We start from the raw sequence: 55,843 nt of genomic DNA, 5'->3' as shown, positions 1-55,843 counted from the left end.
CGAATGGTTGTGGAAGCGACCGTATACGACATTGGAGTTCCAGCATCTTGCGGGTGCGCAGTTTGCGCCCGTACCGGATTACCAGGGAATAGAAGTCGAGGGGTTGGCCGCACCTTTGAAAGACGCCTTTGGCGATCCGGTCCTGCCTGGCTGATCACCTGTTGCGTCGCTTGCCCGGAACTTTCGACCGAAATCCGGGTGGGCGTTTACGCACCCAGATCAGGAATTTCTCAAGCCTGGGATGCGCGCGCAAGGCTGCGACCGTGTTGTAACTGCGCGCCAGTTCGGCCTCGGTCAGAGTGGCATGCACTTCTTTGTGGCAAATCTGGTGCAGAAGGACGGTGGGTCCGCCCTTGCCTCCTTTGAGTTTTGGGATCAGATGATGCAGGCTGCCACCCCCGCTGGGGATTGGGCGGTCGCAGAGCGGGCAGATCGGATCGTTGTTCGCCATGATGGTTTGAAACTTGCGCCGATGGATGGCGAAGGCAAGAGGGTGCGAATGGCGCAGGCAGTGGTGATCGGAGCAGGCCCCGCAGGGTTGATGGCGGCCGAGCAACTGGCCGAGGCCGGGCATTCCGTACTGGTTGCCGAAGCCAAGCCCTCGGTTGCGCGCAAATTTCTGATGGCAGGTAAATCGGGGCTGAACCTGACAAAGGACGAACCGCCTGAGACACTGATGCGGTCGTATGCCAATGCGGCGGACTGGTTGTGCCCGATGATCACCGCCTTTGATGCGCAAGCCGTGCAGCACTGGGCGCGTGGATTGGGCCAGACATTATTCACGGGCTCCACCGGGCGGGTTTTTCCCGAGACCATGAAGGCGTCGCCCTTGTTGCGCGCATGGCTTGCGCGACTGGACGCAGCAGGGGTTGAGATCAAAACCCGTTGGCGATGGAAAGGTTGGGAAGCTGATGCGCTGGTATTTGAGACCCCGGACGGGCCGCAAAACCTGATTGCTTCTGTAACCGTTCTGGCGCTGGGCGGGGCAAGCTGGGCCCGCCTTGGGTCGGATGGTCAGTGGGCGCAAATCTTGTCCAGCAGGGGCGTGGAACTGGCACGGTTCGAACCTGCGAATTCAGCCCTGTCGGTGGACTGGAGCCCTCATATGCAGCCACATTTCGGGGCGGCGCTGAAATCGGTTCGGTGGATGGCCGGTGACCTGGATAGCCGCGGCGAGGCCGCAATCTCGGCAACCGGGCTGGAGGGAGGCGGGCTTTACACCCTCACCCCTGCTTTGCGCAAAGGGCAGCCACTTTATGTCGATCTGGCACCTGATCTGGACCTTCAATCCTTGCGGGCGAGATGGTCGTCCAGGAAGTCGAAAACCACGCTTTCGCAATGGATGAGAAAATCGTTGAACCTGTCACCGCAGAAGATTGCCGTGTTTCACGAGATGGCAAAACGCAGTCAGTTGCCGCTGCCCGGCGAAGTGGAGGCTCTCAAGAAACTGCCAATCCTGCACGCGGGGCTGCGACCGATGGATGAGGCCATTTCGACGGCAGGCGGCGTGAAACGATCCGCGTTGGATGACGGGTTGATGCTGAAAACCATTCCGGGTGTATTTTGCGCAGGTGAGATGCTGGATTGGGAAGCGCCAACCGGGGGCTATCTTTTGACGGCCTGTCTTGCCACGGGTCGCTGGGCCGGTCGGGCCGCTGCCGACAGGCTGGATCAGGTCAGATAACTCAGCGCGACCGCGCAAGCATCGCCAGACGAATCATTGCGCGCTCGACCAGTGCCATTGAAGGGGCTGTCTGTCCGGCGGATCGCAGGGAGAGGTCAGTATCCGTCAGAACGGTCAGAGCAGTTTGCAGCTTGGGCGCCCCCCAGCCCTGTGCCTGACGCAGAATACGGTCACGGCGTTTGCCGTAAACCGGCGGACGCAACTTACCGATACCCTGCGCAGCACCACCGGGATCCGAGGCGCAGGCATAAAGTGTGCGGAAATGCCGGGTTGCCCCAATACACAGGGTTACCCCGTTGGTGCCTTGTGCCTGCAACCGCCGGATCAGCGGCCCGATCTCACCGGCGCGGCCTTCGGCAACCACGTTCAGCACGTCGTCAAGCGCCGCCTCGGTCGAACGCGGGGCGCAGGCTTCGATGTCTTCCATGGTCAGCTCAGAGTTGTCACCACGCTTGTAAAGCGACAGTTTCTCAACGGTTTGGGTGAAGTCACCGGGGCTGAGACTGTTGGCCAGTTCGCTGATGGCAGACATGACATCGTGGGGGATGTTTTTCAGCTGCGCTTCGGTCAGAACCCGCTCGACCTCTGCGCGCGATGGCGGGTCGTCATAAATGCCTATCGCATAGGCCGCAGAATGCCCTTCGAACGCTTTACGGATTTTCGAGTTTGGTTTCAGCTGACCAGCCGTCACGATGATCTGAGCGTCGCCGGGGACCCAATCTTCAAGCGCGGCCAGAATCACAGGCGCGGCGGTTTCGGTGGCGTCTTCCACAAACACCGCACGCGGGCCGGGGAAAAACCCAACCGCCTTGACCGCGTCCAGCAGCGACGCCGGATCGCCGCGCAAATCACCGCCCGGCAGGCGGGCCAGGCGCATTTCCTCTTCCGCACCGGGACCAAGCAGTGCGGCCAGAACCTGTTGCCGCTTAAGCGCCACCCGCATGGCATCCGCACCATAGATCAGCAGCCCGGTCTTGTCCGCATCCGGCTTGGCGAAATACCCGTCAGCCTCGCGCGGGCTCAACTTCATTTGGACAAGCCCGGCGTAGAATACAGGCGGTTCACGATATGCCCGGACAGGATCACCATCAGGCGTTCTTTCGCATCGCGTTCGTCAGCCAGCGTCGACACGGTAGAGCCCGAAGCAGAATAGCCCACAAAATCGGTTACGGTGCCGGACGCCGCGACTTGCCCGGTTTCGTTGGATTTCAACGCGTATTGCGCCCGTCCATCAATCGTGTACCGCGTTGTCTCGTTCGTCGTGGTTATGGCCGCGCCGCGGGTTTCGGTCGAGACCTGAACATCCAGAGTGTAATCGCTGACAGATCCCGCGCTGCGGCCCAGTTGGTGTTCAAGGTTTTGAACCAGAAGATAGCTTTCGACGGTATTTGGCGCAGATACCGCCACCCGACCGAACAAGGCTGAGCCTGACCCGCCCGGAGCATAAACCGGTTGGAAGCCGCAGGCAGCCAGTACCAGCGGCATCACAAGCAATGTTCTGCGATCAAACAACGACATTCACAATCCGGCCCGGAACAACGATCACTTTTTTCGGCGCGTTGCCATCCAGCGCCTTTTGGACAGCTTCGGTGCTGAGCGCGATATTTTCAACCTCGGCTTTGTCCATATCTTTCGGAACGCTGATTTCCGCGCGACGCTTGCCGTTGATCTGGATCGGCAGGGTGACGGTGTCATCAACCAGCATCGCCTCATCCGCGACGGGCCACGGGGCGACGGCCACAAGGCCCTCACCACCCTGATGCGCCCAGATATCTTCCGCCAGATGTGGTGTCATCGGTGACATCAACTGGGCCAGTGTTTTGATCGCTTGTTTCTGAGCCGCCGCACCGGCCTTGGATTTTGCCAGCGTATTAGTGAAAGCATAAAGCTTGGCTATGGCGGCGTTGAAACCAAAGCTTTCGACACCCAATGTCACGTCGCGGATGGTTTTGTGCATCTCGCGCAACAGGTCCTCATCGCCTTCGCCCGCTGCATTGGCCTCCATGGTACCGATCCTGTCACACAGATTCCAAACGCGATTCAGATGCTTATAGGCGGCTTCGGCTCCTGCCGCCGTCCATTCCACGTCTCTCTCGGGTGGCGAATCGGACAACACGAACCAGCGGGCCGTGTCGGCGCCAAAGGCCGAAATGATGCTGACTGGATCGACCACGTTTTTCTTGGATTTCGACATCTTGGCCGAAGGGATGATTTCGACCTCAGTACCATCGGCCAGTTTGCCGTCGGTCACATCCTCGGGCAGGTGATAGACCGGGCGGCCGTTGGCGTCGCGCGTCTGGTAGATCTCATGCGTCACCATGCCTTGTGTGAACAGCGCGTCGAACGGCTCGATGGCCTTTTGGGGCAAGTGACCGGTGAGGTTCATCGCCCGCGCGAAGAAGCGTGAATACAGCAGGTGCAGAATCGCGTGTTCAATGCCGCCGATATACTGGTCGACATTCATCCAGTATTCGGCCTCGTCCAGATCGGTGGGTGTTTCCGCACGCGGAGCGGTGAAACGGGCGAAATACCACGACGAATCGACGAAGGTATCCATCGTGTCGGTCTCGCGCTTGGCCGGTGCGCCACAAGACGGGCAGGCGCAATCGCGCCAGGTCGGGTGTCGATCCAGCGGGTTGCCGGGCTTGTCGAATGTCACATCGTCGGGCAGGCGGACCGGCAGGTTTTCTTTCTTCTCGGGCACCACACCGCAGCTTTCGCAATGCACGACGGGAATCGGACACCCCCAATAGCGCTGACGGCTGAGGCCCCAGTCGCGCAGACGGTATTTGGTGACACCCTCGCCCCAACCCGCTTTTTCAGCAAAATCGACGGTGGCGTTGATCGCCTCGTCACCTGTCGCCTCGGTCAAACCTGCAAAATGGTTCACCCAGCGAACTTTCTCGGTTTTCGGCGGGACGAATGCAATTTTGTCGACCGGCGTGTCGTCATCCAGCGCAAAGAAGGTATCGACCACGGGCAGGCCGTACTTACGGCAGAAGTCGAGGTCGCGCTGGTCATGTGCAGGGCAGGCAAAGATTGCGCCAGTGCCGTAATCCATCAGGATGAAATTGGCGATCCAGACCGGCAGTTCCCAGCTCGGGTCCAGCGGGTGCTTGACCTTGATGCCTGTATCAAAGCCCAGCTTTTCGCCAGTTTCGATGGCTTCTTCCGTGGTGCCACCTTTGCGACATTCGGCCACAAATTCAGCCACTTCAGGGTTTTCGGCCTCAAGCTGTTTTGCGATCGGGTGATCGGGCGAGATGCCAACGAAAGATGCGCCCAGCAGCGTGTCGGGGCGGGTTGTATAAACGGTGATCGGCTCTCCGCCATCAGTGCGTTCAAAGCCGAATTGCAGACCGCGCGACTTGCCGATCCAGTTCTCCTGCATCAGGCGCACCTTGGCGGGCCAGTTGTCCAAAGTGTCCAGCGCGTCCAGCAATTCTTCGGAATAGTCCGAGATCTTGAAGAACCACTGGGTCAGTTCGCGCCGCTCTACCAATGCGCCCGAACGCCAGCCACGACCATTTTCAACCTGCTCGTTGGCCAGAACGGTCATATCGACCGGGTCCCAGTTCACCACAGCGTTTTTGCGATAGACCAGCCCGGCATCAAGCATATCGAGGAACAGCGCCTGTTGTTGGCCGTAATACTCGGGGTCGCAGGTCGCGAACTCACGTGACCAGTCGATGGACAGGCCAAGTGGTTTCATCTGATCGCGCATGTCTGCGATGTTGCTGTAGGTCCAGTCCTTCGGATGACCCCCGATAGCCATCGCGGCATTTTCCGCAGGCATCCCGAATGCATCCCAGCCCATCGGGTGCAGCACGTTGTGACCCGTCGCCAATTTGTGCCGCGCGATGACGTCACCCATCGTGTAGTTGCGCACATGCCCCATATGGATTCGGCCAGACGGGTAGGGAAACATCTCAAGCACATAGTATTTCGGCTTGTCCGCCTTGTGGTTGGCGGTGAAGATCCCGGCCTTGTCCCAGGCCTCTTGCCATTTTGCTTCGATTTCGGTGGCCGAGTAGCGCGACATTTTGCGGTCCTTCGTGAATGAAAACGCCGGGTAGGAACCCGGCGTGGTAATATTGTGATTTTCGGCGGGTTGCTAGAACTTGTTGTCCGCTATGCGTAGCTGTCGGGCGCGCGACAGAATCGCATCCTCGACTGCGCGGGATGTTGCCGCACTCACCGGGGCCCCTCCGCTCGATTGAAGCGCTACCGACAACGAGCGCGCGGCAAGCGCCGGATCGCTGATATGAACAGTAGCCCGGTAGGATCGGCCGCCGCCCGGAGGTGTGCCGTAACCCGTTACGATTACACCGGTAAACGGATCAACCTCCTGCACGGGCAGGAAGCTCAGTACATCCAGTGAAGCCGCCCACAGATACCGGTTTACGTTTGTGGTCTGCTCGGCGGTGCTGCGGTCAAAGATATCCCAGATAGTTGCCCGATCGGGGTCATTCAGCTCTTGTTCGTCCGAATTGCCGCCAGCGATGTTCGGGGAGTATGTTGTCGAAGCGTTTCGATTCTGCCCACATGCCGAAAGAGCAGCGGTCAGCAGGATCATTCCCAAAATCGTCGGCAGGCGCATTGCAAACAGGTCCTGTTTCACTTGTTCTACAGTATTCAGGGGATACTCCTAGCCAAGGACCCCCGCTGCAACAAGCCCATTCTTCTGAAATGTAAGTGTATCAGCTGCATCGGGGCGAAAACTGACTGTGGCATCCTTGCACCAATTTGACCTCAATGACGCCGACGTCTTTATGCCAAGCTTGCGCAAAGGGGGCAAAAAGAGCGAAACGGTGTCCGTGCTGAGACATGTGCCGAGGCATATGTCGAGTAGATAACTCTTTTGAAACCGAGGGAAACAAGATGAAAAAAGTTCTCTTCGCATCGACGGCGCTGATTGCGACCGCAGGCGTTGCAGCAGCTGAAGTTAACTTCAGCGGTTATGGCCGCTTTGGTATTGGTTACGTTGAAGATCGTAGCGGTACCGTTGTAAACGTCCAGACAACCGGTACCGCGCCAGGCGTTGGTACGGCTGTTGTTCAAACTGACGACGCGATCCTGGTTTCGCGCTTCCGTCTGAACATCGACGGTTCTGCAGAAACCGACGGTGGCGTTCGTTTCGAAGGCCGCGTTCGTCTGCAAGCTGACGAAAACAGCGGCAACGGCGAAGCAAACCGCGCTGGTCTGAACGGTGCACGCTTCTCGGTCATCTACGGTGGCCTGCGTGTTGACGCCGGTAACGTTGCAGGTGCCTTCGACAACCTGGCAAACTACTACGGCAACGAAGTTGGTCTTGAGCTGTTCGCTGGTCAGTACTCGGGTGTTAACTACAACTTCCTGGGCTACACTTCGACCGGTTCGGGTTCGAACGCCGTGTTCTTCCAGTACTCGGTTGGTGACTTCTCGTTTGGTGCATCGTACGACCAAGCGACTGTAGCTCTGAACGGCGTGCCTATGGACGCAGACCGTTGGGACATCAGCGCAACCTACACCTTCAACAACATCACAGCTGCTTTGGCCTACGGCCAGACCGACGCTGGTGTTGCTGGTGTAAGCGATCCGAGCCTGACCGTTCTGACCCTGGGTGGTGAATGGGGTGACTTCGGCGGTACTCTGTTTGTTGCAGACGACGCAACTCAGGTTGCAGCAACTGACGGCACCGCATGGGGTCTGTCGGCAACCTACAACGTTGGCGCCGCAACAACCCTGATCTTCGCTTACGGCGACGGTAACGCATCTGCTGATACTCAGCAGGTTGCTCTTGGCGCGATCTACGACCTGGGTGGCGGTGCATCGCTGCGCGGTGGTATCGGTGTCAACGACTGTGACAGCTGCACAGACTCGACCTTCGTTGCTGACTTCGGTGCTCAGTTCAACTTCTAAGCTGATCTGAACCGCAAGGTTTAAGGGCGGGTCTTCGGACTCGCCCTTTTCTTTTGTGTCGACTTGGTGTTTTTCTGCGCAAAACAGGATGAGGGTCCCATGTCGTTGCAAGACGTCACCGCACGTATCGCCAAAGCCGAAGCCAAGTCGAACCGACCGGCAGGTTCCGTCAAACTGATTGCTGTGTCCAAAGTGCAGCCGAATGACAGGGTGCAGGCAGTTCTAGAGCAAGGGCACAGATGTTTTGGCGAGAATCGCGTGCAGGAGGCGGCAAGCAAGTGGCCCGCTTTCAAAGAACAGTTCGAGGGTATTGATCTGCACCTCATTGGCCCGTTGCAGACCAACAAGGCTCGTCACGCAATGGAACTGTGCAATGCGATCCATTCGGTAGATCGACCCAAACTGGCCAACACACTGGCGCGTTTGGCACAGGAAATGGGAAACTGCCCGAACCTGTTCATTCAGGTCAACACCGGTGAGGAAGACCAAAAGGCCGGTATCCTTCCTGCGGACGCGGACAGTTTCATTGCCGAGTGCAGGTCGTTGGATCTGCCCGTGCGTGGATTGATGTGCATTCCTCCGGTCGATGAAGAGCCTGCTTTGCACTTTGCGCTATTGGCCAAAATCGCTGCACGTAACGGGCTTGATGGATTGTCTATGGGGATGAGTCACGATTTCGAACAGGCCATCGCTTTGGGCGCAACCCACGTCCGTGTTGGCTCGGCCATCTTTGGCGAACGGGTTAAACCTCAGGAATGATCAGCCATGATCCGGGGGCAATGCGCTGTGATATCCAGTGCAGATGGTCTCGGCGAAAGGCAACGCAGCCTTCTGTAGGATAACCGGGTCTGCGCCATTGGTGCAGAAAAATCGCTGACCCTCTGCCCGGAACGGCGTTTGGCCAGTTCCAGTCGGTTAACAGAATCAGGTCATATAACGGGTCGGCGCGGCGCAGCTTTTCATGGCTGAATGCATAGGGTGCGCTGACCATGTGGTTGTATCTGCTTTCAGACACGTCGTCAGACCACAAGTCTCGTGGGCCAATGGCACGGGCCCATTTGCTGGGGGCGGCCATTCGGTCGGCCCGGTATAGCATGCCGACGATTCGATGATATCCGGTGGGGGTCGCGCCATCGCCTTCGCGTTTTGCGTTGCTCAACCCGCCTTTGCCCACGGAACAGGGAAACACCCTGCCAAGAAACCGGATGCCTCGTGGGGTTAGAACAAGATCGTTTGGGGTCAAAGCAGATGCCCTGACTTCTTGGCCTTGGTCGCCAGGTATCCCCGGTTGTGGGAGGTTTCGCCAACCTTCAGAGGGACACGCTCGGTTACTGCGATACCTGTCCGTTCCATCATGGCGATTTTGGCCGGGTTGTTGGTCAGCAAGCGGACAGAGTTGAAACCCAGCGACTTCAATATGTCCGACCCAAGCCGAAAATCACGCTCATCATCCTCAAAACCCAGCCTGTGGTTCGCCTCAACGGTGTCAAAACCCTGATCCTGAAGGAAATAAGCGCGCATCTTGTTCGCCAGACCGATACCGCGCCCTTCCTGATTCAGATACAGAAGAACGCCTGCACCTTCTGCCCCCATCTGTGCCAGGGCACCGCGGAGTTGCGGGCCGCAGTCACATTTCAGGCTTCCCATCAGATCGCCGGTGAAACAGGCAGAATGCAATCGGGCTAGCACAGGCTTGTCGCGGTCCGGGCGCCCGATCTCGACGGCGTAGTGCTCTTCACCACCGTCTTCAGGTCGGAAGACGTGTAACCGACCGGCTTCGGACACCTCCATCGGAAGACGGGCCGCGACGACTTCGTGCAAAGTACTGCGATCCGCCAGATGAGGCGTGGCGCGCGTGTGATCAATGCAGGTCAAACCGAGCGAAGCGGCAAATGCCCTGCCGTCCTCGACAGGCACCACGACCACAGCGGGAAGGATGCGCGCGGATTTGGCCAATGCTATTGCGATACGGTGCAGATTGGCATTGCCGTGCCGCTCGGTCATCAACGGGCCCTTCATGGGCGCGTTCAGATCGTCGGAAGGATCAGCAACCGCCTGTACCCATGCGATATCTGCATCCGCCGGGATCGAAACCCGCGCCAGATCCCCGTCGTATGCCCGCGCTTTCAGGGTTTCAGCGCGTCGCCCAGTTATGGCCACCACCGGATTCCCTAGTTTTTTCAGGTCGGCCAGACGCTGCGGGCTGAGCGTTTCGGCAGAAACCGCAAGCACGCTGAAGCCACTGTCATCGGTCAGCGCAACGGGAACGCCCATGCGCAGATCGGCCCGGGCCCGGGCGAGAAGTTCCGTGATATCGGGGATGAGACTCATCAATGTTACCCTATAACGCTCAATCTTTCTCCTAGCCCTTTCGAAAGGAAATGTGAAACATTTCCGCGAACTCTGACACGAAGGCGTGAAACGGTTGCAGCAAATCTTGTTGATTGCATATTCCACGCGCAAGTGATGGAAAAGCGTTTGGAGGACCGGGAAATGGCTCAACTCAAGAAAATCCTGCTGGTGGACGATGACGAGGACCTGCGCGAGGCGCTCAGCGAGCAACTTGTCATGACCGAAGACTTTGACGTGTTTGAGGCGTCAGACGGTCACTCTGCCATGGAGCGCGCGCGCGAAGCGATCTATGACCTGGTCATTCTTGATGTGGGTCTGCCGGATACCGACGGGCGCGAACTGTGCCGCCTCATGCGCAAACAGGGTGTCAAAAGCCCGATCCTGATGCTGACCGGTCATGACAGCGATGCCGATACGATCCTGGGCCTGGATGCCGGCGCGAATGACTATGTTTCGAAACCATTCAAGTTCCCGGTGCTTCTGGCACGTATCCGTGCGCAGCTTCGCCAGCATGAACAATCCGAGGACGCAGTATTTGTACTTGGCCCCTATACGTTCAAACCGGCGATGAAGATGCTGATCACGGAAGAGGACAGAAAAATCCGCCTGACCGAGAAGGAAACCAACATCCTCAAATTCCTGTACCGCTCGACCGACGGCGTGGTGGCGCGGGATGTGCTGCTTCACGAAGTTTGGGGATATAATGCTGGTGTTACAACGCATACGCTGGAAACCCACATCTACCGCCTGCGTCAGAAGATTGAGCCCGATCCGTCAAATGCGCGCCTTTTGGTCACAGAATCCGGTGGATATAGGCTAGTGTCTTAACTGGGTGTGGATTGACTTGGATCAAAGTGATACCCTGTACTCATAATTAGGTTACTCCCAACCCGCGCATGTCCGGGTTATGACATGCACCTCCCTGTTGGACTGCCGGGCCGAATGGCCCGGCTTTTTTCTTTTCCGAAGGACGAAATCATGTGCCGCCTGTACCGTCACAGGCGTTGCGAAACCCTGAATGTTCCTGTAATGTTCTATTTCTCGCGAAAGGTTGGAGGAGCGCGTGATGATTGAAGGAAGCTGTTTGTGCGGGGCGGTGAAGTTTAACCTGAAGTCTCAACCATCCGTGATGGGAACCTGCCACTGCTCAAGATGCAGAAAAGCCGGGGCCAGCACAGTCGTATTTGTCAACAAAGAAGACTTGGTGTGGGTTCGGGGCAGGGAAAACGTAACGCTGCACCAGCCCGATCCGCCCTACAAATACGGCAGGTGTTTCTGCACGAAATGCGGGACATCTTTGGGCGAAATCATTTCAGAAGCAGATAGTTTTCCAATCGCAGCAAATGCACTGGATACCGGGTTAGAGCAGAAAGTTCAGTTTCACGAATTTGTTTCGGAAAAACCGGACTGGTACGAGATTTGCGATGATGCCCCCCAAAATGAAAGCCACCCGTCCTAGATTTTCTTTTCTGATGGTACCCCATCCCCCACCGCGTTAACCTCCGCCCAACCGCGACAGAGGATTCCCTGACCATGCCCTTCACCCTTGCCACCTGGAACATCAACTCGGTCCGACTGCGCGAACCAATCGTGCTGAAACTGTTGGAAGAAGAGGCGCCGGATGTTCTGTGTTTGCAGGAATGCAAGTCTCCGGTTGAAAAGATTCCGACCGAAGGGTTCGCGGCGCTGGGCTATACCCACATGATTGCCCGTGGCCAGAAAGGATATAATGGCGTCGCCATCCTGTCCCGCCTGCCGATAGAAGAGGTGGGCGACAAGGATTTCGCTGATCTCGGCCACGCGCGCCACATAGCCGGGCGGCTGGAGAATGGTGTCACGATCCACAACTTCTATGTCCCCGCGGGCGGTGATGTGCCGGATCGTGAAGTGAATGAGAAATTTGGCCAAAAGCTCGACTATCTGACGGACATGCGCGATTGGTTCCACGCGGAAAAGCCGGAAAAATCCATCCTCGTCGGCGATCTGAACATTGCCCCGCGTGAGGATGACGTCTGGTCGCACAAACAATTGCTCAAGGTCGTCTCGCACACTCCGATCGAAGTGGAACATCTGGCCGAGACCCAGGACGCAGGTGGTTGGGTCGATATCACCCGGCAGGATATTCCCGAAGGGCAGCTTTTCAGCTGGTGGTCCTACCGGGCCCGCGACTGGGATACGGCAGACAAGGGGCGGCGGCTGGATCATGTCTGGGCCACGCCCGATATTTCAAACGCGGGCCATTCCAGTCGCATTCTGCGCGACGCGCGTGGGTGGGATAAGCCTAGCGATCATGCGCCGGTCTTTGCGACTTTCGACATTTGAACTGAAACTCTGCCCTTGGTTTCTGCGACAAGCGATTGCATATAGAGCGCAAGTTCGAACGAAAGAGTGATTGCCATGGACATCCTGAACGGCGCAGCCGCCCCAGCCACCGATCTGATCAAGGACGGGACCGAGGCCACTTTCATGGTCGATGTGATCGAAGCCTCGCAGGAAACGCCTGTTATCGTTGACTTCTGGGCACCCTGGTGCGGCCCGTGCAAGACGCTGGGCCCGATGCTGGAAGACGCGGTTACCGCCGCCAAAGGCGCGGTGAAGATGGTCAAGATCAACGTGGACGAGGCACAGATGATCGCCTCGCAGATGCGCATCCAGTCGATTCCAACGGTCTACGCGTTTTTTAAAGGGCAACCCGTGGACGGTTTTCAGGGCGCGCTGCCGGGGTCCGAGATCAAGGCTTTCGTGGATCGCGTGATCGAGGCGTCAGGTGGGGAAAGCCCGGGCGGCCAATTGGATGACGCCGTAGTTGCCGCCGAAGAAATGCTGAGCGACGGCGCCGCGGCAGATGCTGCGCAGACTTTTGCCGCCATTCTTGGCGAAGACCCGAACCACGCGGCAGCATATGGCGGGCTGGTGCGGGCACATATCGCCACTGGCGATCTGGAACATGCCGAGGCCATCCTGAACGGTGCACCCGCCGAAATATCCAACTCGGCCGAGGTCGAGGCTGCGCATGCGCAATTGCAGCTGGCCAAGCAGGCGGCTGATGCAGGTCCGGTGGCGGATCTGACAGCGGCCGTTGATGCTGATCCCGATAATCTTCAGGCCCGGTTTGACCTGGCGCAGGCCTTGCACGCGAACGGCGAAGTGGAAGAAGCCGTGGCGCAATTGCTGGAATTGTTCCGCCGGGATCGTGAGTGGGATGACGGGGCCGCCAAGACCCAGCTTTTCACGATCTTTGACGCGCTCAAGCCCAATGACCCGATCGTTCTGAATGGTCGCCGCAAACTCAGCTCGATGATATTTGCCTAATTTCTGATCAGAGCTAGAATTGGGACATGATGCATCCCGCCGACTTGCCGGACACCGTATCCGTTTTCCCCTTGCCCGGGGCGCTGTTGTTGCCCCGCTCGCGCTTGCCGCTTCACATCTTCGAGCCGCGCTATTTGCAGATGCTGGACGATGCCCTCAAGACCAAGGAACGGCTGATCGCGATGGTCCAGCCAAATCCTTCGGCCCATGATGAGAACAAACTGCACCGCATCGGATGTGTCGGGCGCGTGACCCAGTTTTCCGAAACGGAAGATGGCCGTTATCTGATCACGCTGACCGGTGTGTCCCGGTTCCGGGTGGTGTCAGAGCTGGACGCTTTCACGCCATATCGGCGATGCGAAGTCTCGTGGGACGGCTTTGACAGGGATCTTGGCAAGGCCGAACACGACGACAGGTTCAATCGCACCAAGTTCCTGGCTTTGCTGGAACGTTTCTTTTCGTCCCGGCAATTGTCCACTGACTGGGATTCGCTGAAAGATGCCGAGGATGAATTGCTGGTAAACTCACTGTCCATGCTGTTGGACTTTGACCCGGAAGATAAACAGGCCCTCTTAGAGGCCCCTTGCCTGCGCACACGGCGCGAGACGCTGATGACATTGATAGAATTCGCAATGCGAGGCGGATCGAATGAGGAAAAACTGCAATGACTGACCCTGAACACGCCTTTGATCGCCGTATGCTCGAAGCTCTGGTCTGCCCGCAGACGCAAACGACCCTGCGCTATGACGCCGAAAGGCAGGAGCTTGTGTCACAGGCCGCTGGGCTGGCTTTTCCCATCCGCAACGGCATTCCGGTCATGTTGGTCGACGAGGCACGGCAGCTGGACTAAATTGGTTGCCCTTGCAGCAGCTTGGGCAAATCTCCGGTCAAACCGGCGGCTTCGCGCACGAAACCGCGCCGCAGCCCCGGCAGTGCGCCGACAATTCCCATACCAACGTCTCGCCCAATGCGCAGCAACGGGTTGTCGTTCGAGAACAGCTTGTTGAAGACATCCGTTGCCATCGCAAGAGCAGCGGTGTCGAACCTGCGCCACTCCTGATAGCGTTCCAAAACCAAAAGCGACCCGATGTCTTCGCCGCGCCGTCCTGCCAAGGTCAGAACTTCTGCCAGCGCGCCGACATCACGCAAACCGGCGTTCAGACCCTGACCGGCAATCGGGTGCATCCCGTGGGCGGCATCCCCGACCAGTGCCAGACGATCAGCGATAAAGGAATTGGCGATGGTCAGGTTCAAAGGATAGGTGAAACGATCTCCGGCCAGGTGGATGTCACCGAGGAAATCGCCGAACCGCGGGCGTAGCACTTGCAGATAGGCGTCCTCGGGCAGGGCGTTGATCTGCTGTGCGGCCTCGGTGCGTTCGCTCCATACGATGGAACTGCGATTGCCGGTCAGCGGCAGAATCGCCAAGGGACCCGGCGGCATGAAGAACTGATGGGCAATGCCGTGATGCGGCAATTCATGTTCAATGGCGCAGACAAGTGCGGTCTGGCCATAATCCCAACCGGTGCGCTTGATACCTGCGCGGTGCGCGGTGCCGCTGCGGCGACCGTCACACCCGACCAGCAGGCTGCTGTTCACCGTCGCACCATCGTCCAGCGTCACGGTCACTCCGGTAGTGTCGGCCTTTTGCGACACAACAGTCTTGCCACTCAGCTGAGTGATGCGGCGCTCATCGGCCATAGCGTCCAGAAAGGCGCGGCGCAGGTGACGGTCTTCGACCATATACCCCATCGGGCCTTCTTCTATTTCGGCATGGTCGAAATGCATAAAAAACGGTGACGGGCCTGTACCTGCGTGGCCGTCTGTGACCTTGATCTCCAGCATCGGTTGGGCGTGTTCCGCAACGCGGTCCCAGACACCGATGGCAGCCAGCAAGCGCTGTGACGCCAAGGCCAGCGCATAGGCTCGCCCGTCGAATGCCGCATTCTTGCGGACCTTCTCTTCCAGCGCATCAATCACTGTGACCGAATGTCCGGTTTGTGCCAGAGCCAATGCCAAAGCCGGGCCGTTCAGCCCGCTGCCCACGATCAGAATGTCAGATGCCTGTGTCATGCCCTGCAATATGCGCGCCCTTTCGGGATTGTCCATGTGCAGTCCTGTCGCTACCGTTCTTTCAAGCCAAAAAGCAGGAGGGGGCGGGATGCAGGATTGGTTGACCATGACGGCGTGTGATTTGGGCCGTGGAATTGGGATGGGCCAGATCGATCCGGTTGAATTGACGGAAACCTACCTGTCCGCAATAGACGCCCATCCGCACCGCGACCGCATCTATGCCCGCGTCACCCATGACCGCGCCCGCGCCGAGGCCGAAGCCGCTCAGCAACGCGCGAAGATGGGATTGCGGCGGTCGTTGCTGGATGGGGTTCCCATTAGCTGGAAAGACCTGTTCGACACTGCCGGCACCGCGACCGAGGCCGGGTCGGCACTTTTGAAAGACCGGGTGCCTGATGCGGATGCACTTGTGGTGCGCAACGCAACGCAGATGGGGACGGTCTGTCTGGGTAAGACGCATATGAGCGAACTGGCCTTTTCCGGCCTTGGATTGAACCCGATCACCGAAACGCCCCCTTGTATCCATGATGAAACGGCGGTGCCGGGCGGGTCTTCATCTGGTGCGGGCGCGTCGGTTGCCTGGGGGCTGGCGGCTTGCGGGATCGGTTCCGATACCGGCGGTTCGGTGCGAATTCCAGCGGCATGGAATGATCTGGTAGGGTTGAAAACCACGGCCGGGCGGCTGAGCCTTGAAGGCGTGGTGCCGCTCTGCCTGCGGTTTGACACTGTCGGGCCACTGGCGCGATCCGTTGAAGATGCAGCACATATGCTGGCCCTGTTGGAAGGCGGGGCACCTGCGGACCTGAGAGGCGCTTCGCTGAAAGGCCGTCGTTTTGCTGATTTGCAGAACATTGCCAAGGACGACCTGCGCGATGCCCCGCGAAGAGCATATGACGAGGCCATTGCGAAACTTGCGGATGCAGGCGCTGAGATTGTTCCATTGGACGTGCCCGAGCTGAACGAGGCGATGACCCTGTCCAGCATCGTCTACACGACCGAGGCCTACGGGTTGTGGCGCGATGTGATCGAGGCCAACCCAGAGGCAATGTATCCCGAAATCCTGGAACGGTTCCGCATTGGTATGGGATATTCCGGCACCGATTATGTCGCGGCCTGGGCCAAGCTCAAGGCGTGCCGCAGTGCCTGGGATGCGGCAACTGCCGGGTTCGATGCGGTTCTGGCACCCACAGCACCGATTTTGCCGCCCAATCTGGACCGGTTGATGACCGATCACGACTATTACGTGACTGAAAACCTGCTGGCCCTTCGCAATACGCGGATCGGCAACCTGATGGGGCTTGCGGCGCTGACCCTGCCCACCGGAACGCCCAGTTGCGGGCTGATGATGATGGGGTATCCGAACTCGGAAGAGGCCCTGTTGAGGTTGGGGTCAGCGGCAGAATCGGCATTGGCCTGAATGCCACAATCCACTGATTCGGAACCTCTTTGTCTGGACGAAGAGGTATGCGGACTGTAATCTGCCAAAAAAACGGGGCGCAAATGACCCCGATATTGAGGCAGTAACATGGATTTTCCCGAGCGGTTTTCGAACCTACCGGAATATGCATTCCCGCGTTTGCGCGCCCTGTTGGATCACCATCAACCGGGCGGTGACGTCGTTCATATGACGATTGGCGCGCCCACGCATGATTTTCCGGCCTGGGTGACGGATGTCATCATGGAAAACGCGGCCGGGTTTCAGGGCTATCCGCCGAACGAAGGCTCGGAAGACCTGCGCGGTGCAATCTCGGGCTGGATCAAGCGGCGCTACGGGGTCGAAATGGACCCTGACGCCAACGTCATGGCGCTGAACGGCACACGTGAGGGGCTGTACAATGCGGCCATGGCGCTGTGCCCGGAACAGAAGAATGGCAAACAACCGATCATCCTGTGCCCGAACCCGTTTTATCAGGTCTACATGGTCGCGTCGATTTCTGTGGGTGCGCAACCCTATTTTGTCCCTGCAACCGCCGCGACGGGTCATCTGCCGGATTATTCCGGCCTGTCTAAAGATGTGCTGAACCAAACAGCGGTGGCTTATATCTGTTCCCCGGCCAACCCGCAGGGAGCGGTTGCATCGCGCGACTATTGGGCTGACCTGATCCGTCTGGCCGAGGCTTATGATTTCCGCATCTTCGCCGACGAATGCTATTCCGAGATTTACCGTGACCAAGCCCCGACGGGGGTTCTGACTGTCGCGCAGGAACTAGGGGCTGATCCCGAACGGATCACGCTGTTTAACTCCCTGTCAAAACGCTCGAACCTGGCTGGTTTGCGCTCGGGCCTGATTGCCGGTGGACCAAAGTCCATCAGCCAGGTGAAAAAACTGCGCACCTATGCCGGATCCCCACTGCCTTTGCCTTTGCAAGCCGCCGCCGCGCGCGTCTGGGCGGATGAGACACATGTCGAGCAAAACCGCGCGCTCTATCAGGAGAAATACGCCATTGCCGATGAAGTGTTTGCGGGCGTGCAAGGTTACATGTCGCCAGAGGCCGGGTTCTTTCTGTGGTTGCCGGTCGAGAATGGCGAGAACGCAGCATTGAAGGTTTGGAAGGATACCGGTGTTCGGGTTCTTCCGGGCGCATATCTTTCACAAGGCGATCCGGGGAATAACCCGGGCGAAGGCTTTATCCGGGTTGCATTGGTAGCCCCAAAAACAGAGTTGCAGCGCGGTTTGATCACACTCCGCGACTGCATCTATACGTGAGGTACGAGGGCAAAATGGCATCATATAACGCGCGAAACCGCGACCCATTGCTGGACAGCACAACACAGGCAGCCCTGGAGCGACGCAGTAAGGAACTGATCGGTATCGCGCTGATCCTGTTGGGCTTGGCCGCGGCTGCGATGATCTGGTCCTATACGCCCGATGATCCTAATTGGATGGTTTCGACCGACGCGCCGGTGCAAAACTGGATGGGACGGGTCGGCGCGTCTATTGCAGCCCCCTTGTTCATGATCGTGGGCTGGGGAAGCTGGGGCATCGCGCTTGTTCTGGTCGGATGGGGTCTGCGTTTTGCGGGCCATTTCGGTGAAGACCGGGCCATTGCCCGCCTGATCTTTGCCCCGATCTGGATCGCTGTAGCCTCGGTCTATGCCGCAACCCTTGTTCCCGGTGCCGAGTGGCGTGCAACGCATAGCTACGGTTTGGGCGGTTTGTTCGGCGACACGGTCATGGGCGCGTTGCTGACGCTGGTGCCGATCTCTTCGCATTTTCTGGTCAAAATGATGTCGCTGGCCATGGCCGTCGGCATGACCACGCTGGGTGTTTTTGTGCTGGGCTTCACCAAGGCTGACGTGAAACGCGGCTTCCGCGCCTTCATCCTGGGCCTTGTGATGTCTTATGACATGCTGATGACGCTGATGGGGCGTGGTGCGGCCTCGGCCGCGCAAGCGGCGCGGGATCGCCGGGCGCAGTGGGAAGAACGCAAGCTTGCCCGCGCTGAAGCGGCTGAGGCGATGTTTGACGACGAACTGGTGTATGCCGATCCTGTTTTTGAAGAACCTGAATTGGGGCGCCCTGAACCTCCGGTCAAATCAGGCCTGTTGGCGCGAATGCCGTCACTTATCCGGCGTCCTGATCCAATGCCCGAGCCTGAGTTGGTGGACCCGGAACCCATCGCGGGCTTTGACGACATGCCCGGCGAAGATCGCATCCGCTCCAAAATCTCGGCCGCCGTGCGAAATCGCAAGGTTGCCGTGGGCGAAATGACACCTGAGCCGGATCCCGACCTGCCGCTGACCAAGGGTCGTGGACGCCGTCCCGATCCACTGATCCTGAACCAGCATCCCTCGTCCGAACTGCCACCCGAACCGCCGATGACGGCGTATGGTCTGCGCCCCGAGCCGCAGGTGTCCGCTGGTGACACTCCAGAGGCGCAAGAGCCTGCTTTGATGGGTTATGAGGCCGGGACAGAACAGTACGACTACGCGTCCGAGTTGGATATCGATGATGAGTCGGTTTTCGAGGATGTCACCGACGCCGCGCCGCAACCGCGTCAGGCGATGAAGATCCCCGTGGCTGAACCGCGCAAGCCTGTGGTGGCGCAGCCCGTGCGCCGGACACCGTTGCCGTCTCGTCGTGCGCAGGCCGAAGCGCAACCAGCATTGTCCTTCGAGGAACGGCACTCTGACTTCGAACTTCCGCCTCTGGGCTTGTTGTCCAACCCCGCCAGTATCCAGCGCCATCACCTGAGCGATGAGGCCTTGGAAGAAAACGCACGGATGTTGGAAAACGTTCTGGACGATTACGGCGTCAAGGGTGAGATCGTCAGCGTACGCCCCGGCCCGGTCGTGACCATGTACGAGCTGGAGCCCGCCCCGGGCCTGAAAGCCAGCCGTGTGATCGGTCTGGCGGACGATATCGCGCGCTCGATGTCGGCGCTGTCGGCGCGGGTTTCGACCCTACCGGGCCGCTCGGTGATCGGGATCGAACTGCCGAACGAAAACCGCGAGATGGTGGTTCTGCGGGAAATCCTGGCCAGCCGCGATTTTGGCGATGGCAATCAGGCGCTGCCGCTGGCGCTGGGCAAAGATATCGGCGGTGAATCCGTTGTGGCGAACTTGGCCAAGATGCCTCACCTGTTGATTGCCGGGACCACGGGTTCGGGTAAATCGGTGGCGATCAACACGATGATCCTGTCGCTGCTCTACAAGCTGACGCCGGATGAATGCCGCCTGATCATGATCGACCCCAAGATGCTGGAACTGTCGGTTTACGATGGCATCCCGCATCTGCTGTCACCCGTTGTGACCGATCCAAAGAAGGCGGTTGTCGCCCTGAAATGGGTCGTGGGCGAAATGGAAGACCGCTATCGCAAGATGTCCAAGATGGGTGTGCGCAACATCGCGGGCTACAACGGCCGGGTGAAAGATGCGCTGGCCAAGGGCGAGTTGTTCAGCCGCACGGTGCAGACCGGGTTTGACGATGAAACCGGTGAACCAACGTTCGAGACGGAACAATTCGCGCCCGAAGCGATGCCCTATATCGTCGTCATCGTCGATGAGATGGCCGATCTGATGATGGTCGCGGGCAAGGAAATCGAAGCCTGTATCCAGCGTCTGGCGCAAATGGCACGGGCCTCGGGCATTCACCTGATCATGGCCACGCAGCGCCCCTCGGTTGACGTGATTACCGGCACGATCAAGGCCAACTTCCCTACGCGGATTTCGTTCCAAGTGACGTCGAAAGTCGACAGCCGCACCATTCTGGGCGAGATGGGCGCCGAACAACTGCTGGGGCAGGGCGACATGCTTTACATGGCCGGTGGCGCCAAAATTACCCGTTGCCACGGACCGTTTGTGTCGGATGAAGAGGTCGAGGAAATCGTCAACCACCTCAAACAATACGGTCCGCCCGATTACGTGGGCAGCGTTCTGGACGGCCCGGCCGAGGACAAGGTCGACAACATTGACGCCGTTCTGGGGCTGAACACTGGCGGCAACACGAACGGAGAGGACGCGCTGTACGATCAGGCGGTGGCAATTGTGATCAAGGATCGCAAATGCTCGACCTCTTATATTCAGCGAAAACTCGCCATCGGGTATAACAAGGCGGCGCGTCTTGTTGAACAAATGGAAGACGAAGGTGTTGTTTCGTCAGCAAATCATGTCGGGAAACGCGAAATCCTCGTCCCCGAGCAATAGGATATTTAATAACAAGGGCAGACAGCCTATCTGTACAGCATGAAACAGATTGCTTTTGCCCTTGCTTTGACACTGGCCGCACCCGCCGCATGGGCGGCGGAAAAACTGCCGCTTTCACAGATTTCCAATTATCTGAACGGATTGAAAACGGTTCAGACAACGTTCACGCAGGTGAATGATGATGGCTCGTTGAGCACCGGACAGCTGTGGATGCAGCGCCCTGGCAAGATGCGTTTCGAATATGACCCGCCCAACAGCGCTGTGGTACTGGCACGCTCGGGCAGTGTTCAGATCTTCGATCCGAAATCGAACCAGCCGCCCGAGCAATACCCGCTGAAGCGCACGCCTCTATCCATTGTGCTGGCACGCAACGTGAATCTTGATCAGGCCAATATGGTTGTCGGCCACAGCTTTGACGGCACGGCCACAGTGGTCACCGCGCAAGACCCCAAGAACCCTGAGGCAGGTCGGATTGAACTGATGTTCACCGATAATCCAGTCGAGCTGCGCAAATGGGTGATTCATGACAACGCCGGCAGCCAGACCACCGTTCTTTTGGGTGCGTTGACCGAAAGCAATGGTCTTGATCAGGGTCTTTTCTCGAACAAGGAAAGACGCGGGTCAGTCAACCGCTGACCCGCTTTTTGCTGGTCAATACCGGCAGTTTGCCAACTGTGCCTGATACAGTTGCGCGCGCGCGTCCACGTCATTGGCCACGCTCAACAACCACGACTTGCTGTTGTGGGTGCCGCGAGCGTACCCCGTGTGACCTTCGTGATAGGCCAGGTATTGATTGCGTGTGTCGCCGGGGTGGATGCCGTTGCGCTCATAGCTTTTGTTCATATACCAGCCGATGAAGTCCGAGGCATCGCGGATGCGATCCCGCTTGGCCCGGCGCTTGCCGGTTTCGCGCTGATATTGATCCCAGGTGCCGTCCAGTGCCTGGCTGAACCCATAGGCGCTGCTTTGCCGCCCCATCGGGATCACGCCCAGCACGTAACGGTGCGGGGTACGCGCGTCGTGGCGATATCGGCTTTCCTGATAAATCGTGGCCATCTGAACGTGAACCGGAACACCCCATTTCTGCTCGGTGCTTTTGAAAGCCTTGATAAAATCCGGTCGTTCGTGCGCAATGCTGCACGCGTCGTTCAGTTTGCTGGGCGGTTGTTTTGACCCGCCGCCACAGGATGCCAAAAGCAGCACCCCGAAGAGTACGATAAGAATTCTGCTCATGTGCCTCATGCCTTTTTTTGTTTATTCTAGCGCAGATTGAGCTCTGAGGAAATCACAATCGCTATAAAATAATTGCAAGAATTATGGGTAACGCCGCCACGGAAAGTACGGTGGACACCATGACCATGCCGGCAACGGCATCGGAATCGGCTTCAAATCGTTCTGCCAACAAGTATGAGGTCACAGCGACCGGTGTACAAATTTGCAATACCAGAACGCCAAAGGCGACAGTGTCCAGATCAAACAACACCCCAATCCCCCAGCCCAACGCAAAGCAGACGATAAGTTTCAGGACTGACAGCCAGAGCGCTTGCCCCAGACTACGCGAGGTCAGGCGGGCGATTGCCACACCGACCGTGACCAACATCAGCGGAACAGCCATTTGCCCCAAAAGCTCTAACGTGTTGGTTAGAAATGTCGGAGTTTGCCACCCCTGCCACAAAAACACCGCACCCAGAATGGTCGCCCAAGCCATCGGCTGGCGTAAGACCTGTCCCCATGCGCCTTTTCCGGCGACTAGGTAGATCCCATAGGTGAAAGAAAACAGCGCGGTTACAGACAGAAAGATGACCGCGTAACCCAAACCAATCTGCCCGAACGCAAAGATACATAGCGGCAGGCCAAGATTGCCGGTATTGCCGAAAATCAGCGGTGACAGGTACGTGCGCTGATCCAGTTTCAATCCGCGAACAATCAACCAGAACACCCCAGCCAGCAGAAGATTTGCGACCAGAGTTGCCGACGTGAAACGCGACAAATCTCCGCCCGGAATGTCGGTTTGCATGAGTGCAACAAAGATCAGACTGGGCATTGCCAGCGTCGTTGCAAAGCGTGTCACAAATTGCAGCCGGTATTCGAACCCCAGTTTGACCCACGTAAAGCCAATGGCCGCCAAGAGAAAAACCGGGGCCACGATTTCGAACACTGTCAGTATTAGGTTCACAGACTGTTTCCCTGAATTTCACATCAATGATTGGCATTTCGGGCCAAAAACCGTTAGTAAATGCGGTGGGGGCCGAAACAATGTTAAAGACACGCGCGAAATACGGATTGGGCCAGGTGGTCCGTCACAAGAAACACCCTTTTCGAGGGGTGATTTTTGACGTGGACCCGGAATTTTCGAACACAGAAGAATGGTATCAGGCCATTCCGGAAGACAGCCGTCCGCGGAAAGAACAGCCGTTCTACCACCTGCTGGCAGAGAACGACCAATCCTTCTATGTTGCTTATGTTTCAGAACAAAATCTGGTTGCAGACTATTCTGGAGAGCCGGTCGAGCACCCGGATATCTCCAACATGTTCGGCCCGTTTGAAGACGGTGCTTACCCTCTGCATTTCCACCTGAACTAGGTGTGGCGAACCGGTCGGCATTGTACTGCCGCTGATCAGTATCCAAGGGCGCACCCATCCTTGCGCGGGTCGCTGGCACCTTCCAAAACACCGTCTTTTCGGATTCGGATCGCTTGCGCTCCACCAAGCGGAGTTTCCGGAATTTCAATATTGTGGCCGATTTCAGACAATTGTTTCGCCACTTCTTCAGAATAGCCCCGCTCCAGTTTCAGGACACTTCCATCAAAAAAGGCACGCGGCGCGTTGATGCTTTCCTGTAGCTCCAGCCCAAAGTCCCTAAGGTTCGAAACGAAACGCGCGTGCCCGGTCGGTTGATAAGCACCGCCCATGACGCCGAATGGCATCGTGACACGGTCATTCTCGGTCAACATCCCCGGTATGATCGTGTGCATCGGGCGCTTGCCACCAGCCAGTTCATTGGGGTGACCCGGCTGAAGCGTGAACCCCGCGCCCCTGTTCTGAAGCAAGATGCCGTATCTCTCGGACGCGATCCCTGACCCAAAGCCATGAAAGATCGAGTAGATCAGCGACACAGCCATAAGGTCGCGGTCGACCACTGTGATATAGACCGTGTCTTTGTGTATGGCTTCCGTCAAAGGTGCTGCTGCGGGCATTGCGCGTTTTGGGTCAATCAATGCCGCCAGCCTGACTGCTACATCCATATCAAGAAACCGCTCGGCCCGCGCGACATGATCGGGATCAGCAATAAACCGGTTGCGCGCGTCATAAGCCAGCTTGGTGGCTTCAGCCTCGATATGAACCCGTTCTGCTCCAAATGGATTCATACTGGCCAGATCGAACTGTTTTAGAATGTTCAGCAGCAGGATCGCGGTTGCACCTTGGCCGTTCGGCGGGTGTTCGACCAGATCAACACCCTTGTAGGCCCCGCGCATGGGCTGCGTTTCAGTGCACTTGGTGCGGTGGAAGTCCTCGGCGGTGTGGACACCTCCGAGTGCGGACAGAGCCCGGATCATATCCTCGGCAATGTCTCCTGAATAAAAAGCGTCGCGTCCCTGACTGGCGATCCTGCGCAAGACCTCAGCCTGACCGGGGGCGCGAAAGATCTGCCCGATTGCGGGTATTTGCCCATTGATCAGATAATGATCACGCGCAGCGCCCTGTAATGTGGCCGCCCCTGTTTTCCAGTCAAATGCAACCCGAGGGGCCACCGGAACGCCAGCGTCGGCATAGTGGATTGCGGGTTCCAGAATCGCGCCCAGCCCCAAACGTCCTTCGGTTTCTGCAAGGTGACAGAAGGCGTCCACGGCACCGGGAACAGTCACCGCGTCCGGGCCGTTCAACAGTACAGATGACAGACCCATGTCTCGCAAGGGCTGCGCCCGCGCGGCGGCCGGTGCGCGACCCGATCCGTTCAATGCGCGTATCCGGTTTTCGCCCGCACGGCTGAACAAAACGAAACAATCGCCCCCCAACCCGGTCATCTGCGGTTCGCAAATCCCAAGCAGAACTGCACCTGCTATCGCGGCGTCCATGGCGTTGCCGCCGCGCTCAAGAATATCGATTGCCACTTTGGCGGCTAGCGGGTGCGACGTTGCGCACATCCCCCGCGTTGCAAAAACTTCCGACCGGCCAGGTTTGTGCAGATCACGCATGGTGGGTTCTTTCTCCTTCAAACAGGGGAAAGCTATTCTCTGATTGCCGGTTGTCCAGTCAATTCAAGTTTGGGGGGAGATCCTCGGCGCCGTTCACTGGGTGGGGGCTGTGATAATTGGCGCCGAGGGAAGCTATCTGAGCTACGAGTCACTGTATGGCGGCGATTTGCGGCGCGACAATGTTTCGAAAATGGCGTTATTGTGGCCAATTGCGGCTGATTACCCGTTCTTGTCAAAGTTAAATCGCAGGGATAGCCGATTGCACCCGTCGCGACGCTCATAACAGATGTCGCTGGTCAGTTGATGAATCAGGAACCAGCCGAACCCGCCTTCGGGCAAATCCTGAATGCGGGTTCCCAGTGGTGCCGGCGTTCCGTCTGGTGGTTCGTAGCCGGGTAATGGATGGCCCGTGTCCGAAATCAGAATGTCCAGCCGGTTTCTGTCCAATCGGCATGTCACCTGAACCCCGGCCGGGGCCACGTCCATATAGGCATGTTCCACAACGTTGTTGATTGCTTCTGCCAGTGCGATCTTGACGTCGTCCGCCTTGTGCGGAGGCAACCCTCGTTTCGCCAGTCCGGCGCTGAGTTTCGCAATCCCCGCGCTGGCTTCTGTTTCCGTTGCGGGAAAGCTCAATTCCAGGCAGGTCGCGTTACAAATGGGCTCCACGTTGTCGCACTCCTGCTGTTGTCACCTGTCTGGTTCCGACAGGGCGTCATCCAGTGTTGCAAACAACCTGAACACGGTATCCATGCGCGTCAGGCGAAAGACCTTTTCCACCACGGGCTGCGGGCCTGCCAGATCAAGCCTTCGGTTCAGTCCCAGTTGTTTCATGGACGCTACGATTGCGCCCAGTCCGCTTGAATCGATGAACTCGACGCCTGAAAGGTCCAGGACAACCCGATCGGCGCGGGCCTCGGTCTCTGCGCGCATGTCTTCTTTGAACTGAATGGCCATCGCAGCGTCGATCCGGTCAGAGTGAACCGTGATAATCTGTGTCGTTCCGTCTGATGTGCTGGTCAGCCCCATGGTCCGGCTGCCTCCAATCTGAAAATGAGTCGTAGAAATACGCTAGACGCGAATTCTTACCATTCGGTATTCAAGGGCCGGACGACAGGAGGATTATCCGGATGAGAGATGTTGTTATTGCAGGTGCTGCCAGAACACCAATGGGTGGTTTTCAGGGCATGTTCGACGGTGTCGCAGCATCCGAGCTTGGTGGCGCAGCGATTCGTGCCGCGTTAAAGCAGGCAGGGGCGCAGACGGTTGACGAGGTGTTGATGGGATGTGTCCTGCCCGCAGGTCAGGGGCAGGCTCCAGCGCGCCAGGCGGGTTTCGCGGCGGGCTTGGGCGAGGAAGTTCCCGCCACCACGCTGAACAAGATGTGTGGTTCCGGGATGAAGGCGGCGATGATGGCCTTCGACCAGATCGCATTGGGTCATGCGGATACAATGGTCGCCGGAGGTATGGAGAGCATGACCAACGCGCCCTACCTGCTGCCGAAAATGCGGGGTGGCGCGCGCATCGGTCATGGTCAGGTGATCGACCACATGTTCCTTGACGGGCTGGAAGACGCCTATGACAAGGGCCGCCTGATGGGAACCTTTGCCGAAGATTGCGCCGAGGCGTATCAGTTCACCCGCGAAGCGCAGGATGAATATGCCTTGAAATCCTTGTCCAACGCACTTTCCGCGCAAGAAAGCGGTGCTTTCGAGGGCGAGATCGTCCCCGTCACAGTGCGCACGCGTAAGGGTGAGGTCGTACAGGTCGCTGATGAGCAACCCAAATCCGCCCGTCCCGAGAAAATTCCGACACTGAAACCGGCTTTCCGCAAGGACGGGACAGTGACCGCCGCCAATTCCTCGTCAATTTCCGACGGCGCGGCGGCGCTTGTTCTGGCATCGGCTGAGGTGGCAGAAGCGCGAGGACTGACAGTTCGGGCCCGGATTCTGGGACATGCCAGCCATGCTCAAGCGCCCGGACTTTTCACGACTGCACCGGTTCCGGCGGCGCAAAAGCTTCTGTCCCGCATCGGTTGGAACAAGGATGATGTCGACCTGTGGGAAGTCAACGAAGCCTTCGCAGTTGTGCCGATGGCTTTCATGCACGAAATGGGATTGCCGCGCGACAGGGTAAACGTAAATGGCGGGGCCTGCGCCTTGGGCCATCCTATTGGCGCATCTGGCGCCCGTATTCTGGTCACTTTGTTGAACGTGCTCGAGAAACGAAATCTCAAGCGGGGGGTTGCTGCAATCTGTATCGGCGGCGGTGAAGGAACAGCTATCGCGATCGAACGCATTTGACCCTTCATCTTTTTCGAAATACTCCGGGGGTTCGGGACCTATGACCGTCGATTACAGCGCGCTGGCAAGTACAATTGCAGCATTGACCGAAGGCGAAAACGATCAGGTTGCCCTGATGGCTACCGTTGCTTGCGAGGTCCACTATTCCGACGACCGTTTCGACTGGACCGGGTTTTACCGGGTGACAGAACCGGGCTTGCTTAAAATTGGCCCGTATCAGGGTGGCCATGGCTGCCTCGTCATCCCGTTCGAACGCGGCGTCTGCGGGGCGGCAGCGCGCACCGGCGAAGTGCAACTGGTGCCGGATGTGGATGCGTTTCCGGGTCACATCGCCTGCGCCTCGTCCACCCGATCCGAACTGGTTCTGCCGGTCCGGAACGCATCGGGCGAGCTGATTGCAGTTTTCGACATCGACAGCAATCAACCCGACGCGTTCTCAACCGAAGATGCGGATAACCTGTCCGCGATCCTGTCGAAGACCTTCGCGCAAGCCTGATTGATTTTCGGTCTGTACAAGGTGCGTCTACCGGTTTCCTCTTTTCGATTTCGCTCGGGGTTTGATAAAACAGGAAAGCCCGAACCGTATTGGATTAACCATGGTCCCAGGCCATTTCCGAACTCCGCGCCTCTCGGTTCGCAACTGGAAGGTTGAACTCGCCGATCCGCGATTGCGGGTTCGGCTTGAAGATGATCTTGTCACGCTTCTGACCCCTGAGGTCCTGAAACACCTGCCACCGTCGATGCAGTTGCAGGGCCGGGAGATTTCGAACTGGATTGATGAAAGACGTGCTGAAAGCGATATTCTGCTTGCGCGCCAAAGCCGCGGTAACCACCTGATCGGCCTCATGGTGTTGGCCATGAGTTCTGACACCGAGGCAATTCCAAGCCTTCACATCGGCTATTTGATTGCTCAAACCGCTTGGGGGAATGGTTACGCCCCCGAGTTGCTGCAAGGCTTGCAGGACGCATTGACGCCTGGGCCTGCCGTGCGTCTCATTGCCGGGGTCGGGCGTGACAATCCAGGTTCAGCCCGCGTTCTGGAAAAAACAGGCTTTACGCTTTGGCCGGAGCGCGCCTCGGACACCGCCGATATTTATGTTTACCATATTAGCTGAGTGACCGAGCCGTCAGGGCATTGCCAGTCCGAAATATGGATTCACGTGAAAAAATGCTTGGAAATTTCATGAAATCGAGTCATCGTGAAAAAAGAGGTGAAATTTTCACGAACGTTGGAGCTATCCTTGAACAGTCAGGCCCCGCAAAGTGCGACACTCGGTGCTGATATCCGCGCGCTGCGCAAGGCGCGAGGATTGACGCTGAGTGATATTGCGATCCGGTTGGACAGGTCTGTGGGCTGGCTCAGCCAAGTTGAGCGTGACATGTCCGAGCCGTCGATTTCGGACCTCAGGCAGATCGCGGAATGCCTTGGCGTCCCCATGTCGATGTTGTTTGCGCATTCGGCGGCACCGGCGGACGAGCAGGGATATGTCGTGCGTGCCGGCTCGCGCCGCCCCATGGGGTCGGGCGAGGAAGGGTTGATCGAAGAGCTGCTCTCGCCGGATCTGACCGATGATTTTGAAATGGTGCATTCCACCTTCAAACCCAACTCGCAGATGCAGACACCGGCCAATCGCCCGACACAGGAAGTCGGATACATAATCTCGGGCAAGCTGGACCTGACAATCGGGGGACGCGCGTTCACGGTTGGGCCGGGTGACAGCTTTCGATTCCGACATGAACCCTATCAATGGGCCAACCCTTATGATGAGCCCGCTGTAGCCATCTGGGTTATCGCCCCGCCGGTTTATTGATGTCGTTCGAGGCCTGGACCATATTCGCGTTGTTCTGGGTGGTTTTCGTGACCACCCCGGGTCCGAACGCGGTCAATTGCATCTCGAACGGGATGAGCCTTCCGTTTCCAAAGGCAATGCTAAGCGTATTGGCTATTCTCACGCAGGCCAGCGCCTTTCTGATCCTGTCTGCGCTGGGTGTGACCGCCCTGATCGCCGCATCGCCGACCGGGTTCTTTGTCGCCAAGTTGATTGGCGCGGGATTTTTGATCTGGTTGGGGATTCGCGGCTGGATGAATGCGACAAAACCTGCACCAGCCTCCGAGCGTCCTGCGCGACATGTGTATCTGCACGCGCTTGCAGTGGCCACGATCAATCCCAAAAGCGTCGCCGGATATCTGGCCGCGTTTTCGCAGTTCGTTCAGCCCGAGGTCCCAATCTGGCAGCAGATGGGGGTTATCATGCCGACCGCGCTGGTCATCACCACACTCAGCTACACCGGCTTTACGGCGCTGGGCGCCTTGATGGGCAGGGCAGCGCTGGGCGCGGTGTTCAATATCTGGGTGCGCCGGATCATGGCGGCCTGTTTTGTCATCTACGGTGTGTTGTTGGGGACCAGCACCACACCCGCAATAAGGGGGTAGTCAGATGCACAAAGGATCCTGCCTTTGCGGCTCGGTCGCGTTCACGATCGACGGAGACCTGTCGCCACCTTCGGTCTGCCATTGCGGACAGTGCCGCAGACAGTCGGGCCATGTCTGGGCTTCGACTTCGACCCATAAGGACAACCTGAGTTTCTCGGCCAGTGACACACTCAGCTGGTATTGCGCGTCTGACATCGCCCGGCGCGGATTTTGCAGCAAATGTGGCTCGTTCCTCTTCTGGCAACACAACCAGGAAGACACGATTTCGATTTCCATGGGCGCGCTGGACGCACCCACAGGTCTTTCGCTCTCGAAGCACATCTTTGTGGCTGACAAGGGCGACTATTACGACATCACGGACGATCTGCCTCAAGAGGCACAGTAACAAGGATCAAAAACGCATGAGTGATTTTCCAACAAAAGCCCGCGTGGTCATAATCGGTGGCGGTGTGGTGGGGGCTTCCTCGCTGTATCACCTTGCCAAGAAAGGCTGGACCGATTGTGTTCTGCTGGAAAAGAACGAACTGACTGCCGGGTCGACCTGGCATGCGGCAGGGAACGTTCCGACCTTTTCGACCTCATGGGCGATCATGAACATGCAGCGCTATTCGACCGAGCTGTATGCGCGTCTGGGCGAGGAAGTCGATTACCCGATGAACTACCACCAGACCGGTTCGATCCGACTGGCGCATTCGAAAGAACGTGTGCAGGAGTTCGAGCGCGCCATGGCGATGGGCCGCTATCAGGGTATCCCGATGGAAATGTGGACCCCGGAAGAGGCGAAAGAGCGCTATCCCTTCCTGGAAACGCACGATCTTGAAGGTGTTCTCTACGACCCGACGGATGGTGATATCGATCCGGCGCAGCTGACCCAGGCGCTGGCCAAGGGCGCACGCGATATGGGGCAGAAGATCATCCGTTTCTGCCCGGCGACTGGCGTGACGCAGCATGATGACGGCACCTGGACTGTGCACACGGACAAAGGCGATATAGCCTGTGACTATGTTGTGAACGCAGCCGGGTATTATGCGCAGCGCGTGGGCGAATGGTTCAAGCCCTTCGGTGGCCGCACCGTTCCGGCAATGGTCATGAGTCACCAGTACCTGCTGACCGATGAAATCCCCGAGATCGAAGCATGGACCAAGCAAAGCGGTGCCAAGCTGCCGTTGCTGCGTGATGTGGATGTCTCGTACTACCTGCGGCAGGAAAAGAACGGCTTCAACCTTGGTCCTTACGAGCCCAACTGCAAGGGCCACTGGATGACCGAAGACGATCCGATGCCGGATGATTTCAGCTTTCAATTGTGGAATGACGATCTGGACCGCATCGAAGATATCGTCACCGATGCGATGGAGCGGGTGCCGCTGATGGCAACCTCGGGCGTTGGACGCGTCATCAACGGGCCGATCCCTTATGCGCCGGACGGGCTGCCGCTGATCGGCCCGATGCCGGGTGTGAAAAACGCGTTCGAGGCGCATACTTTCACCTTCGGCATCGCGCAGGGCGGTGGCGCAGGCAAGGTTCTGGCCGAGTGGGTCGTTGATGGCGCGACCGAATGGGACATGTGGGCCGTCGATCCGCGCCGCTATACCGATTACACCGATCAGGATTATTGCAACCAGAAAGGCATGGAAGTTTATGGCAACGAATATGCCATGCACTTCCCGCACCATGAATGGCCTGCCGCGCGCGACAAGAAACTGTCGCCCGTGCATGACAAGGTCAAAGCGCTGGGTGGCGTAATGGGTGCCTATAACGGCTGGGAACGCGCCAACTGGTTTGCCCAGCCCGGCGATGACACCTCGCTCGACGCGACCCATACCTGGGGACGGTCCGGACCGTGGGAACAGCGGATCAAGGAAGAATGCGAGGCCGTGCGCGATCATTGTGGCGTGTTGGACCTGCCGGGCTTCTCGCGGTTCAAAATACAGGGGCCGGGTGCTGATGAATGGCTGCGCGGTCTGGTTGCAGGGGCATTGCCCAAGATTGGTCGGGTTGGGCTGGTTTACTTCGCAGATGACCGCGGGCGTATCCTGACCGAAATGTCGGTCACGCGCGAGGCCGAAGACCTGTTCGTTCTGGTCACTGCAGCGACCGCGCAATGGCATGACCGTGAATGGCTTGAGCGTCACATACCTGCCGATGCCGAGTTCACGCTGGAAGACTGGACAACGCGGATGAGCACGCTGATCGTTACCGGGCCTCGATCTCGGGACATTCTCAGCAAAGTTACCGAGGCCGATCTGACCTTGCCGTGGCTCAGCTTTCAGGAAAGCGAAATCAAAGGCGGATGGGTCGCTCTGCTGCGTGTCTCATTCGCTGGTGAGCTGGGCTGGGAAGTTCACGCGGAAAATGCGGATATGCCTGCGATCTACGACGCGATCATCGATGCCGGTGCCAAGCCGTTCGGGATGTATGCGCTGAACTCGCTGCGGATCGAAAAGGGGTACCGCGCCTGGAAGGGCGATCTGTCGACCGACTATTCCCTGCTTGAAGGCGGGTTGGAGCGTTTCGTCAAGCTGGACAAACCGCAGGACTTCCCGGGCAAGGCCGCAATCCTGAACGAAAAGCAGCAAGGCGTGAAAAAGTCCTTCGTCACCCTGACTGTTGATGCGGGCGATTGCGACGCGCCGTATATGTCCTGCATCTGGCATGGCGATGAGATCGTGGGCGAAACCACATCCGGCGCATGGGGCTACCGTGTTGGTAAATCCATCGCGCTGGGCATGATCCGGGCCGAGCTTGCCAATCCGGGAACTGAGCTTGAGGTCGAAATCTACGGCCAGAAATGCCGCGCCGTGGTAGAGCTGGACCAGCCGCTCTGGGACCCCGAGAACGAGCGGTTGCGCGCGTGACGCTTCCGGCGACCATGTCTGGCGTCTATCTGACCGGCCATGGCGGGCCAGAGGCACTGGAATGGCGCGACGATATCCCTGTCCCGGCCCCTGGGCCGGGGCAGGTGCTTGTTCGGGTCGCTGCAGCAGGCGTGAATAACACGGACATCAACACGCGGGTCGGCTGGTATTCATCGGATGTCACCGGTGCGACGGATGCCGTCGATCAGGATATTGAAGCCGGCGGATGGGGTGGCGCACTGAACTTTCCCCGCATTCAGGGGGGCGATCTGTGCGGGATCGTTGAAAAGGTTGGGCCAAACTCGGGGTTCAAAAAGGGCCAGCGCGTGACTTGCCCGATCAACCTGCCGCGTCCGCGCCCCGGCAGCCCTCAGGGCTTTATTGCGCTCGGGTCTGAGATTGATGGCGCTTTTGCCCAATACTGTCTGGTTGAAGCAAATGACCTTTATGACGTAAGTGCATCGCCCCTGTCAGACGTGGAAATTGCAGCCATTCCATGTGCCTTTGGTACTGCCGAAAACCTGCTGACGCGCGCGGGCGTGACGGCAGGGCAAAAGGTTCTGATCACCGGCGCGTCAGGCGGCGTTGGTCTGGCGGCGGTGCAGCTTGCTGCGCTGCGCGGAGCGTCGGTTTGGGGTGTGACGGCGGCAGCGAAGGCAGAGGTCGTCAAATCCCAAGGCGCGTTGGGCACATTTGGCCGGGATGAGCTGCCGCCGCAGGATATGTTCGACGCGGTCATCGATGTGGTGGGCGGGCCCGCATGGGCATCGCTGATCCTTGCCCTGAAGCCCGGCGGGCACTACGCCGTTTCTGGGGCAATCGCCGGCCCGATTGTCGAGGCTGATCTGCGGGACATCTATTTGCGCGACATCACCATTCACGGCTGCACGCATCAGGCACCCGAAGTCTTTGGCCGCCTAGTGGAGTTGATGAATACCGGACGGATCAAGCCACTGGTTTCCCGAACCTACCCGTTGAAGGATATCGTCCGCGCACAGGCTGATTTTCAGGCAAAGACCCTTCCGGGTAAACTCGTGCTGCTGCCTTAAGGAGCAACGACATGACAAAGATCACTCTGTTGGACGGTTCAATCGGACAGGAATTGGTCAAACGCAGCGGAGACCGGGCGACGCCACTATGGTCCACACGTGTGATGATCGACCACCCTGATCTGGTCGGCGCGGTGCATGGCGACTACTTCCGTCGTGGTGCCACGGTTGCCACCACCAATACCTATGCCGTCCACCGTTCACGCCTGGTGCGGGTGGGGATGGAGGACCAGATGCCCGCCCTTATCGACACTGCCCTGACGCAGGCCGAACGTGCCTGTACTTCGACCGGGGGGCGGATTGCCGGGTCTCTGGGGCCGCTTCTGGCTTCTTACCGACCCGACCTGAATCCCGACCCGGCAGATGCGGCGGAAAAATTCGCTGAACTTGTGGCCTTGATGGCTGCACGCGTCGATCTGTTTCTGATCGAGACAGTGTCCTCGGTGCAGGAGGCCGAGGGCGCGCTGCGTGGAACGACCGGATGTGGCAAACCAGTCTGGCTGTCATTCACGGTCAATGACGACGATGGCCGTCGCCTCAGGTCCGACGAACCGCTCAGGTATGTCGCGTCTTTGGTAGAAGAGTTTTCGCCTGACGCGCTGCTGATCAATTGTTCGCGCCCCGAAGCGATCCCGGCTGCTCTGGGCATCCTGTCCGGCATGAACAAGCCCTATGGTGCTTACGCCAACGGCTTTACACATATTTCGGATGAGTTTCTAAAGGACGCGCCGACAGTGGATGCGTTGGATCAGCGCCATGATCTTGATCCCGATGCCTATGCGGATCACGTCATGCGTTGGGTCGATCAGGGGGCCACGATTGTCGGCGGGTGCTGCGAAATTGGCCCGGACCACATCGAAGCGCTGGCCAAGCGGTTGCGTGCTGCCGGGCACGAGATCGTCTAAGGTGACAGCGATGAGGAAAGTTGCTTCTGATTCACCGCAGGCAATACAGCAACATTTCGATATTCTGGTCGCACCCGGATTTGTGCTGCTTGAACTGGCCTCATTGGTCGAGGTTCTCAGGCTGGCAAATCGTGTGTGTCCAAAGCCGCCGTTCACTTTTGCCTATCGGTCGCTCAAAGGTGGCCCGATCTCCAGCAGCAGCGACGCGGTGGTGCAAACGGAACGCGTGCAGCCGCAACCCAAGGCGAATTATCTTTTTGTGATCGGCAATTCTGACCCGGATCACCCGGACTTGTCTTTGGGGCGGGTGGTGTCGGACTATACTTTCCGCGATGCCAAGGTGTTTCTGCTGGCGGAAGCGGCCAGCCGGTATATCGACGAACAGGGTTCAGACGATTTGGCAACCCATTGGGAGAATGCCTCGTTCCTGCGGGAACGCGGGGCCCGGTTTGAAGCCAAGCTGTCGATTGCAACCGAACAGGGCGCTGTTGTGACCTGTGCCGGAATGGAGGCGACAACAGATATCGCGCTGGCAGTGATCGGTCGCCATATCTCAGGGCCTGCAAAGATGACCGTGGCGGACATCATGTTGCATGAAAAAATCCGGGATTTCGCCTCGATGCAGCCATTTTCGGGGGTAAAGTTGACCGCGACCGGAGATGTGAAGCTGGATCAGTGCATCAAGCTCATGCAGGCCAATATCGAAGACCCTCTGCCGATCAATCAGATCGTCGATTCGCTACAATTGTCGAACCGCTCGCTTGAGCGTAAGTTCAAAACCTTCTTTGGCACCACGCCCAACGGATTCTATCGCGAAATGCGGCTCGCCAAGGCCAATAACCTGCTTCTGAACACCACTATGAGCGTTCGCGAAATCGGATTGGCCTGTGGTTTTCCGAACGGGTTTTCCTCTGTTTACAAAAGCTTCTTCGGGGTCACGCCTTTTGTCGTTCGGCGGGAAAAGCGGGCCGCGACACATCGGTGAAAAATGCTGATCTTGTGACGTTTTTGGTGCATTTGTTGTCGATCTTCCGTGGCAGTTTACGCCAAACCTGACACAGCGGAGATTTCAGGATGGTTGATCTTCCCAGCAAGGCCCGAGTGGTCATCATCGGTGGCGGCGTCATCGGATGTTCGGTCGCCTATCATCTGACCAAGAAGGGCTGGACCGATGTTGTTCTGCTAGAACGCAAGCAACTGACCAGCGGCACCACCTGGCACGCGGCGGGCCTGATCGGGCAACTGCGCGCGTCTTCCAACATGACCAAACTGGCGCGCTATTCCGCAGAGCTCTATCTGGGCCTTGAGGAAGAGACCGGTGTCGCCACCGGCCTGCGTCAGGTCGGGTCCGTTTCGGTCGCCCTGACCAGTGAGCGGTTGGAGGAGCTTCACCGAAATGCGGCAATGGCCCGCGCCTTTGGCGTGCCGGTCGAAGAGCTTTCTCCGACCGAAGTCAAAGAGCGATATGAGCATATCAACCTCGACGGCGTGGCAGGTGGCGTTTGGTTGCCAACCGATGGCCAGGCGGATCCTGCTAATATTGCCTTGGCGTTGGCCAAGGGTGCGCGTCAACGCGGTGGGGTGATCAAGGAACGGGTGAAGGTGACCGGGATTTCCCGGCACGGACGGCGCGCGACCGGTGTCGACTGGGTCAGTGATGACGGGCAATCCCAAGGGCATATCGCCTGTGATATGGTTGTCAATTGCGCGGGAATGTGGGGGCGCGAGGTCGGCAAGATGGCCGGCGTGAATGTGCCGCTGCACGCCTGCGAACATTTCTATATCGTCTCTGAACCCATTGAAGGGTTGAGCCAAATGCCGGTTCTGCGGGTGCCAGATGAATGCGCCTACTATAAGGAAGACGCGGGCAAAATGATGTTGGGCGCATTCGAGCCCAATGCCAAACCCTGGGCCATGAACGGTATTCCCGACAGTTTCGAGTTCGACCAACTGCCCGAGGATTTCGATCACTTCGAACCGATCCTCGAAGCGGCGTGCAACCGGATGCCAATGCTGTCCGAGGCGGGTATTCACACCTTCTTCAACGGCCCCGAATCCTTTACTCCCGACGACGCCTATCACCTGGGTCTGGCGCCCGAGATGGACAATTTTTGGGTCGCGGCCGGGTTCAACTCGATCGGTATCCAGTCCGCCGGTGGCGCGGGCATGTCGCTGGCCGAGTGGATGGATACCGGTGAAAAGCCCTTTGATCTGGGCGACGTGGATATCGGTCGGATGCAGCCGTTTCAGGGTAATAAGAAGTACCTATTTGAACGCTCAAAAGAAACGTTGGGATTGCTCTACGCCGACCACTACCCCTATCGCCAGAAAGCCACTGCACGCGGTGTGCGCCGAACCCCGTTCCACCATCACCTGAAAGAACAGGGCGCCGTTTTTGGAGAAATCGCAGGTTGGGAACGGGCCAATTGGTACGCGAATGAAGGGCAGGAGCGCGAATACCGGTACAGCTGGAAGCGCCAGAACTGGTTCGAGAATTCCGCTGCCGAGCACCGAGCCGTGCGCGAGAATGTGGGCATGTATGACATGTCTTCCTTCGGCAAGATTCGTGTGGAAGGCCCTGATGCCGAAAAGTTCATGAACTATATTGGCGGGGGTGACTACTCGGTCCCTGTCGGCAAGATCGTCTATACGCAGTTTTTGAACCGCACAGGCGGGATCGAAGCGGATGTCACCGCAACCCGCCTGACCGAAACCGCCTATCTGGTCGTGACCCCTGCAGCCACGCGCTTGGCGGATCAGACATGGATGATGCGCCATGTCGGGGATTTCAACGTGGTCATTACAGATGTCACAGCGGGTGAAGGCGTTCTCGCTGTCATGGGGCCAAACGCCCGGGCTCTGCTGGAAAAGGTCTCGCCCAACGATTTCACAAACGCGACCAACCCCTTTGGTACTGCCCAGCAGATCGAGATCGGAATGGGCCTGGCCCGTGCACATCGCGTGACCTATGTGGGTGAGCTTGGGTGGGAAATCTATATTTCCTCAGACATGGCGGGCCACGTCTTTGAGACCCTGTATGAGGCTGGTCAGGACATGGGGCTGAAGCTGTGTGGTATGCACATGATGGACAGCTGCCGGATCGAAAAAGGTTTCCGGCATTTCGGCCACGATATCACCTGTGAGGATCACGTGGTTGATGCTGGTCTTGGCTTTGCCGTCAAGGTGGACAAAGGGTGTGATTTCATCGGGCGTGAGGCGGTGATTGCACGAAAAGAAAGCGGCCCGAAAAGCCGTCTGGTACAGTTCCGTCTGACCGACCCTGAACCGCTGTTGTTCCACAACGAGCCGATCGTGCGTGATGGCGAATATGTCGGCTACCTGAGTTCCGGCAATTACGGTCATAGCCTCGGTGGTGCCGTCGGAATGGGCTATGTCCCGTGCGAAGGTGAAAAGGCCGCAGACGTTCTGGGTTCAACCTATGAGATCGATGTTTGCGGCGTGAAGGTTAAAGCCGAAGCATCGCTTAAACCGATGTATGACCCGAAATCCAAACGGGTGAAGGTCTGACAGACAGGGTAGGGGGCGCTGCCCCCGCCGCCCGTGCCGGGCGACTCCCCCGGGATATTTTGGGCCAGATGAAGTGCGGATCCCTTGCTTCACCTGGCTCTAAATATCCCGGAGCGCGAGGCAGAGCCTCGCAATTTTAGGGGCAACAGCTGCGGTCAGCAAACTTATCACAAATCGTTATGTGACACTTCACTGTTTTCAGAGTTTTCAATCCGTTCAGTTCTGCCGTAAACGGAACCGGTATAAACCGGAGAGCCTTCGTGACACCCACGCCATTACCACCTCAGAATGTGGATACTCCCAAAGGTTTGGCTTTGGCTGTCACAGCGTACGTCATGTGGGGATTCCTGCCGCTTTATATGAAGGCGATGGATCACATTGGACCTGTCGAGGTGGTGGCGCATCGGGTTATCTGGTCTGTTCCGGTTGCAGGTTTGCTGCTGGTCGCGCTGGGGCGCACCCGGGACTTGAAAGCTGCACTGGGCAATCCCCGGATGCTGGCCATGGCGGCTTTGACGGCGGCGCTGATTTCCGTGAACTGGGCGATCTATGTTTGGGCGATCTCGACGGGGCACGCGCTGGACGCGGCGTTGGGGTATTACATCAACCCGCTGTTCAGTATCGCGTTAGGCGCGATTTTGCTGCGTGAGCCCCTGACGCGGACCCAGCTGTTCGCGGTGGGGCTTGCCGCGCTGGGCGTTCTTGTGCTTGTGCTTGAGGCTGGGCGACTTCCCTGGGCGGCGCTGGGTTTGATGGTCAGTTGGGGTTTCTATGCATTCTTTAAGAGATCCCTTCCAATTGGTCCCAACCAGGGTTTTCTGCTTGAGGTCCTGATCCTTTTGATCCCGGCCCTGGCCTATGTCACCTGGCTGGGTGTGCAAGGCACAGGCCATTTCGGCGCAGCGATGTCCGATACCGCATTGTTGTCCTGCGCCGGTATCGTCACGGCGGTGCCATTGCTGGTCTATGCGAACGGAGCCAAGCTGGTGCGCCTGTCGACCATGGGCATCCTACAATACATTGCGCCGACTATGATTTTCATTACAGCCATCACTCTGTTCGGTGAGAAGATCGACACCGGACGCATGATCGCATTCCCCCTGATCTGGGTGGCTTTGGTCATTTACTCGATCCCATTGATCCGGCAGGCGCGGGCTCAGGCCTGAAGCAACAGGCGTGCTGCAGCATCTGCCCACAGCGCATAGGCCCGGGGGCTTGGGTGATAGCCGTCCGGTGCCGCCAGGGCCGGGTCGTCGGGCAGATCAAGCCTCAGGTGCAGCACATGGGGATGGACGGACACAACCTGTTGCAACGCATTATCCAGCCGCGCAGCCTGACGGCCAAGCACCCAGGCCAATGGATGTGGCAGGGCCGGAAACCTGTTCATTTGCGGAACGCCGGTGATGACTATTCGCCGCGCCCCCAGTTCGTTTGACAGGATGTTGATAAGCTGCGCCTGGCGATCCGCAAATGTGCGGCAAGAGACGGCGCGGGTGACGTCATTCACCCCCAAAGCCGTGACCACCGCATCGAATTCGCCCTTTATGCCCCTCAGGCGGTCAATCGTATCCAGCGTCGTGTACCCTGTGGTGGCCGCAAGTTGCCACTCAACCGTGTGATGTCTGGCCAGCCGGTCCACAAGCTGTCCCGACAAGGCCTGCGCCTGAGTTCCCGCGCCCACTCCGGCCGCCGAGCTATCGCCGGTGATCAGCAAACGCAGGCGGGGGCCACGCCCTGTTCGGCCCTCTCGCGGGCCAGTTGGCTCTGGCAAAAGCCGGGCGTTACGGCGCACCAAAAGGGCTTGCGTGGCCAGAACGGGCAACAAAGGCACACGTAGAACCTGGTCGGGTGCTATCAGGGTGCGCATCATCAGGTCACGTCAGGGCGTTTTTGAATTCCAGAAAACGAGCGTCAGTCATCACGCGCGCCATCATCGCCTCGCGCAAAGCGCCGACTGTTTTGTAGGGGCGCATGGCGACTTCGAAGATTTGGATCAAACCGTCCTCGTTCAGCGTAATGAGGTCAACGCCAATGCCGTCCAGATCTCCAATCTTGCATTGAAACTCCAGCGCCCAATCGTTGCCGGCGCCCATGATCCGGCGATACCGGAAGTCGGAAAAGACCTGCCCGACATGGCCAAGAACGGCAGCCACAGGTGCGCGCCCGGTCCAGGTGCTGAAATAGGTTGGTGGAAGGAACTTCACATCTTCGGCCAGCAGATCGTGGATCAGCGCCTCATCGCCCTTGGCGACAACCTCTTGTAGTCGTTCAATTGTCGGGTGCATGTCCTGTCCTCCTGCGCAGAAGTTCACCGATCATGACCGGGCGCGCAAGGACGACGTTGCGGGAAGAAGCGCGCTGAGATAGGCAGGCCCGCATGAGCGAAACCTATGCCCCCCCGCAAACCGCGCTGGACGTGCTGCACGAAGATGCGCAGCTGATTGTGGTGAACAAACCGTCGGGTCTGCTTTCCGTGCCGGGGCGGGGCGATCATCTGGCTGATTGCCTTCTGACACGCGTGCAGGCGGCTTTCCCTCAGGCGTTGCTTGTGCATCGACTGGACCGGGACACATCAGGTGTCATGGTTTTTGCCCAAACACCCCATGCGCAAAGGCATCTGAGTATGCAGTTCGAGAAGCGGCAGACCCGGAAAACCTATATTGCCCGTGTCTGGGGGCGGATGGAGCCAAAGACCGGCACGGTTGACCTGCCGTTGATCGTGGACTGGCCCAACCGGCCCAGACAAATGGTGTGTCATGATACGGGCAAACCTGCGGTCACCGATTGGCGCGTTGTGAAACATGAGGGCGAGACCTCTCGCTTGCGTATGTTTCCCAAAACCGGGCGGTCTCATCAGCTGCGCGTTCATATGCAGGCATTGGGTCACCCGATCCTGGGCGATCCGTTCTATGCAACAGGTGCGGCGAGGGAGTTCCCCAGATTGATGCTGCATTCCGAAGAATTGCGCCTGAAGCATCCTGAGGGCGGGCATTCGTTGAAGTTTCGCGCCCAGCCCGATTTCTGATCTCAGGCAATTCTGGCCCACAGCATCTTCAGGTTGCCCAGCGAAATGCGTCTTGTTCGTTTCGTCGAAACCGATTGGCGGCGATGGCTCTCCTGCGCGATCTCACGTTCAATCTCGAAAGCCCGCAGTGTGTGGTCCTGTGACCATTGGCCAAGTTTCAGTGTCATCATGACGTGGTTGTCGAGGTGCGGCATTTCTTGGCTCCTTGTGTGATATCCACCCATTATCGCGCTTCACTACTGACAGCATGTTGTCAGTGGGGTGTGCTAGGGTGTCAGCAGAGTGTCAGGAGAATGCGATGCGCCGTTCGACCCGTTTGTTTGAAATCATCCAGATCTTGCGGGCCGCAAGTGCGCCGGTCACGGCAGAAGCACTGGCCACCCGGCTAGAGGTGTCCATCCGCACCGTCTATCGTGACATTGCCGAATTGCAGGCCCAGCGAACACCCATCGAAGGTGAGGCCGGTGTCGGTTACATGATGCGGCGCGGTTACGATCTGCCGCCTCTGAATTTCGACGCGGAAGAGGTTGAAGCCCTGTGGGTTGGCCTGTCTCTTCTGGCGCGCACCGGCGACAGCCACCTGCAGCGCGCCGCCAGTCGGATCTGTCAGAAGATCGATGCGCTGCATAGCCCGACTGATTGGTTGCAGGTTTCACCCTGGGGGGCTCCGGCGGATGATCCCGAGAAGGGGTGTGTTTCTGTTTCGCATTACCGCGAAGCTATTCGGGCAGAACGGAAAATCCGCATCACTTACGTAGATGGTGAAGGCGAACAAACCATCCGCGTGGTGCGCCCACTGGCGCTGATCTATCACGTCGAATGTACGTTGCTGGCAGGGTGGTGCGAGATGCGAAACGGCTTTCGCCATTTCAGAACCGATCGCATCTGGTCCAGTGAATTCACTGACGAAGGATTTCTGGGGCAAGGTAAATCTTTGCGCGATCTCTGGCAGGAGCAACAGCTCGCGGGCACCTTTGCGGAACCGGTATGAATGGCCTTTGGCGGGTATTCGCCGATTTCACCGCATTGTTGCTTGAGCCTGTGAGCAAGCGCAGTGATATACTGGGTGAAATGGATCAAGCCCGAAGAACGGGTACCGGAGCAGAAGGTGATATCATGACGATTTCAAAGTTTTTCCTGGCGACAGGCTTGTGTTCAATCATGGCCGTGACGGCCTGTACCGATCCAGGCACCCTGACCGTTCAGAACGACCCCAACAAAAACACCAAGCAGGGTGCGGTTCTAGGCGGCCTTATCGGTGCGGGTGTCGGCGCGATTGCCAATAATTCGAACCCGGGTCTTGGGGCGCTGGCCGGTGCCGCCATTGGTGCCACAGGTGGCGGTCTGATCGGCAACCAGTTGGACAAGCAGGCTGCGGAATTGCGTCAGCAACTGGCAAATGACGGGATTACCATCGTCAATGCGGGTGACCGGCTGATCGTGACTGTTCCGAATGACATTACGTTTGACACGGACAGCTCGACCGTGCGCCCGGCGCTGCGGGCGGATCTGGTGAAAGTGGGCCAAAACCTTGTCAACTATCCCAACTCGAACGTGCAGATCATCGGTCATACCGACAGCGATGGTGACGCGTCTTATAATCAGGGATTGTCCGAGCGTCGCGCAAACGCGGTCGCGGATATCCTGCAAGCCAATGGTGTCAGCTACAGCCGTATCAGAACCTACGGTCAGGGTGAAAACAACCCGGTCGCGTCCAACCTGACGCCGCAAGGAAAAGCGCAAAACCGTCGGGTTGAGATTGTTGTGGTCCCCAGCGGAAACGCGTGATCCTGAAACGCAGGCCCGTTCGGGCCCGGCCCCTGTTGCGCAATGACTGTGCGTCAATGGGGGTTTGGTCAGGGCCAATCTCGGTCTAACTATTGGGAAACACTGAAACGGAGTTGTCCCTGATGTCTCAACCGACCCTGCTTGGCCTGTCCGGCTCCCTGCGCAAGGGCGCGACGAACCGCAAACTGCTGCGCGAAGCGGCCCGGTTGTTCGACCCTGTCAGCTATACCGAAGCAGACCTGAACCTGCCGCTTTATGATGGCGATCTGGAGGATGCCGAAGGGATACCGGCACCTGTTCAGATGCTGGCCGACCAGATCGGGCAGGCGGATGCGGTGATCATCTCGACGCCCGAGTACAACAAAGGGCCTTCGGGAGTTCTGAAAAACGCACTGGACTGGGTCAGCCGGACGAAAGGCAATCCATGGGCGAGCAAGCCGGTTGCTGTAATGTCGGCTGCGGGTGGCCGCGCGGGTGGGGAAAGGGCACAGATGATCCTGCGCGCCTGCATGGTGCCCTTTCAGCCCCGCATCTTGCAGGGTCCGGAAATCCACCTCGCCGACAGTTCGAATGAGTTCGACGATCAGGGAAGGTTGTTATCCGAGCGATACGAAAACTCGCTGCACATGCTGATGCAGAAACTCAGGGCCGAGGCCGGTTTCTAAGCTTGGACTGCCCATATGTTGGAACAGCGTCAAAGCGATATCCTTGATCCGGCCCGTGCCGCATCGCTTCAGGTTGCGTTAGGCTCTGAGCCAACAATTGCCAATGGTTCAGCTCTGCCGCCATTCTTCCATCAGCTCTATTTCTGGGCGCCGCAACCGCCTGCTGCGCTGGGGCGGGATGGGCATCCCAAGGTGGGTGGCCTGATCCCGGATATGGGATTGCCCCGCAGAATGTGGGCCGGTGGGCAATTGGAATTTCATGCACCGCTGATCGCGGGTATACCTGCTGACAGGACATCGGTTCTTGATAACAAAAGCACAAAAGAGGGGCGGTCCGGCCCGTTGGGTTTTGTCACTTTGCGGCACGAGATACGGCAAAGTGGCCAACTTTGTCTGACCGAATGGCAGGATCTTGTTTATCGTGAAGACCCCACGCCGGGTGTGATGACTCAAACGCCGCCCCGATCGCGCACGGATGAAACGGATGTCCGCGCGGTTGCGTTCGATACCACCCTGCTGTTTCGCTACTCGGCGCTGACCTTCAACGGCCATCGCATTCACTACGATCTGGACTATGCGCGCGATGTGGAAGGATATGCAGGGCTGGTTGTGCACGGGCCACTTCTGGCGCAGCTTCTGATGCTGTTTGCAGTTGATCTTGGCGGACCACTCAAGTCGTTTTCTTTCCGTGCGACCTCGCCGTTGATGCATTTCGAGACTGCCCAGCTGTGCCGGAACGGTCAGGACATGTGGGTGCGCGGCCCGGACGGGCGGGAATGCATGAAGGCTGTGGCCCTATCACAGTGAGGCTTCGGGGCGGAAGTCATCGGGGATCGAATCCCGATCCTCCAGCATCAGATCGGCCATGACTTCTGCCACTTTCGGAGCCATGCCAAATCCGATCTTGAAGCCGCCATTGGCGATGAACTGGCCCTGGTGCAATGGATGCAGGCCCAACATCGGGGCGCGGCTTTTGCTGCGGGGACGCACCCCGGCCCAACGTTCGATCACCTCGGCCCCGTGCAAAAGCGGCAGCGCGCGCGTGGCGCGGTCTATGACATCGTCCAAAGCACTGTCTGTGCTGGTCGGGTCGTCATAATCCCGTTCAGACGTTGATCCGATTGCAAGCGTTCCGTCCGCATGTGGCACGATATGGACCGCATCTGCGAATAGCTGTGGCATCTCTCCTGCATCAAAGCGCAACAGGGCGGCCTGGCCTTTGACACCGTTTCCGACGGTTTTTCCGTAGGCGTCGTTCAGTTCCAGTAATCCTGCTAGGCCCGTGGCGTGGACAACCTGTCCTTTATCATCGGCGTTACTGACAACGTGAACGCCCATCACCTCAAGGGCTGCAACCAGAGCGGCGCAGGCCCGCCGGGGATGCATGCGCGCTGTCAGTGTATCGCGGATGACAAAGCCGGTGGGGCTGGGCGGGCACCACGATCCGGCCTGCGATGTGCTGATCACCCGCCACTCTGCCAGCCCCTGCCAAAGTTGATCGGCTGAACCTTCGCGTTGCCGGGCCAGATCAAGGCTGCGGGTGTCAGGAATGGGTTGAAGACGGCCCAGACGGCCATAGCCGGGGGAAACGCCGCCGGTACCCTCGACCTGCTGCCAAAAGGGTTCGGCCATGATCAGGCTGTCGAATTGAAAAGCTTTCTTGGCATTCCAGTTTTCGGGCACATGCGGGGCCAAGGCCCCCACCAGACCGCCACTGGACCCGGAGCCCGGCCCAAAAGGGTCGACAACCTGTACCTTCGCGCCCCGCCGGGCGCAGGTCCACGCGATGGACAGGCCGAAAATTCCTGCCCCGCGAACCGTCACATCGACCATTGCCAATTCCCTTTTCCTTGTTCAGTGTCGCGCCGCTTAGCTACAGGATTCCCCGATGGCAGACCAGCATGCCGAATTGACGTGGACCGAGGATCATATACCGGTCTCGGACCGTTTCGACGATCCCTATTACTCGTTGCAGAACGGGCTGGAAGAGACGCGCCATGTGTTTCTGGCAGGCAATGGTCTGCCAGAACGCTTTGCGCCGGGGTTTCATATTGCCGAGATGGGCTTTGGCACCGGTCTGAACCTGCTGACGGTTTGGTCTGAATGGGAGAAATCCGGCCAAACAGGCCCGCTTCGGTTCACCAGTTTCGAAGCCTTTCCCATGGCCACGGATGATATGCGTCGCGCGCTTGAGGCCTTCCCCGAGTTACACCCGTGGAGCAGCCGGTTTCTGGCCCATTGGACAGGACACGCCTGCAATCTTGAAACCCTTCAATGCGAAGTGATCATCGGCGATGCGCGCAACAGCCTGCCGCAATGGGCAGGCATGGCCAACGCCTGGTTCCTTGACGGGTTCTCTCCGGCTAAGAACCCTGAATTGTGGGGGGCAGAGCTGATGCAGCAAGTGGCGGCGCATACTGCCACCGATGGCACGGCAGCCACATATACGGCCGCCGGGTTTGTTCGCCGCGGGCTTCAGGATGCCGGTTTCACCGTCACCCGTACATCCGGCTATGGCCGCAAGCGGCACATGACGCGGGCGCTCAAGGCATGACGCAGAAAAACAATGCAGGTGCGGGTATCGCCCTGATGGTGGGCGCGACGATTGTCTTTGCCTTGCAGGACGGTATCTCACGCCATTTGGCCGGAACCTATAACACCTACATGGTGGTGATGATCCGCTATTGGTTCTTTGCGGCCTTTGTCATTGCACTGGCGGCGCGATCTTCCGGCGGGTTAAGGGCGGCCATGCAGACGAACCAGATGGGGCTTCAAATCCTGCGGGGCCTGCTGCTGGCCACCGAGATCTGCGTCGCCGTGTTCGGTTTCACAGTGCTCGGTCTGATCGACAGTATGGCCGTTTTCATAAGCTATCCCCTGCTTGTCGCCGCGCTGAGCGGGCCGGTTCTGGGTGAAAAGGTTGGATGGCGGCGCTGGGTTGCGATCGGTGTCGGTTGCATTGGTGTTCTGATCATTCTGCAGCCGGGCGTTGGTGTTTTTGATCCTTGGGCCGTCATACCGCTGATCTCGGCGTTTCTGTTTGCGATTTACGGCCTGCTGACACGCTATGTCGCACGTCAGGACAGCACGGCCACCAGCTTTTTCTGGACCGGCGTTGTTGGTGCCATCGCCATGACCCTTTTTGGAATGTGGTTCTGGGAGCCAATGGCCCGCAGCGACTGGCTGTGGATGGCGTTGCTGTGCGTCAGCGGGGCAACGGGGCACTGGCTGCTGATCAAATGTTATGAGATGGCCGAAGCCAGCGCCGTCCAACCCTTCGCCTATTTCCACCTTGTCTGGAGCGCGATTCTGGGGATTTCGATCTTTGGTGAAAAACTGCGCCCCGAAGTTGTCACGGGCGCAGCGATTGTTGTGGCCGCAGGTCTGTTTACCTTATGGCGCGAACGCCGCCAGCGATGATCCGATCAGTTCCTGCGAAAACGGAACCGGCAGGGCGGGCTGCCCCAGACGGGCGCGGTAGACCGGCAGGCTTTCGGTCACGCGCATCACATAATTGCGCGTCTCATTGAACGGAATGGTCTCAATCCAGTCTACGATATCCACCTCACCGGTGCGCGGATCACCATAGCGTTCCATCCACGAGATCGGGCGCTTTGGACCGGCATTGTATCCGGCCGCCATCATGACGACATTCCCGTTGAACTCGGTCGCAAGGCCCGAAAGATAGTTGGCGCCAAGCTTGGCATTGTATTGCCAGTCCGACGTCAACCGACCGGTCTGATGGCCGCTGAGTATCCCCAGTTCTCCGGCCACCAGCTTGGCTGTTGCTGGCATCACTTGCATCAGGCCGCGCGCCCCCGCGCCGCTGACGACAACCGGATCAAATTCGCTTTCGCGCCGCGCGATGGCCAGCGTCATTTCCTTGGCCATTGGCAGACGCATGTCGGCCACCGGATGAACTGGGTAATAGGCCGCAGGCAAAACGGTGCCCGTGGTCGCTGCCCGCTTGGCGATCATCACGGCCAGATGCGGCTGTTTCAGCTCAATCGCAAGGTCGCCCAACTGATTGGCCTGCACAGGGTCAAGACCTTCGACAAGATGGGTCAGGAACCTCTCGGACAAGTTGTCTTCGCCGGCCTTGAGCAACAGCAGCCCGGCTTCCAGAACGCTGGAATCGGCGAACTCAGCCTGACGCCAATGCGGGGCGCGACGCGGATTGGCCAGTTCCTTGTCAAATGGTCGTCCGATCCGTTCCGCCGCCAGCAAACCATAAAAAGAGGTCTGATGATCCGCGCCCATGGCGTAGGCCTCATAGGCTTTGTCTGCGTCCCCAAGCTCGGCGTAAGCCCGCCCCAGCCAATAGCCGCCGCGCCCTTTCGAGATTGGCGATTGCACGGCATCCGAAAAATTCTGGAAGTGTCGCACGGCTGTGGCAGGGTCATTCAGCTTGCGCAGGGCCAGAAACCCGGCCAGCCACTCCAGATCCGCATAGGAATATCCCATTTCCGGGGTCATATGGTGCTTGGCGGCCACGTCATAAGCACGCGCTGCCCGCCCCGATCGCATCTCGAGCCGGGCCAGACGGCGGCGTCCCTCGGCCCATTTGTCAGGCTCGCCCAGGGCCTCCGGTCCGGTTGAACGTGCCAGCATCAGGTCGACGGCGCTGTCATCCAGTTCTTTCTTGTCGCGCCAGACAAAACGGTCGAATGCCAGCCCCGGCGCATCTGCCAGCGAATTCGGCACCGCCGCCACCTTGCCGTCTACGCCCGGCTGGCGTTTCTGCAACGCGATTCGCGCTTCGGCCAGCTTGCGCTCATCGGTGGTGACCAGGGGCAGCATCTGTTCAGCACTGACCAAATGGCCATCCCACAGCATCCGGTCCAGCCGCGCGGCATGGTGCGGCTTCAGCAGTTTGTCAAAATTCTCCAGATAGTCCTTTTGTAACCCCGACCCCATTGGCATGGTACGCCAGGCTGTCACGATATCGACTTCCGCCTCGCCAATGCGCCCTTTGGCCTTTAGGGCCACCGCATAGTTCAGCGCGCCTTCAGCAGTCTGAGGGGGTAAGCCAGCGTAAAACTTCAGAACCCTGTCCGGATCGGCCCCGGTAAAGGCCGGCTCACCCTTGCGGCGCAGCCAATCCAGACCGGGCCAGTCCGCGCGGCGTTCGAGAAACACCAGCACATCGCCCGAGCTTCCAAACCCCTCACGCAACCAGTGCCAGACGATGACATCGCGCGAGACCGAGCCGCGCTGGCCCGATACGCGCAGCGCTGCGTTCCAGTCGCCCTTGCGCATTTCATAAAGCCCCGCGCGCAAATCACCGGCCGCGTCCGCGCGTGCGGCTTGCGGTGTCGCCGCTGCGTATAGAATCACACCAGTCAACAGTGCCAGAAAGCGTGTCATCCCTTGCATTTCCCAACCAACCGAGGATAGAGCCTGTGAGGATAAACCCTGCGCCGCCGGGATCAACTCACAAAGCTGGAAACGTGAGAGGCCGCGGCGTAAAAACTGCAAAATGCACCTTAAGGAGCGTGTCATGTTCAAAGGCTCGATGCCAGCCCTCGTCACTCCGTTCAACAACGGCGAGTTGGACCTGAAGACGCTTAAACATCTGGTCGAATGGCAGATCTCCGAAGGCTCGACCGGGTTGGTGCCTGTTGGAACCACCGGCGAAAGCCCGACGCTCAGCCATGACGAACACGAAACGGTCATCGAAGAAGTGGTCAAAACGGCTGCTGGCCGTGTGCCGGTTATTGCCGGTGCCGGGTCGAACAACACGGTCGAAGCCGTCCGGTTCGTTCAGTTCGCCGAAAAAGTTGGTGCCGATGCGGCGCTGGTTGTCACGCCTTACTACAACAAACCGACTCAACGCGGCCTGATCGCGCATTTCCAAGCCCTGCACGAGGCTGCGGATATTCCGATCATCATCTACAACATTCCCGGGCGATCGGTCATCGACATGACCCCGGCCACCATGGGCGAACTGGCCCGGTTGCCGCGTATTGTCGGGGTCAAGGATGCGACGGGCGATCTGGCGCGCGTCAGCCAGCAGCGTGCGATCTGTGGCAAGGACTTCTGCCAGCTATCCGGTGAAGACGCCACTGCACTGGGTTTTAACGCCCATGGCGGTGTCGGATGCATTTCAGTCACCGCAAACGTGGCTCCCAGGCTATGCGCCGAATTCCAGCAGGCCACATTGTCGGGCGATTATGCAAAGGCACTGGAATACCAGGACAAGCTGATGCCGCTGCACGAAGCGATCTTTATAGAACCCGGGTTGGTCGGCGCCAAATACGCGCTCAGCAAACTGGGTCTCTGCAGCACCGAAGTCCGCTCACCTCTGACTGAGCTGGAAGACAACACAAAAGCCGCGATTGATGCGGCAATGGCACACGCGGGCCTCATCTAACCCGGCCTTCAGAAACCAGTAAAGGCGGCCTCGACTACCGAGTGCCGCCTTTTTGGTTTTCAGGATCCAAACTTCATCTGGCCAAAAATATCCCGGGGGAGCCGCGGCTTGCCGCGGCGGGGGCAGAGCCCCCTCAGCGTTTGCCGTAATAAAGCCCTACGACATGTTCAGCCTGCGCAAAGAACAACCAGCGCGAGGTCGCGATGCCTGCCAGATGCGATGCCACTGCCAGCAGGGCCAGGAAATGGTTGAATGGCAGGACCAGAAACAGAACCGGCAGGACAAAGGCCAATACAAACGAGATCACCCTTAGCTTATCGGCATGTTTGCGCCCGACCACATGAACAAACTCACGCAGCAGATAGTTGGTACCGGTATGCGGTTGCTCGAACGCTCTGACGGTACCCCGGTTACCCAAACCTGTGGCTGTGCCCAGATTCGTTCCGGATGCTTCCAGCGCTTTGTCGCCTTTCTTCCAATACAGGATTTGAACCAAAGCGGCGATCAGCAGAAGCGGAATGGCAACCCGTGTCTGGCCAGCCAGCAACGCACCACCTGCCAGGCTGAAGCTCAGGAACATGGCGGGGGTCAGGTTCATATTCCAGCGCGGGATGGTCTTGAGTTGCGTGTAGATCATCGAAGTCGTGAACACGGTCGCCAGTGACATCAACGCTCCGATCCAACCCAGCAGGCTCCATTGCCGATCCAGAAACACCACGCCAATCGCGTAAAGCCCCATGACGACCAGGGCGAGCACGGCACACCAGCCCTCACGGCTGAGCCAGCTCGTTTTCCATTGAGTAAAAGCCTTCCAGGCCCGTTCTGGGTGGCCGAGATGGAAGGTCGAGGCCATCAGCCCTCCGACGGCCAGACCGTAAGCAATGGCGAAGAACACAAAGGCCACCCAACCCGAGACAGCCGGAAGGCCAAGACCAAGAAAGAAGAGCAGGCCGAAGCCCAGACCGGACAGGGTGGTAAAGAGGATGACGGAGGGTGCAGGATGCATCAGAGTTTCTCCAACGTCTTGTCGAGCCAGCCGAGGAAGCCCTTGGGCTCTTCAGCGACAGGTGCCAACAGGGGGGCCAGGATGTCGATCTGATCTTCCACCGTGTCTTTCGGGCGCGGCGGCAGATATTTATTGACGGGTTTGGTGCCCATTTCGGGCATCAGGTCCATTCCGCCGCGATCCGCAACAAGCTTGCTGACGTCGCTGTCCGGATCGCCCAGATCGCCAAAGTGCCGCGCGCCCGCCGGACAGGTTCGGACACAGGAGGGAATCCGGTCCACCTCGGGCAGGTTCTCGTTATAGATCCGGTCGACGCAGAGTGTGCATTTCTTCATCACCCCCTCGGCCTTGTCCAGTTCACGCGCGCCATAGGGGCAGGACCAGGCACACAGGCCGCACCCGATACAGTCGCTTTCATTAACCAGCACGATGCCATCTTCGACCCGCTTGTAGCTGGCCCCGGTCGGGCACACGGTAACACAGGGCGCATCTTCGCAATGCAGGCAGGATTTAGGGAAATGGATCAGTTGCGCGTGCCCTTCCGCCGGTTGCACCTCGTAGGAATGCACGCGGTTCAAGAAAGTGCCCGAAGGATTGGCGCCATAGGCATCCTGATCGGACAGTGGCGCGCCATAATTCTCCGTGTTCCAGCCTTTGCAGGAAATCACGCAGGCATGGCAACCAACGCAGGTGTCCAGGTCGATCACCAGACCCATCTTGCGCTCGGTGGAGTTCGGTAGCTGGGTCATGTCAGGATACCTGTGCTGTTGAGGACGGGTGAGGGGGCCAGCCCCCTCTTGAGCCTGCGGCTCAATTCACCCCCGGGATATTTGTGGCCAGATGAAGTGCGGATCCGGGTCATTTGCCCACCTTCCACGCCAAATTCGCAGGGCCCGTTCCTACCGGTGATTTGATTGGGTCAAAATGAGGCTGGCTTTGGGCATCGGCGGGCGCGTCGGCCTTTTCGATTTTCACCTTCAGGTCAAACCATGCGGCCTGACCAGTAATGGGGTCGGAATTGGCCCAACGTAGCCCGTCGCCTTTTGGCGGCAGCAATTCGTGGATCAGGTGGTTGAGCAGGAAACCCTTGGTGGCCTCGGGCGCGTCCTCTTGCAGGGCCCAGGCGCCTTTGCGTTTGCCGATGGCGTTCCATGTCCAGACGGTGTTGTCGTTCAGCGCGGCCATTTCCATCACAGGGACCGTAATCTCACCATGAGGGGATGTGATTTTGGCCCAATCTCCGTCGTTCAGGCCGTGCTTGCGCATCAGCCTGGTCGGAACATAAAGCGGATTTCGCCCGTGCAATTGCCGCAGCCAGGCGTTTTGCGTGCCCCAGCTGTGATACATCGCCATCGGGCGCTGGGTCAGCGCGTTGACTGTGAAGCCGTCGTTGCCGTGCTGATCGGTTTCGTACCAGATCGGAAGCGGGTCCATCGTGTCTTTGATCCGCTGGCGCAAATGATCAGGCGGCTGTCGGTCGCCATGGCCTTCGGCTGCCAGCTGAAACTTGCGCATCGGTTCGGAGTAGAGTTGGAATAGGTATGGCTGCGGGCTGTCATAGAGCCCCATGCCCACGGCCCATTCCTGATAGGCTGCATTCCACGGTTTGTAGTAATCCGCGCCTTGCGGGATATGCGCCACGTAGAAGCCGCCGTTTTCGATATAGCGGTTCAACTGATCCGGGTTGACCTCTCCGCGCCCTTCCTTGTCGGCGTTTTCACCGCGGAATCCGGCCAGCGGGCCAATACCCGGCTTGCGTTCGTGATTGACGATGTAGTCGGCGTAATCGACCCATTTTGCGCTGCCGTCTTCATGGGTGAAACCCGGAAGTTTCATGCGGTTAGCGAGATCGATCAATACTGACTGAAATCCGCGCACGTCGCGGTCCGGTTCGATCACAGGCCAGCGGATTGCGTCAGCGGCCGCATCCGCCTCGCAAATCGGGCGATCCAGCAGCGAAATACAGTCGTGGCGTTCGAGGTAGGTCGTGTCCGGAAGGATGAGGTCCGCGTAGGCCACCATCTCGGAAGAATAGGCGTCCGAATAGATGATGCGCGGGATCACGTAATCGCCGTTTTCATCTTTGTCCGTCAGCATCTCGATGACACCCTTGGTGTTCATGGTCGAGTTCCACGACATGTTGGCCATGTACATGAACAGCGTATCGATCTTATACGGGTCGCCCGCATGTGCGTTCGAGATCACCATATGCATCAGCCCGTGACTGGACATCGGGTTTTCCCAGGTGAACGCCTTGTCGATCCGCGCGGGGCTGCCATCTTCCTTCAGTGCAAGGTGTTCCGGGCCGCGGACAAACCCCAGATGCGGGCCATCCAGCGGAGAATTGGGCGTCACCTTGCAATGCGGTGTCGGGTGCGCCTCGACCGGTTTGGGGTAGGGGGGCTTGAAGCGGAAGCCGCCGGGAACCTCGACCGTGCCAAGGATGATTTGCAGCACGTGCAGCGCGCGGCAGGTCTGGAAACCATTGGCATGAGCCGAAACGCCGCGCATCGAGTGCATCGCGACAGGGCGACCGATCATCTTTGTGTGTTTCTCGCCCCGGAAATCGGTCCATTCGTGATCGAGCTCAAACGCCTCGTCAAAGGCGACGCGCGCCAGTTCCGCGGCAATCGCGCGAATGCGCTTGGCGGGAATGCCGCATTTTTCGGCAACCGCTTCGGGCGCGTGTTCCTCGGACAGGTATTTTTCTGCCATCAAGTGAAACACAGGGCGATGAACGACACCGTCGTTTTCGTAGACCGCCGACAAATCCGGGCGAACGCCAGGCGTGTCGAAGGCCGTCAGCTTGCCTGTATTCCGGTCGATGACCAGGGGCTTTCCGTCATCGTCGCGCAGGAACAGGCCGTTTCCGGCGCCTTCGGACGCGTCCACCAAAACCGGGGCGTTGGTGTAGCGGCTGAGATAGTCGAGATCGATCTTTCCGGCTTTCATCAGCACATGGATCAATGACAGGATGAACAGTCCGTCAGTTCCCGGTGTGATGCCGACCCAATCATCAGCGACAGCGTTGTATCCGCTGCGGATAGGGTTGACGCCAATAACACGTGCACCGCGCGCCTTGATCTTGCCAATACCCATTTTGATCGGGTTGGAGTCGTGGTCTTCGGCCACGCCAAACAACATGAACAGTTTGGTGTGGTCCCAATCAGGCTGGCCGAATTCCCAGAATGCGCCGCCCATCGTATAAATGCCGCCCGCAGCCATATTGACCGAACAAAAGCCGCCATGCGCCGCATAGTTGCAGGTTCCGAAGTTTTGCGCCCAGAAGCTGGTGAAGCTCTGGCTTTGGTCCCGGCCGGTGAAAAAGGCCAGCTTTTCCGGGTTGTCTTTACGGATCGGCTCCAGCCAGCTGACCGCCAGTTCCAGCGCTTCGTCCCAACTGATCTCCTCAAATTCGCCCGAGCCACGCGGGCCGACCCGTTTCAGTGGCTTGCGCAGGCGCGAGGGGGCATTGACCTGCATGATCCCGGCAGACCCCTTGGCACACAGGACTCCCTTGTTCACCGGGTGGTCGCGATTGCCTTCGATATAAGCAACCTTGCCGTCTTTCATGTGGACGTTGATGCCGCATCGACAAGCGCACATGTAGCAGGTGGTCCTGCGGATTTCGTCCGAGACTTTCGGTGACGTATCAAGGATCGGCTGCTGATGGGTCATTTGCGGGTCCAGTTGGTTATGTCAGGAGGATTTTGTCAGTTTCCTCGGTATTTTAGAACATCGTTCCGGGGCGGTGCGTAAATTAAGTGTTACAGTCCATTTGCTTGTAGCGCGGTCACGGCGATCATCTGGGTCACATCCTCGGCGCTGCATCCGCGGGACAGGTCGTTGGCGGGTTTGGCCAGTCCCTGTAAAACCGGACCAATGGCGGTGTAGCCCCCCAACCTTTGGGTGATCTTGTAGCCGATATTACCAGCATCAAGGTTGGGAAAGATCATCACGTTGGCCTGCCCGGCGACAGACGAACCCGGCGATTTTCGCTCGCCAACCGAAGGTACAAAGGCGGCGTCGAATTGCAGTTCACCGTCGACGTTCAGATCTGGCGCGGCCTGGCGCAGCGCCTCAGTGGCCTCGATCACCTTGTCCACGTCGGGATGCTTGGCGCTGCCCTTGGTGGAAAAGCTGAGCATCGCGATCTTTGGATCGACCTGCAGCAGCGTCCGGGCGGATGTGGCGGATGCGATGGCGATCTTGCTCAGCTCGCTCGCTGTCGGATTGATGACCAGCCCGCAATCGGAATACAGCATCGCCCGCGCCCCGGGCTGAGCGTTTTCCGGCGGGTACATCAGGAAGAAAGACGACACCATTCCTGCATCGGGGGCCATGCCAATCACCTGGATCGCCGCACGGACGATTTCGCCGGTCGTGTGAACGGCCCCTCCTACGGTGCCGGTGGCACGTCCGCTGCGCACCAGCATGGCGGCATAGACGGGGGGTGTTTCAACGGCGGCACGGGCCTTGGCCCGATCGACGCCTTTATGCCGGCGCAGTTCGAAAAAGGCCTCGGCAAACTCTTCGGTCAGGTCCGAAGTCTTGGGGTCATGGATCTCAACGCCCCGAGAGGCAGCAGCCCCCTGTTCTTTCAGGGCTGCTTCGACCTCGGCGTACGGGCCAACCAGAATGATATCGGCCAGATTGGCCCTCTGCGCGTTGATGGCCCCTTTTGTGATGCGGGGGTCGTTGCCTTCGCTGAGGGCGATTATGGGACGGGTGGCCGGAGCGTTTTGCCG

At 58.6% G+C, this 55,843-nt stretch carries 57 protein-coding genes (1 of these 57 cut by a window edge); 35 read left to right on the top strand and 22 right to left on the bottom strand.

Annotated elements, in window-relative coordinates:
• A protein-coding gene (locus ACR0M3_RS14730) for a VOC family protein (RefSeq protein WP_480833092.1) crosses the window boundary here: on the top strand, positions 1 to 154 show its 3' end. 584 nt of this gene lie to the left of the window's left edge; only the last 154 of its 738 coding nucleotides appear in the window; the start codon falls outside the window, past its left edge; the stop codon is at positions 152 to 154.
• Here the strand turns inward: ACR0M3_RS14730 and ACR0M3_RS14725 are convergent, their stop codons facing one another.
• Positions 155 to 451 (bottom strand): HNH endonuclease, encoded by a 297-nt coding sequence (locus ACR0M3_RS14725; protein ID WP_209599595.1) that lies wholly within the window; start codon positions 449 to 451, stop codon positions 155 to 157.
• 48 nt (positions 452 to 499) lie between these two features.
• On the opposite strand from ACR0M3_RS14725, the gene ACR0M3_RS14720 reads away from it, so the two are divergent.
• Positions 500 to 1,684, top strand: coding sequence for a TIGR03862 family flavoprotein (locus ACR0M3_RS14720; RefSeq protein WP_480911466.1), 1,185 nt, complete (start codon positions 500 to 502; stop codon positions 1,682 to 1,684).
• 1 nt (position 1,685) lies between these two features.
• On the opposite strand, the gene holA is transcribed toward ACR0M3_RS14720, so the two are convergent.
• The 4 genes from holA to ACR0M3_RS14700 form a co-directional block, all read right to left on the bottom strand.
• Positions 1,686 to 2,714 carry a DNA polymerase III subunit delta gene (holA, locus tag ACR0M3_RS14715; RefSeq protein WP_480911464.1) on the bottom strand — a complete coding sequence of 343 codons (1,029 nt, stop codon included), beginning with the start codon at positions 2,712 to 2,714 and terminating at the stop codon, positions 1,686 to 1,688.
• On the bottom strand, positions 2,711 to 3,202 hold the full coding sequence (lptE, locus tag ACR0M3_RS14710) for an LPS assembly lipoprotein LptE (protein WP_267364334.1): 492 nt from the start codon (positions 3,200 to 3,202) through the stop codon (positions 2,711 to 2,713). The genes holA and lptE overlap by 4 nt, the downstream gene beginning before the upstream one ends.
• On the bottom strand, positions 3,189 to 5,726 hold the full coding sequence (gene leuS / locus ACR0M3_RS14705) for a leucine--tRNA ligase (RefSeq protein ID WP_480539621.1): 2,538 nt from the start codon (positions 5,724 to 5,726) through the stop codon (positions 3,189 to 3,191). The genes lptE and leuS overlap by 14 nt, the downstream gene beginning before the upstream one ends.
• Before the next feature lie 72 nt (positions 5,727 to 5,798).
• Positions 5,799 to 6,284 carry a DUF3576 domain-containing protein gene (locus ACR0M3_RS14700; protein WP_480484184.1) on the bottom strand — a complete coding sequence of 162 codons (486 nt, stop codon included), beginning with the start codon at positions 6,282 to 6,284 and terminating at the stop codon, positions 5,799 to 5,801.
• Positions 6,285 to 6,565: 281 nt separating this feature from the next.
• On the opposite strand from ACR0M3_RS14700, the gene ACR0M3_RS14695 reads away from it, so the two are divergent.
• Together ACR0M3_RS14695 and ACR0M3_RS14690 are read left to right on the top strand one after the other, a co-directional pair.
• Entirely contained in the window at positions 6,566 to 7,585 is a 1,020-nt protein-coding gene (locus ACR0M3_RS14695) for a porin (RefSeq protein WP_480484112.1), read from the top strand.
• Between the two features lie 99 nt (positions 7,586 to 7,684).
• Positions 7,685 to 8,344 carry a YggS family pyridoxal phosphate-dependent enzyme gene (locus ACR0M3_RS14690; protein ID WP_480484111.1) on the top strand — a complete coding sequence of 220 codons (660 nt, stop codon included), beginning with the start codon at positions 7,685 to 7,687 and terminating at the stop codon, positions 8,342 to 8,344.
• Here the strand turns inward: ACR0M3_RS14690 and ACR0M3_RS14685 are convergent.
• Entirely contained in the window at positions 8,328 to 8,828 is a 501-nt protein-coding gene (locus ACR0M3_RS14685; RefSeq protein ID WP_480484110.1) for a L,D-transpeptidase family protein, read from the bottom strand. The two genes, ACR0M3_RS14690 and ACR0M3_RS14685, sit on opposite strands and share 17 nt — an antisense overlap.
• Positions 8,825 to 9,916, bottom strand: a complete 1,092-nt coding sequence (gene ribA / locus ACR0M3_RS14680) for a GTP cyclohydrolase II (protein WP_480484109.1) — start codon at positions 9,914 to 9,916, stop codon at positions 8,825 to 8,827. The genes ACR0M3_RS14685 and ribA overlap by 4 nt, the downstream gene beginning before the upstream one ends.
• 162 nt (positions 9,917 to 10,078) lie before the next feature.
• Between ribA and ACR0M3_RS14675 the strand changes: the two genes are divergently transcribed.
• The 6 genes from ACR0M3_RS14675 to ACR0M3_RS14650 all read left to right on the top strand — a co-directional run bounded on the left by ACR0M3_RS14675 (position 10,079) and on the right by ACR0M3_RS14650 (position 14,099).
• Positions 10,079 to 10,765 (top strand): response regulator transcription factor, encoded by a 687-nt coding sequence (locus ACR0M3_RS14675; protein WP_171724917.1) that lies wholly within the window; start codon positions 10,079 to 10,081, stop codon positions 10,763 to 10,765.
• Between the two features lie 238 nt (positions 10,766 to 11,003).
• Entirely contained in the window at positions 11,004 to 11,396 is a 393-nt protein-coding gene (locus ACR0M3_RS14670) for a GFA family protein (RefSeq protein ID WP_267364337.1), read from the top strand.
• Positions 11,397 to 11,470: 74 nt separating this feature from the next.
• Positions 11,471 to 12,259: an exodeoxyribonuclease III gene (locus tag ACR0M3_RS14665; protein WP_480911462.1), complete on the top strand. Its 789-nt coding sequence runs from the start codon at positions 11,471 to 11,473 to the stop codon at positions 12,257 to 12,259.
• Positions 12,260 to 12,334: 75 nt separating this feature from the next.
• Entirely contained in the window at positions 12,335 to 13,249 is a 915-nt protein-coding gene (gene trxA, locus ACR0M3_RS14660) for a thioredoxin (protein ID WP_267364326.1), read from the top strand.
• A 26-nt stretch (positions 13,250 to 13,275) separates the two neighbouring features.
• Complete coding sequence (locus ACR0M3_RS14655; RefSeq protein ID WP_480506416.1) at positions 13,276 to 13,917, top strand: LON peptidase substrate-binding domain-containing protein; 642 nt, start codon at positions 13,276 to 13,278, stop codon at positions 13,915 to 13,917.
• Positions 13,914 to 14,099, top strand: coding sequence for a Trm112 family protein (locus tag ACR0M3_RS14650; RefSeq protein ID WP_209504973.1), 186 nt, complete (start codon positions 13,914 to 13,916; stop codon positions 14,097 to 14,099). Before ACR0M3_RS14655 ends, ACR0M3_RS14650 begins: the two co-directional genes overlap by 4 nt.
• Here ACR0M3_RS14650 and ACR0M3_RS14645 read toward each other — a convergent pair.
• Positions 14,096 to 15,358, bottom strand: a complete 1,263-nt coding sequence (locus ACR0M3_RS14645; protein ID WP_480911460.1) for an FAD-dependent monooxygenase — start codon at positions 15,356 to 15,358, stop codon at positions 14,096 to 14,098. The two genes, ACR0M3_RS14650 and ACR0M3_RS14645, sit on opposite strands and share 4 nt — an antisense overlap.
• A 52-nt stretch (positions 15,359 to 15,410) precedes the next feature.
• Here ACR0M3_RS14645 and ACR0M3_RS14640 point away from each other — a divergent pair, with 52 nt between their 5' ends.
• From ACR0M3_RS14640 to ACR0M3_RS14625, 4 genes are all read left to right on the top strand, one after another.
• A complete protein-coding gene (locus ACR0M3_RS14640; RefSeq protein ID WP_480911458.1) occupies positions 15,411 to 16,739 on the top strand; it encodes an amidase in 1,329 nt (442 codons plus the stop codon).
• Between the two features lie 108 nt (positions 16,740 to 16,847).
• Entirely contained in the window at positions 16,848 to 18,029 is a 1,182-nt protein-coding gene (locus tag ACR0M3_RS14635; protein WP_480911457.1) for an aminotransferase class I/II-fold pyridoxal phosphate-dependent enzyme, read from the top strand.
• A gap of 14 nt (positions 18,030 to 18,043) precedes the next feature.
• Positions 18,044 to 20,968, top strand: coding sequence for a DNA translocase FtsK (locus ACR0M3_RS14630; protein ID WP_480911455.1), 2,925 nt, complete (start codon positions 18,044 to 18,046; stop codon positions 20,966 to 20,968).
• A gap of 39 nt (positions 20,969 to 21,007) precedes the next feature.
• Positions 21,008 to 21,604 carry a LolA family protein gene (locus ACR0M3_RS14625; RefSeq protein ID WP_209504969.1) on the top strand — a complete coding sequence of 199 codons (597 nt, stop codon included), beginning with the start codon at positions 21,008 to 21,010 and terminating at the stop codon, positions 21,602 to 21,604.
• A 15-nt stretch (positions 21,605 to 21,619) separates the two neighbouring features.
• Here the strand turns inward: ACR0M3_RS14625 and ACR0M3_RS14620 are convergent, their stop codons facing one another.
• Together ACR0M3_RS14620 and ACR0M3_RS14615 are read right to left on the bottom strand one after the other, a co-directional pair.
• Entirely contained in the window at positions 21,620 to 22,201 is a 582-nt protein-coding gene (locus ACR0M3_RS14620) for a transglycosylase SLT domain-containing protein (protein ID WP_209504968.1), read from the bottom strand.
• Positions 22,202 to 22,262: 61 nt separating this feature from the next.
• The gene (locus ACR0M3_RS14615; protein ID WP_480506411.1) at positions 22,263 to 23,144 is read right to left on the bottom strand and encodes an AEC family transporter; all 882 of its coding nucleotides are present in this window, start codon (positions 23,142 to 23,144) and stop codon (positions 22,263 to 22,265) included.
• An 80-nt stretch (positions 23,145 to 23,224) separates the two neighbouring features.
• Between ACR0M3_RS14615 and hspQ the strand changes: the two genes are divergently transcribed.
• Positions 23,225 to 23,551, top strand: coding sequence for a heat shock protein HspQ (gene hspQ, locus ACR0M3_RS14610; RefSeq protein ID WP_209504966.1), 327 nt, complete (start codon positions 23,225 to 23,227; stop codon positions 23,549 to 23,551).
• Between the two features lie 35 nt (positions 23,552 to 23,586).
• Here the strand turns inward: hspQ and ACR0M3_RS14605 are convergent, their stop codons facing one another.
• From ACR0M3_RS14605 to ACR0M3_RS14595, 3 genes are all read right to left on the bottom strand, one after another.
• Complete coding sequence (locus tag ACR0M3_RS14605; protein WP_480911452.1) at positions 23,587 to 25,164, bottom strand: gamma-glutamyltransferase family protein; 1,578 nt, start codon at positions 25,162 to 25,164, stop codon at positions 23,587 to 23,589.
• Positions 25,165 to 25,383: 219 nt separating this feature from the next.
• Positions 25,384 to 25,833: an ATP-binding protein gene (locus ACR0M3_RS14600; protein ID WP_267365664.1), complete on the bottom strand. Its 450-nt coding sequence runs from the start codon at positions 25,831 to 25,833 to the stop codon at positions 25,384 to 25,386.
• A 21-nt stretch (positions 25,834 to 25,854) separates the two neighbouring features.
• Complete coding sequence (locus tag ACR0M3_RS14595; RefSeq protein WP_267365666.1) at positions 25,855 to 26,193, bottom strand: STAS domain-containing protein; 339 nt, start codon at positions 26,191 to 26,193, stop codon at positions 25,855 to 25,857.
• Between the two features lie 101 nt (positions 26,194 to 26,294).
• Here ACR0M3_RS14595 and ACR0M3_RS14590 point away from each other — a divergent pair, with 101 nt between their 5' ends.
• The 12 genes from ACR0M3_RS14590 (at position 26,295) to rarD (ending at position 39,404) form a co-directional block, all read left to right on the top strand.
• Positions 26,295 to 27,467 (top strand): thiolase family protein, encoded by a 1,173-nt coding sequence (locus ACR0M3_RS14590; RefSeq protein ID WP_480911451.1) that lies wholly within the window; start codon positions 26,295 to 26,297, stop codon positions 27,465 to 27,467.
• A gap of 40 nt (positions 27,468 to 27,507) precedes the next feature.
• Positions 27,508 to 27,963 carry a GAF domain-containing protein gene (locus tag ACR0M3_RS14585; RefSeq protein ID WP_480588281.1) on the top strand — a complete coding sequence of 152 codons (456 nt, stop codon included), beginning with the start codon at positions 27,508 to 27,510 and terminating at the stop codon, positions 27,961 to 27,963.
• Positions 27,964 to 28,063: 100 nt separating this feature from the next.
• On the top strand, positions 28,064 to 28,582 hold the full coding sequence (locus tag ACR0M3_RS14580) for a GNAT family N-acetyltransferase (protein ID WP_480911450.1): 519 nt from the start codon (positions 28,064 to 28,066) through the stop codon (positions 28,580 to 28,582).
• Between the two features lie 126 nt (positions 28,583 to 28,708).
• Positions 28,709 to 29,278: a helix-turn-helix domain-containing protein gene (locus ACR0M3_RS14575; RefSeq protein ID WP_480911448.1), complete on the top strand. Its 570-nt coding sequence runs from the start codon at positions 28,709 to 28,711 to the stop codon at positions 29,276 to 29,278.
• The gene (locus tag ACR0M3_RS14570; RefSeq protein ID WP_480911447.1) at positions 29,278 to 29,901 is read left to right on the top strand and encodes a LysE family translocator; all 624 of its coding nucleotides are present in this window, start codon (positions 29,278 to 29,280) and stop codon (positions 29,899 to 29,901) included. Before ACR0M3_RS14575 ends, ACR0M3_RS14570 begins: the two co-directional genes overlap by 1 nt.
• A 4-nt stretch (positions 29,902 to 29,905) precedes the next feature.
• Positions 29,906 to 30,286, top strand: coding sequence for a GFA family protein (locus tag ACR0M3_RS14565; protein WP_267365883.1), 381 nt, complete (start codon positions 29,906 to 29,908; stop codon positions 30,284 to 30,286).
• A gap of 16 nt (positions 30,287 to 30,302) precedes the next feature.
• Positions 30,303 to 32,756 carry a GcvT family protein gene (locus tag ACR0M3_RS14560; RefSeq protein WP_480911444.1) on the top strand — a complete coding sequence of 818 codons (2,454 nt, stop codon included), beginning with the start codon at positions 30,303 to 30,305 and terminating at the stop codon, positions 32,754 to 32,756.
• Positions 32,757 to 32,770: 14 nt separating this feature from the next.
• A complete protein-coding gene (locus ACR0M3_RS14555) occupies positions 32,771 to 33,805 on the top strand; it encodes an alcohol dehydrogenase family protein (protein ID WP_480911502.1) in 1,035 nt (344 codons plus the stop codon).
• Between the two features lie 11 nt (positions 33,806 to 33,816).
• Positions 33,817 to 34,710 carry a homocysteine S-methyltransferase family protein gene (locus tag ACR0M3_RS14550; RefSeq protein ID WP_480911442.1) on the top strand — a complete coding sequence of 298 codons (894 nt, stop codon included), beginning with the start codon at positions 33,817 to 33,819 and terminating at the stop codon, positions 34,708 to 34,710.
• A 10-nt stretch (positions 34,711 to 34,720) separates the two neighbouring features.
• Entirely contained in the window at positions 34,721 to 35,695 is a 975-nt protein-coding gene (locus tag ACR0M3_RS14545; protein WP_480911440.1) for a GlxA family transcriptional regulator, read from the top strand.
• Between the two features lie 89 nt (positions 35,696 to 35,784).
• The gene (locus ACR0M3_RS14540; protein WP_480911438.1) at positions 35,785 to 38,238 is read left to right on the top strand and encodes a GcvT family protein; all 2,454 of its coding nucleotides are present in this window, start codon (positions 35,785 to 35,787) and stop codon (positions 38,236 to 38,238) included.
• Between the two features lie 260 nt (positions 38,239 to 38,498).
• Positions 38,499 to 39,404: an EamA family transporter RarD gene (gene rarD / locus ACR0M3_RS14535; RefSeq protein WP_267363579.1), complete on the top strand. Its 906-nt coding sequence runs from the start codon at positions 38,499 to 38,501 to the stop codon at positions 39,402 to 39,404.
• On the opposite strand, the gene ACR0M3_RS14530 is transcribed toward rarD, so the two are convergent.
• On the bottom strand, positions 39,395 to 40,108 hold the full coding sequence (locus ACR0M3_RS14530) for an SGNH/GDSL hydrolase family protein (protein ID WP_480911436.1): 714 nt from the start codon (positions 40,106 to 40,108) through the stop codon (positions 39,395 to 39,397). The genes rarD and ACR0M3_RS14530 overlap by 10 nt on opposite strands.
• 4 nt (positions 40,109 to 40,112) lie before the next feature.
• On the bottom strand, positions 40,113 to 40,523 hold the full coding sequence (locus ACR0M3_RS14525) for a nuclear transport factor 2 family protein (protein WP_480506396.1): 411 nt from the start codon (positions 40,521 to 40,523) through the stop codon (positions 40,113 to 40,115).
• Between the two features lie 92 nt (positions 40,524 to 40,615).
• Between ACR0M3_RS14525 and ACR0M3_RS14520 the strand changes: the two genes are divergently transcribed.
• Positions 40,616 to 41,263 (top strand): RluA family pseudouridine synthase, encoded by a 648-nt coding sequence (locus ACR0M3_RS14520; protein WP_480488639.1) that lies wholly within the window; start codon positions 40,616 to 40,618, stop codon positions 41,261 to 41,263.
• 2 nt (positions 41,264 to 41,265) lie between these two features.
• On the opposite strand, the gene ACR0M3_RS14515 is transcribed toward ACR0M3_RS14520, so the two are convergent.
• On the bottom strand, positions 41,266 to 41,457 hold the full coding sequence (locus ACR0M3_RS14515) for a hypothetical protein (protein ID WP_480488640.1): 192 nt from the start codon (positions 41,455 to 41,457) through the stop codon (positions 41,266 to 41,268).
• Positions 41,458 to 41,561: 104 nt separating this feature from the next.
• Between ACR0M3_RS14515 and ACR0M3_RS14510 the strand changes: the two genes are divergently transcribed.
• The 4 genes from ACR0M3_RS14510 (at position 41,562) to ACR0M3_RS14495 (ending at position 44,523) form a co-directional block, all read left to right on the top strand.
• Positions 41,562 to 42,254: a helix-turn-helix transcriptional regulator gene (locus ACR0M3_RS14510; protein WP_480488642.1), complete on the top strand. Its 693-nt coding sequence runs from the start codon at positions 41,562 to 41,564 to the stop codon at positions 42,252 to 42,254.
• Between the two features lie 125 nt (positions 42,255 to 42,379).
• Positions 42,380 to 43,051, top strand: a complete 672-nt coding sequence (locus tag ACR0M3_RS14505; RefSeq protein WP_209505259.1) for a YiaD family glycine zipper/OmpA-like lipoprotein — start codon at positions 42,380 to 42,382, stop codon at positions 43,049 to 43,051.
• A 122-nt stretch (positions 43,052 to 43,173) separates the two neighbouring features.
• Complete coding sequence (locus ACR0M3_RS14500) at positions 43,174 to 43,716, top strand: NADPH-dependent FMN reductase (RefSeq protein ID WP_480488644.1); 543 nt, start codon at positions 43,174 to 43,176, stop codon at positions 43,714 to 43,716.
• A 15-nt stretch (positions 43,717 to 43,731) separates the two neighbouring features.
• Positions 43,732 to 44,523: an HTD2 family dehydratase gene (locus ACR0M3_RS14495; protein ID WP_480911434.1), complete on the top strand. Its 792-nt coding sequence runs from the start codon at positions 43,732 to 43,734 to the stop codon at positions 44,521 to 44,523.
• Here the strand turns inward: ACR0M3_RS14495 and ACR0M3_RS14490 are convergent.
• Positions 44,515 to 45,549 (bottom strand): NAD(P)/FAD-dependent oxidoreductase, encoded by a 1,035-nt coding sequence (locus ACR0M3_RS14490; protein WP_480911432.1) that lies wholly within the window; start codon positions 45,547 to 45,549, stop codon positions 44,515 to 44,517. The genes ACR0M3_RS14495 and ACR0M3_RS14490 overlap by 9 nt on opposite strands.
• A 55-nt stretch (positions 45,550 to 45,604) precedes the next feature.
• On the opposite strand from ACR0M3_RS14490, the gene mnmC2 reads away from it, so the two are divergent.
• Together mnmC2 and ACR0M3_RS14480 are read left to right on the top strand one after the other, a co-directional pair.
• Positions 45,605 to 46,270 carry a tRNA (5-methylaminomethyl-2-thiouridine)(34)-methyltransferase MnmC2 gene (mnmC2, locus tag ACR0M3_RS14485; protein ID WP_480484083.1) on the top strand — a complete coding sequence of 222 codons (666 nt, stop codon included), beginning with the start codon at positions 45,605 to 45,607 and terminating at the stop codon, positions 46,268 to 46,270.
• On the top strand, positions 46,267 to 47,136 hold the full coding sequence (locus ACR0M3_RS14480) for a DMT family transporter (protein WP_480484082.1): 870 nt from the start codon (positions 46,267 to 46,269) through the stop codon (positions 47,134 to 47,136). Before mnmC2 ends, ACR0M3_RS14480 begins: the two co-directional genes overlap by 4 nt.
• Here the strand turns inward: ACR0M3_RS14480 and ACR0M3_RS14475 are convergent.
• A complete protein-coding gene (locus tag ACR0M3_RS14475; protein ID WP_480911430.1) occupies positions 47,110 to 49,083 on the bottom strand; it encodes a lytic transglycosylase domain-containing protein in 1,974 nt (657 codons plus the stop codon). The two genes, ACR0M3_RS14480 and ACR0M3_RS14475, sit on opposite strands and share 27 nt — an antisense overlap.
• Before the next feature lie 133 nt (positions 49,084 to 49,216).
• Between ACR0M3_RS14475 and dapA the strand changes: the two genes are divergently transcribed.
• Positions 49,217 to 50,089 (top strand): 4-hydroxy-tetrahydrodipicolinate synthase, encoded by an 873-nt coding sequence (gene dapA, locus ACR0M3_RS14470; protein WP_267363596.1) that lies wholly within the window; start codon positions 49,217 to 49,219, stop codon positions 50,087 to 50,089.
• A 133-nt stretch (positions 50,090 to 50,222) separates the two neighbouring features.
• Here the strand turns inward: dapA and ACR0M3_RS14465 are convergent, their stop codons facing one another.
• The 4 genes from ACR0M3_RS14465 to pta form a co-directional block, all read right to left on the bottom strand.
• Positions 50,223 to 51,095: a dimethyl sulfoxide reductase anchor subunit family protein gene (locus ACR0M3_RS14465; RefSeq protein ID WP_480911428.1), complete on the bottom strand. Its 873-nt coding sequence runs from the start codon at positions 51,093 to 51,095 to the stop codon at positions 50,223 to 50,225.
• Positions 51,095 to 51,844: a 4Fe-4S dicluster domain-containing protein gene (locus tag ACR0M3_RS14460; RefSeq protein WP_267363598.1), complete on the bottom strand. Its 750-nt coding sequence runs from the start codon at positions 51,842 to 51,844 to the stop codon at positions 51,095 to 51,097. The genes ACR0M3_RS14465 and ACR0M3_RS14460 overlap by 1 nt, the downstream gene beginning before the upstream one ends.
• A gap of 109 nt (positions 51,845 to 51,953) precedes the next feature.
• The gene (locus tag ACR0M3_RS14455; RefSeq protein ID WP_480911426.1) at positions 51,954 to 54,773 is read right to left on the bottom strand and encodes a molybdopterin oxidoreductase family protein; all 2,820 of its coding nucleotides are present in this window, start codon (positions 54,771 to 54,773) and stop codon (positions 51,954 to 51,956) included.
• Positions 54,774 to 54,862: 89 nt separating this feature from the next.
• On the bottom strand, positions 54,863 to 55,843 hold a 981-nt coding region (gene pta, locus ACR0M3_RS14450; RefSeq protein WP_480911424.1), incomplete at its 5' end, for a phosphate acetyltransferase.

Source organism: Ruegeria sp. O5 (genome assembly GCF_056535105.1).
This window is presented reverse-complemented; position numbering and strand designations above follow the sequence as displayed.

Bases quoted from the DNA above. Each gene is read 5' to 3' on its own strand.
- ACR0M3_RS14725 (WP_209599595.1), bottom strand. From the start codon at position 451: ATGGCGAACAACGATCCGATCTGCCCGCTCTGCGACCGCCCAATCCCC.
- ACR0M3_RS14720 (WP_480911466.1), top strand. From the start codon at position 500: ATGGCGCAGGCAGTGGTGATCGGAGCAGGCCCCGCAGGGTTGATGGCG.
- holA (WP_480911464.1), bottom strand. From the start codon at position 2,714: ATGAAGTTGAGCCCGCGCGAGGCTGACGGGTATTTCGCCAAGCCGGAT.
- lptE (WP_267364334.1), bottom strand. From the start codon at position 3,202: ATGTCGTTGTTTGATCGCAGAACATTGCTTGTGATGCCGCTGGTACTG.
- leuS (WP_480539621.1), bottom strand. From the start codon at position 5,726: ATGTCGCGCTACTCGGCCACCGAAATCGAAGCAAAATGGCAAGAGGCC.
- ACR0M3_RS14700 (WP_480484184.1), bottom strand. From the start codon at position 6,284: ATGCGCCTGCCGACGATTTTGGGAATGATCCTGCTGACCGCTGCTCTT.
- ACR0M3_RS14695 (WP_480484112.1), top strand. From the start codon at position 6,566: ATGAAAAAAGTTCTCTTCGCATCGACGGCGCTGATTGCGACCGCAGGC.
- ACR0M3_RS14690 (WP_480484111.1), top strand. From the start codon at position 7,685: ATGTCGTTGCAAGACGTCACCGCACGTATCGCCAAAGCCGAAGCCAAG.
- ribA (WP_480484109.1), bottom strand. From the start codon at position 9,916: ATGAGTCTCATCCCCGATATCACGGAACTTCTCGCCCGGGCCCGGGCC.
- ACR0M3_RS14675 (WP_171724917.1), top strand. From the start codon at position 10,079: ATGGCTCAACTCAAGAAAATCCTGCTGGTGGACGATGACGAGGACCTG.
- ACR0M3_RS14670 (WP_267364337.1), top strand. From the start codon at position 11,004: ATGATTGAAGGAAGCTGTTTGTGCGGGGCGGTGAAGTTTAACCTGAAG.
- ACR0M3_RS14665 (WP_480911462.1), top strand. From the start codon at position 11,471: ATGCCCTTCACCCTTGCCACCTGGAACATCAACTCGGTCCGACTGCGC.
- trxA (WP_267364326.1), top strand. From the start codon at position 12,335: ATGGACATCCTGAACGGCGCAGCCGCCCCAGCCACCGATCTGATCAAG.
- ACR0M3_RS14655 (WP_480506416.1), top strand. From the start codon at position 13,276: ATGATGCATCCCGCCGACTTGCCGGACACCGTATCCGTTTTCCCCTTG.
- ACR0M3_RS14650 (WP_209504973.1), top strand. From the start codon at position 13,914: ATGACTGACCCTGAACACGCCTTTGATCGCCGTATGCTCGAAGCTCTG.
- ACR0M3_RS14645 (WP_480911460.1), bottom strand. From the start codon at position 15,358: ATGGACAATCCCGAAAGGGCGCGCATATTGCAGGGCATGACACAGGCA.
- ACR0M3_RS14640 (WP_480911458.1), top strand. From the start codon at position 15,411: ATGCAGGATTGGTTGACCATGACGGCGTGTGATTTGGGCCGTGGAATT.
- ACR0M3_RS14635 (WP_480911457.1), top strand. From the start codon at position 16,848: ATGGATTTTCCCGAGCGGTTTTCGAACCTACCGGAATATGCATTCCCG.
- ACR0M3_RS14630 (WP_480911455.1), top strand. From the start codon at position 18,044: ATGGCATCATATAACGCGCGAAACCGCGACCCATTGCTGGACAGCACA.
- ACR0M3_RS14625 (WP_209504969.1), top strand. From the start codon at position 21,008: ATGAAACAGATTGCTTTTGCCCTTGCTTTGACACTGGCCGCACCCGCC.
- ACR0M3_RS14620 (WP_209504968.1), bottom strand. From the start codon at position 22,201: ATGAGCAGAATTCTTATCGTACTCTTCGGGGTGCTGCTTTTGGCATCC.
- hspQ (WP_209504966.1), top strand. From the start codon at position 23,225: ATGTTAAAGACACGCGCGAAATACGGATTGGGCCAGGTGGTCCGTCAC.
- ACR0M3_RS14605 (WP_480911452.1), bottom strand. From the start codon at position 25,164: ATGCGTGATCTGCACAAACCTGGCCGGTCGGAAGTTTTTGCAACGCGG.
- ACR0M3_RS14595 (WP_267365666.1), bottom strand. From the start codon at position 26,193: ATGGGGCTGACCAGCACATCAGACGGAACGACACAGATTATCACGGTT.
- ACR0M3_RS14590 (WP_480911451.1), top strand. From the start codon at position 26,295: ATGAGAGATGTTGTTATTGCAGGTGCTGCCAGAACACCAATGGGTGGT.
- ACR0M3_RS14585 (WP_480588281.1), top strand. From the start codon at position 27,508: ATGACCGTCGATTACAGCGCGCTGGCAAGTACAATTGCAGCATTGACC.
- ACR0M3_RS14580 (WP_480911450.1), top strand. From the start codon at position 28,064: ATGGTCCCAGGCCATTTCCGAACTCCGCGCCTCTCGGTTCGCAACTGG.
- ACR0M3_RS14570 (WP_480911447.1), top strand. From the start codon at position 29,278: ATGTCGTTCGAGGCCTGGACCATATTCGCGTTGTTCTGGGTGGTTTTC.
- ACR0M3_RS14565 (WP_267365883.1), top strand. From the start codon at position 29,906: ATGCACAAAGGATCCTGCCTTTGCGGCTCGGTCGCGTTCACGATCGAC.
- ACR0M3_RS14560 (WP_480911444.1), top strand. From the start codon at position 30,303: ATGAGTGATTTTCCAACAAAAGCCCGCGTGGTCATAATCGGTGGCGGT.
- ACR0M3_RS14555 (WP_480911502.1), top strand. From the start codon at position 32,771: ATGTCTGGCGTCTATCTGACCGGCCATGGCGGGCCAGAGGCACTGGAA.
- ACR0M3_RS14550 (WP_480911442.1), top strand. From the start codon at position 33,817: ATGACAAAGATCACTCTGTTGGACGGTTCAATCGGACAGGAATTGGTC.
- ACR0M3_RS14545 (WP_480911440.1), top strand. From the start codon at position 34,721: ATGAGGAAAGTTGCTTCTGATTCACCGCAGGCAATACAGCAACATTTC.
- ACR0M3_RS14540 (WP_480911438.1), top strand. From the start codon at position 35,785: ATGGTTGATCTTCCCAGCAAGGCCCGAGTGGTCATCATCGGTGGCGGC.
- ACR0M3_RS14530 (WP_480911436.1), bottom strand. From the start codon at position 40,108: ATGATGCGCACCCTGATAGCACCCGACCAGGTTCTACGTGTGCCTTTG.
- ACR0M3_RS14525 (WP_480506396.1), bottom strand. From the start codon at position 40,523: ATGCACCCGACAATTGAACGACTACAAGAGGTTGTCGCCAAGGGCGAT.
- ACR0M3_RS14520 (WP_480488639.1), top strand. From the start codon at position 40,616: ATGAGCGAAACCTATGCCCCCCCGCAAACCGCGCTGGACGTGCTGCAC.
- ACR0M3_RS14515 (WP_480488640.1), bottom strand. From the start codon at position 41,457: ATGCCGCACCTCGACAACCACGTCATGATGACACTGAAACTTGGCCAA.
- ACR0M3_RS14510 (WP_480488642.1), top strand. From the start codon at position 41,562: ATGCGCCGTTCGACCCGTTTGTTTGAAATCATCCAGATCTTGCGGGCC.
- ACR0M3_RS14505 (WP_209505259.1), top strand. From the start codon at position 42,380: ATGACGATTTCAAAGTTTTTCCTGGCGACAGGCTTGTGTTCAATCATG.
- ACR0M3_RS14500 (WP_480488644.1), top strand. From the start codon at position 43,174: ATGTCTCAACCGACCCTGCTTGGCCTGTCCGGCTCCCTGCGCAAGGGC.
- ACR0M3_RS14495 (WP_480911434.1), top strand. From the start codon at position 43,732: ATGTTGGAACAGCGTCAAAGCGATATCCTTGATCCGGCCCGTGCCGCA.
- ACR0M3_RS14490 (WP_480911432.1), bottom strand. From the start codon at position 45,549: ATGGTCGATGTGACGGTTCGCGGGGCAGGAATTTTCGGCCTGTCCATC.
- mnmC2 (WP_480484083.1), top strand. From the start codon at position 45,605: ATGGCAGACCAGCATGCCGAATTGACGTGGACCGAGGATCATATACCG.
- ACR0M3_RS14480 (WP_480484082.1), top strand. From the start codon at position 46,267: ATGACGCAGAAAAACAATGCAGGTGCGGGTATCGCCCTGATGGTGGGC.
- ACR0M3_RS14475 (WP_480911430.1), bottom strand. From the start codon at position 49,083: ATGACACGCTTTCTGGCACTGTTGACTGGTGTGATTCTATACGCAGCG.
- dapA (WP_267363596.1), top strand. From the start codon at position 49,217: ATGTTCAAAGGCTCGATGCCAGCCCTCGTCACTCCGTTCAACAACGGC.
- ACR0M3_RS14465 (WP_480911428.1), bottom strand. From the start codon at position 51,095: ATGCATCCTGCACCCTCCGTCATCCTCTTTACCACCCTGTCCGGTCTG.
- ACR0M3_RS14460 (WP_267363598.1), bottom strand. From the start codon at position 51,844: ATGACCCAGCTACCGAACTCCACCGAGCGCAAGATGGGTCTGGTGATC.
- ACR0M3_RS14455 (WP_480911426.1), bottom strand. From the start codon at position 54,773: ATGACCCATCAGCAGCCGATCCTTGATACGTCACCGAAAGTCTCGGAC.